This is a genomic window from Nonomuraea cavernae (assembly GCF_040655715.1).
In the GTDB taxonomy this organism is placed as follows: Bacteria; Actinomycetota; Actinomycetes; order Streptosporangiales; family Streptosporangiaceae; genus Nonomuraea; species Nonomuraea cavernae_A.
Map to the genome: position 1 here is coordinate 1 of NZ_JBFAKL010000012.1, position 57,671 is coordinate 57,671.

A 57,671-nucleotide genomic window follows, 5' to 3' on the forward strand; every position below is an offset into this window, starting at 1 on the left:
GGGTCTGGTGATGTTCGCCTTCGGCCTTGTTTCGGGCGCGGGGGTACCTGGCACGGTCTTAAGTCGGCCGGAACGCCCACCCGCCTCCGCTTCACGGTGTCCGGCCGCTCGGCTTGCCCGCCGTAGAGCGGGCTGCGATCCGTCGTCGTCCTGCTCGCCGATGCTGAAGCGCTCGCTTCCGCCCCTTGGCCTGCTCGCCGTAGCTGAAGCCGTCACTTACCGGCACAGTGCGGGCCGGGCGCCGTAGACGTGGCAGGGTTGGTACGGCTCGCCTGCGCCTTGCCCCGCCTGGTATTGGCCTGGAGGGTCAGGTGAGCCAGATGAGGCCGGCGAACCGGCCGCCCGGCTGCTCGCGGCGGTGGGAGTAGAGCTCGGCCGACTCGATCGTGCAGCGGGCGTCGTGGCGCACGTCTGTGAGACCGGTCCCACGCAGCTGGGCCTCGATCCCGGCGCGCAGATCGAGGGCCGGGGTGTCCCAGGAGGTCGTGGACCACGTCGCGGGCACCCGCTCGGCCACCCGCACGCGCAGCTCGGCGGGCACCTCGTAGCACCGGCCGCACGCGCCGGGCCCGACCAGCGCCACCATCCGGGACGGAGCCGCGCCCTTGGCGGCCATGGCCTCGACCAGCGCCGTGGCCACGCCCGCCTCGGTGCCTGGGCGGCCGGAGTGGGCGGCGCCGACCATCCGCGCCACCGGGTCGGCCACCAGGACCGCCGGGCAGTCGGCGCCGAGGGAGGCGAGGGCCAGGCGCGGCTCGTCGGTGAACACGCCGTCGAGGGGCGGCGGGTCGTCGCCGTACGGCTCGCTCACGTAGGCGACGTCGGCGCCGTGGACCTGGCGCATGAACACGACGGCCCGCACGCCCAGCTCCGCGGCGACGGACGCCCGGTTGGCCCGCACCGCCTCCGGGTCGTCACCGACCAGCCCGCCGAGGTTGCGCGATCCGTAGGGCGGGGCGCTCACTCCCCCGTGTCGATCGGTGACGGCGACGCGCACTCCCGGGGCCAGCTGCATGCCTCAAATCCTAGGCCGCTCCCCCACGCCCGGCTGCGGGCCGTTCGTGGTGCTCGGCACCGGGTGTCCGCCACCACAGCCCGGGTGCGGGGATGTGCGGGCCGGGTGAGCAGATCGCGGACGGCGCGTCGATGCATTGCCGGCGAAACGCGGAAATGGCGCGATCGTATTCAGGAATTGTACAGTCGGCCGAAATGTACGGGGTGACTCCTGGCGACGGAATGAAAGAGCCCAAGAGCATGGCCGAGCCGAGGTGAAGCCCTCAAGACACGCCGGGAATGGCCGCTCGAAACACCGGCGGCCCGGCCGGCCGGCACACCAGGCGAAACCATGCGGATATCCGAGTATCGGCGCGCCCGAATCCACCGACAATAGCGCGATCGATCACATCGACGCGATACCGGTTTTACCGAGACCCTGAGAACGCGATGGTGAATGCCGCCCATCGGCAAGGCGAGGCATGTACTAGATCTTGGTTTTCACAGGACGTGTACGGTCTGCGGGCTTCACCTTCGGGCGGCATCACGCCGCCATCGGCATCGCGTCATCTTCTCGGCTCCCGCGGGGGCCTGGCCGGCGTGCAGCCTTCGGCCACGCCATCCGAGGCATCGTGGGCGCCGCCGTGCCATCGACCAGCCCATGCCGTCCGGCCGGGCCTGACCGAGCCCGCGCCCGGCTCATGACAGCACTGCCGGCCTCCGCCCAGAGGCCGATACCGGACAGCGCCGAGCATTGCCTGGCCGATGCCCGCGTGTTCTACTCGGGGCCGCACCATCGCCTGCAGATCAGAAGCCGTATGGCGCGATCCGGGAGGGGCGGGCGGCGCGGTCGGCGGCGCGGCGGGCGTTACTGCCGGCGAAACCATTGCGTCTTTTCGGCCCCCGGCGTTTCCCGGCCAAACGACTCGGCGTTTTTCCGTGTCGAGTTCCGGCCGTTGTCCCGGATTTCTCGACTGGTTTGCCGTTCAACCGAGTGGCGATATGTAATTTCCGGCCCTCCCGAATGCATTACGGCTCTCCCCGCACTAAAATGGCGATTGCCAGCCGACGACCGGGCGGATAAAGATGGCGAAGAAATCGCGATCGGCAAGGATCGCGATCCGGCCGGCGCGCCGCTGCGCCATTCGAGGAGTCCTGATGTCAGGAACCCGCCCCGCTCTCCCCGACAGCACCACGCCCGAATTCCAGGCCGAAGCGCTCGCCGAGGCCAACGCCTTCCGGGCCAAGCACCACGCGCCGCCGCTGGTCATGGACCCCGAGCTCAACTCCTACGCGCAGGCGCGGGCGGCCTCCCGCTCCGAGCAGGAAGGGCTCGCCGCCGGGCACACCGGCCTGCGCCAGCAGACGGGCGAGAACATCTTCTGGGGCGGCGGGTCTGAAGCCCTCCCCGGATCGGACGCGGTCAAGAGCTGGTACGACGAGATCACCGCCTACGACTTCGCCGCGGCTCAGTTCTCGTCCGGCACCGGCCACTTCACGCAGCTCGTCTGGAAGGCCAGCACCAGAGTCGGCATCGCACGCGCGGCGGGACAGGGCAGCGAGTACTTCGAGACGTACATCGTTTTCGTCTTCGAGGAGCGCGGAAACATGCAGGGCGCTTTCGCGGAGAACGTTCTGCCTGCTTGACCGAACACCGCCGCACCGATGACGCGACGGGGCCGGCCGGGCGAGCTCCAAGGCCCTCGGCCCCCCTTCCGCCGAACGTCTGCCCATGCGTGAGTGTCCGACACCGCCGGGGGTGAACGACGGCGAACGACCGCGAATCCGGCGCTCGGGACGGATTCGCATCGACCGAGGAGGGCCGACCGGCCGCGACTGCGGTCCGGCGGAGGCATTCAGGTCAAAGTACCGGCGGACATTCGGCTAGATTCTCCCTCCATGAGCGAAGGGATCTTCCAGGAGCACGACGAGAGGCCCGTGCTGTCCGAGGCCGCCGCCCAGTCTCGGGCCTCCGTCCTGCGCAGCCGCGCCGAGTCCTACATCGGGCTGTCGCGGCACGACGCGGCCATCGCCGACCTCACCGAGTCGATCGCGCTGGCGCCCGACAACGCCCGCGCCTGGCGGCTGCGCGGCGAGAGCCACCGCGTCATCGAGCGGTACGAGGCGGCGCTGACCGACTTCGACGAGGCGCTGCGGCTGGAGCCGGACAGCGCCTACTCCCTCGGGTCGCGCGGACAGACGTATGCCGCGCTCGACCGTCTGGAGGAGGCCATGGCCGACTTCGAGCACGCGCTCACCCTGGCACCGGAGTCGCTCTGGATCCTGGAGGCCAGGGCCGACGCCCTCGCCGACCTCGACCGGGTGGACGAGGCGCTGGCCGAACACACCAAGATCATCGCGCTGGACGAGGACCTGGCCTACTCGTGGCTCGCCCGCGGCGACCTCTACCAGCGGCTGCAGCTCTATCCCGAGGCCATCGCCGACTACACCAGGGCGCTGGAGCTGGACCCGGTGTACGTGCGGGGGTTCAGCAGACGGGGCGAGGCGCTGCGCATGCTCGACCGCTACGAGGAGGCGCTGACCGACCTCAACCGGGCTCTCGACCTCGAACCGGACAACGACCGCGCGCTGGGCAGCCGGGGCGCGGTCCTGAGCGAGATGGGCGACAACGAGGCCGCGCTCAAGGACCTCGACCGGGCCGTCGAGCTGGACGAGGAGTACGTCTGGGCCTACCGCGTGCGCGGCGAGATCCTGCAGGAGCTCGAACGGCACGAGGAGGCGGTGGCCGACTTCACCCAGGCCCTCCAACTGGAGTTCGGCGACTCCTGACATCCTCCCCCGCCTGAAGGACGGGGCATCCACGCTGTAGGTGCTTGGTGAGTCCCCGGCTGATGCCCGTCCGGGTGAACCGGATCGCGTAGGCCCTGGAGATCGACCGAATCTAGTTCTAGATTCTGACGCATGGGTATCGGGCTGACCGAGGAACATCTGGCGCTGGCCGCCTCCGTGCGGGGTCTGGCCGAGCGGACCGTCGAACATGCGGCGCTGGCCGCGCAGGGCGTGCTGGGGCTGCACCTGCCGGAGGAACGCGGCGGGCAGGGCTACGGCCTGCTGGAGCTGGTCGTGGCACTGGAGGCGCTGGGCGAGCGGCGGGCTCCGGGCGCCTACCTGCCGTCGGTGATCGCCTCGGCGGCGCTCGCGCGGGCCTCCGGCGGCGGCACGGACGCGCTGGAGGAACTCCTGGCGGGGCTCGCGGACGGATCGCTGACCGCGGCCGTCGCGCTCGGCGAGGCGGGGGTGATCGCCCTGGGCTCGCCCGGCGCCGACCTCTTCCTGGTGCCGCTGGAGGACGGGCGGTGGTCGCTGCTCGACCGGGCCGACGTGGACGTGGAAGCCGTCGAGGGCGTGGATCTCGACCGCGCGCTGTGCTCGGTGACCGTACGCGACGAGACCGCACGGGATGGGGGCGCTGGGCGGGTGCTCGGCGAGGTTCCCGTCCGGGAGGTGGCCGCCGTGCTGCTGGGGGCCGACGCGTGCGGGGTGGCGGCGTGGGCCGTGGCGACGGCCGCCGATTACGCCAAGGTACGGGAGCAGTTCGGGCGGCCGATCGGGCAGTTCCAGGGCGTGAAGCACCGGGTGGCCGCCGCGCTGGTGGCGCTGGAGCAGGCGCGGGCCGCCGTGTGGGACGCGGCCAGGGCGCTGGACGACTCCCCCGGCCGTACACCGACGGGTGAAAGCCCTGGGGCGGGTGGGGAGGGGCGGCTGGCGGTGGGAGTCGCGGCGGTGCTGGCGCCCGACGCGGCCGTGCGGTGCGCCGCCGACGCGATCCAGGTGCTGGGCGGCATCGGCTACACGTTCGAGCACGAGGCGCACCGCTTCTACCGGCGCGCGCTGTCCGACCGGATGCTGGCCGGGGATCCCGGTGTGTGGGCCGAGGAGGTGATCCGCCTCGCCCTCGCCGGGGTACGGCGGAGCACCGAGCCGGACCTGCCGCAGGAGGCGGCCCCGGTCCGGGACGCGATCAGGGCGCAGGCGGAGTCGCTGCGGGCCGAGGAGCCGTTGGCGAGGCTGGGGCGGTTCGCGCGGGAGGGCTGGATCATGCCGTACCTGCCCGAACCGTGGGGCAGGGGCGCGTCGCCCCTGGAGCAGGTGATCATCCACCAGGAGTTCCGCGACCTCAAACGGCCGAACCTGGGCATCGGGGCCTGGGCGGTGCCGTCCATCGTCCGGCACGGCACACCGGAGCAGCGGGAACGGTTCCTGCCCAGGACGTTCACCGGCGAGATCGTGTGGTGCCAGTTGTTCAGCGAGCCTGGCGCGGGGTCGGACCTGGCGGGGCTGTCCACCAAGGCGGTCCGCGTGGAGGGCGGCTGGTCGCTGAGCGGCCAGAAGATCTGGACCTCTCTGGCGCAGTACGCCCATTGGGGCATCTGCCTGGCCCGGACCTCTCCGGACCGGCCGAAGCACGAGGGGATCAGCTACTTCCTGGTGGACATGTCCTCGCCAGGCGTCACCGTCAAACCGCTGAAGGAGATCAACGGCGACGAGGTGTTCAACGAGGTCTTCCTGGACGACGTCTTCGTGCCGGACGATCTGGTGGTCGGCGAGGTGGACGGCGGCTGGCGGGTGGCCCGGGACACGCTGTCGCACGAGCGGGTCGCGCTGGGCGACTCGTGGGGGCCGGGTTCCCGGCACACCGACATGGCCGGTCTCATCGCGAAGTTGCCGGAGCCGCGGCAGGCGCGGCTGGAGGAGGCCGGGCGCCTGTGGGCCGAGGGGCAGGCGCTCGCCGCGCTCGGCCTGCGCGTGACGCTCGCCCAGTTGTCGGGCGCCGATCCGGGCACCGCGTCGAGCGTGCGCAAGCTGCTCGGCATGCGCCACTCGCAGGCCGTCTCGGAGTTCTGCTGGTCGCTGGGGCCCTTCGACCGCCACTGGAGCCGGATGATCCTCACCACCCGGGCGTTCACGATCGGCGGCGGCACGACCGAGGTGCAGCTGAACATCATCGCCGAGCGGGCGCTCGGGCTGCCGCGCGATCCGTGATCAGCTCCGAGGATGGTACGGCGCGGCCAGGTGGGCGTACACGATGGTGTTGTCCTGGTAGCTGTGCGCCCGCCCGTCGAACACTCCGCCGCAGGTGACCAGGCGCAGGCCCGGATAGCGGAGGTCGCCGTAGACCTTCCGGGCCGGGAAGCTCCTCTTGGGCGTGTGCTCGATCCGGTCCACCACGAACACGGCCACGGACCGGTCGGCGCGCTGCACCTGCACCTGGTCGCCGCGTTCGACGTCCTTGAGGCGGGCGAACACGGCCGGGCCGGTCCTGGTGTCGAGGTGGCCGGTGATGACGGCGGCTCCGCGCTGGCCGGGTACGGCGCCGTAGCGGTACCAGCCGGCCAGGTTGGGGCGCTCGATGGGCGGGTTCTGGATCGTGCCTCCGGTGTCGAGGCCCAGCTCCATGAGCGGCGCCGACACGCCGATGGACGGGATGTAGACGGCGACCGGCCGGGCGGGCCGCATCGGCTTGGCGATCTTCCCGGCCGGCACGGGCAGGGACGCGACCGGCGCGGGCAGCGACGTGGCCGGCGCGGGCAGCGACGTGGCCGGCGCGGGCAGCGACATGACCGGCTCGGGCGTGACGGCCGCGACGGGCTCGGGCCCGCCGCCGGACAGCAGGCCGCCCACCCCTGCCCAGATCAGCACGATCCCGGCCAGGGACACCACTCCAGCCGCGACGAGGAGCGACTTCTGGCCCAACTAGGCGTCACCCTTGCGGCGGCGCACCGCGAACCCGGCCAGCCCGGCGCCGGCGAGCAGCGCCGCGCCGCCGCCCGCGACGAACGGCCACGCCGGGTCTCCCTGCGCCAGCCCGCCGCCGCCCGTCTCCGGGTGGCCCTGCGGCATCCGGCGTTCGTCCTCGTCGACCGGCTTCCAGGGGGCCCCGGTATCGCGCGGGGCGTCGGAGGGCGCGTCGGACCAGGAGTCGGTGGGCACCGGGTTGTCCGACCAGCTCTCCATCGGGTTCGGCACGGGGTTGTCCGACCACTTCTCCCCGGGGCTGGACCCCGGCACCTCGGGTTCCGTGCCGCCCGGCTCGTCGCAGGGCACCAGGGGCAGCAGGCAGGTCGCGGCCACGGCCGGCGTCTCCTGGCTCGACTGGGCGGAGGCGGTGCCGATGCCCGCCACGGTGATCACGCCGCCGGTCACGAAGGCCACCACCGCTCCGGCGGCCGCCAGACGTTGCGCTCTTGCCATAACCAGGCTCCCGAATCGGTTGTCGCGCCCCGAGACAGAACGAGAGCCTTGCGAACTATTGGACCGATCGTCAAGTAATGTGACCGAAGCGATATCGGTGAATTACCGGGCGATTGCGGAGAGTGAGGTTCCAGTGGATGATCCGTGCCGGAACAGGATGAAATTTCTCCTTCCCGGTGGAAGGGATTTCCTCCCGCTTGCCAGATTTCACCACCCACGCAGAGCGTCGCGTACACATCCGCGAGTTACGTTCCAGGACAGGTGCCGCATCCGAGAGGAATACGGACACCGCACGGCCGGAGAGCCCGAGCCTTACCCCGGTCGGAGGGGGCCGGCCGTGCAGTCCACCGCCTCGCTCAGCCGGCCTCTTCTTCGGGACGCGCCTTGCTCGGCTGGACGCGCTTGGGCTCGCCGGGCATTTTCGGATAGTTGGGCGGATACGGCATGTCCCCGCGGTCGTCTCCGGCGTACCAGTCGAGCAGCGGCTCGATCGAGTACGCCTCGTCGTCGATGGCGGCGTGGACGTCGCCCAGCTTGGCGAAGCGGGCCGGGACGGTGCGGATGTCGAAGTCGGCCGGATCGACGTCCTCCAGCTCCTCCCAGGTGACCGGGGTGGAGACGGGCGCCGTCGGCCTGGCCCGCACCGAGTAGGCGCTGGCGATCGTCCGGTCGCGGGCGTTCTGGTTGAAGTCGATGAAGACCCGCTCGCCGCGCTCCTCCTTCCACCAGGCCGTGGTCACCAGGTCGGGCGCGCGCTCCTCCACGGCCCTGGCCAGGGCGATGCCCGCGTGACGTACCTGGACGAAGTCCCAGCGCGGTTCAATCCGAACCGCGATGTGCAGGCCGCGGTTGCCCGAGGTCTTCACGAACCCGGTCAGGCCCGCCTCGGCGAGCACCTCACGGGTCAGGAAGGCGGCCCGGCGGGCGGTGTCGAACCCGAGCCCCGGCTGCGGGTCGAGGTCGACGCGCAGCTCGTCGGGGTGCTCGACGTCGGACGCGCGCACCTGCCAGGGGTGGAAGTCGATCGTGCCCAGGTTGGCGCAGTAGGCGATCGCGGCCACCTCGGTGACCCGCAGCGAGTCGGCCTTGCGCCCGCTCGGGAAGGTGACGGTCACGGTCTCCAGCCAGTCGGGATGACGGGGCGGCATCCGCTTCTGGTAGATGGCCTCGGTGTGGATGCCGTCGGGGTGACGCTTCAGGTTGGTCGGGCGGTCTCTCAGCGCCCGCAGCGCGCCCTCGCCGACGCTCACGTAGTACTCGACGAGCTCGCGCTTGGTAACGCCGATCTCCGGAAAGTAGACCTTGTCGGGATTGGTGACCTTGACGGTCCGCTCCCCCACCTTGAGCTCTATGTACGGCGATGCCATGCCCCGAACCTACCCCGGACCGGCCCGCGAACGGGTGGGTCCGCCCCGGAGCCGCCTCAGTGGCGGGACCGAGGGCTCGACGGGACGGACCTTTTAAGATCACCCGCCATCGTCGCCGTCCCGGGCGCTGGCGCGCCACCCGGCCGGCCTCTGATCGCCTCTGCGACTCCAGCACGGGCGTGGGCTGTGCCGCCTCTGCGATCCGGCGAATGATCTCACCCTTGACAGGAGGCGATGACACCCCCTTGCTTACAAAGACGCAAATTCGCCCCAGAAAGGATGCTTCCCCCTGCGGAGATCTCTTTTTGCCGCATCTCGTACGCTGGACGTATGGACAAGGTCGTCAAGAGCGAGGGCGAGTGGCGGGTTCAGCTCTCGCCCGAGGAATTCCACGTGCTCCGCGAGGCCGGCACCGAGCGGCCCTTCACCGGTGAATACGTCGACACCAAGACCGAAGGCGTCTACTCCTGCCGCGCGTGCGGGGCCGAGCTCTTCAGATCGGACGCCAAGTTCGAGTCCCACTGCGGATGGCCGAGCTTCTTCGAGCCGTCGGAGTCGGAGGCGGTGCGGCTGATCGACGACCGCAGCCACGGGATGGTCCGCACCGAGGTGCGCTGCGCCCGCTGCGACTCCCACCTGGGTCACGTCTTCCGGGGCGAGGGCTACGCGACCCCCACCGACGACCGCTACTGCATCAACTCCGTCTCGCTCCGCCTCCAGCCCGCCGAGTAACGCGTCACGCCCCCGCGCTCCACCGGGCGCGAGGGCGTGCCGTGAGTCGCCGGCTGATCACGGCAGGGCCGCGACCAGCTCCTGGACCGGCTTGCGGGCCCCGGTGTAGAAGGGGATCTCGACCCGGGTGTGCTCTCGGGCCTTGGCGCCGCGCAGGTGACGCATCAGGTCGACGATCCGGTGCAGCTCGTCGGCCTCGAAGGCGAGCATCCACTCGAAGTCGTTGAGCGCGAAGCAGGCGACCGTGTTGGCCCGCACGTCGGCGTAGTCGCGGGCCATCTTGCCGTGCTCGGCGAGCAGTGCCCGGCGCTCGGCGTCGTCGAGGAGATACCACTCCAGCGACCGCACGAACGGGTAGACGCTCACGTAGGCCCGCGGCTCCTCCTCGGCCAGGAACGCCGGGATGTGCGACTTGTTGAACTCGGCGGGCCGGTGCAGCGCCATCGCCGACCAGACCGGCGTGGTGTGGCGGCCGAGGCCGGTGCGGCGGAAGCGGGAGTAGACGTCCTGCAGGTCCTCGGGGGTGGCGGCGTGCCACCAGAACATGAAGTCGGCGTCGGCCCGGAAGCCGGCCACGTCGTAGAGGCCGCGGGTCACCACGTCCTTCAGGGCGGCCTGCTCCAGCAGCTCGCCGAGCTCGTCGGCGAGCGGGCCGCGGTCGCCCGGCACGGGCTCGGTCACCTTGAAGACGGACCACATCGTGTAGCGGATCACCTGGTTGAGATCGCGGGCCTTCGGCCGCGCAGCGCCCTCTGTCATGTCTCTATTCTCCTCGCCTGGCCAGGTGGTCCAGAATCCGGCCCGCGGCCGTGCGGGCGGTGGCGACGCAGGCGGGAATGCCGAGCCCGTCGTAGGCGGCCCCGCACACCGCGAGCCCCGGCTGCACGGCCACCGCGGCGCGCACCCTGGCCACGCGGTCGAGGTGGCCCACGTTGTACTGCGGCAGCCCGCCGCCCCATCGGGTGACGCGGGTGTCGACGGGCAGCCCGCGCACGCCCATCACGCCGGCCATCTCGGCCGTGCCGAGTGAGACCAGCTCGGCGTCGTCGCGCTGCAGCAGGTGCTCCTCGCCGAGGCGGCCGATCGAGCAGCGCAGCAGCACCAGGTCGCCCGCGAGGTGGGGCCACTTGACCGAGCTGAACGTGACGGCCTTGACCGGGCGGCCCTCGACGGGCGGGACGAGGTAGCCGGAGCGCGCGGGCGGCTCGGGGAAGGCGTCGACGGGGTAGGCCAGCGTGACGACGGCCATACTGGCGTACTCGATCTTGGCCAGCTCGGTCGCGGCCCCGGGCACCTCGGCCCCGAGCAGCCGGGCGGCGGCGGGAGCGGGGACGGCCACGATCACCGCGTCGGCTTCGATGACCTCGGGCCTCGGCACCGGGCCGGTCACGAGCCGCCAGCCGTGCTCGGTGCGGCACAGCTCGCGGACGGTGACGCCGGTGCGGACGTCGGCCTCGGCGGCCTTGGCGACGGCCTCGGGCAGGCTGCCCATGCCGTCGCGGAGCGTGGTGAAGACGGGGCCGGCGTCCCTGGGGCTCTCGTCGGCCATCCGCCGGGCGGCGGTCAACAGCGAGCGCTCGGATCGGGCGGCGGCGGCCACCTGGGGCATCGTGGCCTCCAGCGACAGCTTGTCGGCGCGGCCGGCGTAGACGCCGCCGAGCAGCGGCTCGACGAGCCGGTCGAGGACCTCGCCGCCCATCCGGGCCCTGATGTAGGCGGCGACGGACACGTCGGTGCGCACCAGGGTCGGCGGCAGGATCTGGTCCATCGGCAGCCGCAGCAGCCCGCCCGGCGACAGGATGCCGGATTTGGCCAGCTCGGTCAGGTCGGCCGGCACTCCCATGACCTGTTTTCTGGGCATCGGCCGCAACGCGCCCCTGCTGAGGATGGCTGAGCCGGCGGAACCGGGGCTCATCAGGTCGTCGCCGAGCCCGGCCGCCTTGGCCAGCTCCTTGCCCTCGGGCCGCCTGGCCAGCATGGCCTCGGCGCCCACGTCGACGCTGACTCCGGCCACCGGTGAGGCGAGCAGCTTGCCGCCGACGCGCGGGGCGCTCTCCAGCACGGTGATCCTGATCCGGTCGCCACCGGCCTGGCGAAGATGCCAGGCCGCGGCCAGCCCCGAGATGCCGCCGCCGACCACGACGACGTGGGGCGTGTTCTCTTCCACGGCGTTCCCATTCACGGCTCCTGACGTTACCGTCTCGGGTGCCTGACCGGCCGTTCGGGGCGCGTGACCATACCGTGACGGCTGCCATCAAACCCGCCTGTTCTCGCGGCCGTCATAGGGGCATGAAGAGATTCCGGTACGGCGTGGCGTTGTCGGCCGTGTGCGTCGCTCTGCTCGCGTCGGGGTGCGGCGGCTCGGGCGAGTCCGCTATGACTCAATCGGCCCCGGCCGCGGCGCCCGAGTCGGCGTTCGCGCAGGACCGGGCGGACTCGGACGGCTCCGCGGAGGTCAGCCCCCGGTCCGCCGCCAAGAGCGGGCGGTCGGCGGGGAGCGGCGAGAACCTCGCCTCCAACGTCAAGGTGACCCAGCAGGAGCGCCAGGTCGTCTACGTGGCGAACATGACCGTGCGGGCCAAGGAGGTCACGGCGGCGGCGCTGCGGGCCAAGCAGCTCGTCACCTCGGCCGGCGGCTACCTGTCGAAGGAGGAGTCGCAGTTCTCCGACGGTGGAGACGGCTCCGCCACGCTGGAGTTCAAGATCCCGCCCGCCCGTTATCCCGAGGTGCTCGCGAGCCTCGGCAAGGATCTGGGCAAGCAACTCTCGGTGAACCAGGGCACCCAGGACGTCACGCTGCGGGTGGCCGACGTCAACAGCCGGCTGAAGTCGGCGCAGGAGGCCCTCGTCTCGCTGCGCACCCTGCTGAAGAAGGCCGACACGATCGGCCAGGTGCTGGAAGTGGAGCGGGAGATCTCCGCCCGCGAGTCCGATCTGGAGTCGCTGCAGGCCCAGCAGAAGGAGCTGGCCGCCCAGGTGGGCATGGCGACCCTCACGCTCAACCTGGTCGGGCCGGTCACCGTGGTGTCCGAGCCGTCGGAGGAGCCGGCGGGCTTCCTGGGCGGGCTCGCCGCGGGCTGGTCGGCGCTGAAGGGGTTCGTGATGGTGGCGCTGACCGTGCTCGGCGCGGTGCTGCCGTGGCTGATCGTCATCGTGCCCGTGGTGCTGCTCGTGTCCTTCTTCGTACGGCGCGCCCGTGGCAGGAGGACGCCCCCGGCCGTCGGCCCGGCGGAGACTCAGGCCTCGTGAACCAGGTCGGTCAGCCGCCTGAGCTGGTCGGGGTCGGTCGAGGGGAGCACGCCGTGGCCCAGGTTGAACACGTGCCCCTCGGCGGCCCGGCCGCGGCGCAGCACCTCGCGGGCCTTGCGCTCGACGACCTCCCACGGGGCCAGCAGGATGGCCGGGTCGAGGTTGCCCTGCAGCGCCTTGCCGGGGCCGATCCGCCGGGCGGCCTCGTCGAGCGGCACCCGCCAGTCGACGCCCACCACGTCGGCTCCCGCCTCGCCGAGCAGGCCGAGCAACTCGCCGGTGCCCACGCCGAAGTGGATGCGCGGCACGTCGAGGTCGGCGAGCCCGTCGAAGATGCGGCGCGTGTGGGGCAGCACGAATTCGCGGTAGTCGTCGGGGGCCACCGCGCCCACCCACGAGTCGAACAGCTGGACGGCCGAGGCGCCCGCTCTGATCTGGATGCGCAGGTGCTCCAGGACGATGCCGCTGAGGCGTTCCATCAGCGCGTGCCACAGCCGCGGCTCGCCGTACATCATGGCCTTGGTGCGGTCGTGGTTCTTGGAGGGGCCGCCCTCGATGAGGTAGGACCCCAGCGTGAACGGCGCGCCGGCGAAGCCGATCAGGGGCGTGCCGCCGAGCTCGCCGACCAGTGCCTCGATGGCCTCGGTGACGTAGGTGACGTCGCCGGGCTCGATCGGGCGCAGCGCGTCGAGGCCGGCCGCGTCGCGGATCGGCTGGGCCATGACCGGGCCGACCCCGGGTTTGATATCGAGGTCGACGCCGATGGCCTTGAGCGGCACGACGATGTCGCTGAAGAAGATGGCGGCGTCGACGCCGTAGCGGCGGACCGGCTGCATGGTGATCTCGACGATGAGCTCGGGCGTGGCGCACGCAGTGAGCATGGGCACGCCTTCGCGCACCTTGAGGTATTCGGGCAGCGAGCGCCCGGCCTGGCGCATGAACCACACGGGGGTGTGCGTGACGGGCCGGCGGCGGCAGGCGCGCAGGAACGTTGAGTCGGCGAGATTCACTCTTCAAGGGTGCCATGGCCTGCTCGCGGTCCGGTATCCGGCGTGAGGTGTCGGAAAAGTAGGCATTGGACGACCAAAATCATGATCAGATGGTCGGATGCACGTTTACCGGCCGGCCCGGCATCGGCGGCGCACCCGGGTCGAACACACCCCATGGGCGACCAGAAAGCCGGTCTCGACTGGACCAAAAGTTCCCCAAGTGACCGCGCGGCATCGATTCAGCATCCACTTTCGGGACACGCCGAGCGCGTTGCGGGGAATTGTCGGCGCGGCATGCCAACGTCGGAGCCACGACCCGACGAAAGGCCCCAGTGCGATGACCGCGTTGTGGAGTTCCCCAGAGCGCCGCAGAGAGACCTGCGCCTCGTGCGCTGGTGAGCGGCAGTTCGAGCGACCACCGTGCCTCGACGGGCACGAGCCGGGTGAATGCGCCGAGTGGGCCTGCGTCGAGTGCGGTCATGCCCTGCTCATCGGGCAGGTCACGTCCACCCGCCCGGTCCGGCAGCTGGTTGCGGCAGCGGTTTGATCGCGAACGATGAGCACCCCCGTGGTCCCCTTCCGTCCGTCTTCGACCTACTCTTCGACTATGACCCTCGGTGACCGGCCACCGGCTCCGGCCGCGTTCCGGCACGCGGTCGAGAGTCTCCGGCTGGCAGAGGTCCGGCCGGAGATCGAGCTCGAGGACCTGCCCGCCCCCCAGCGGCTCGCGCCCTACTCCGCGGCCATGGGCGCCTCGGTCTACCGCGACGACGACGAGCTCGCGGTCGGCCGGCTGATCCTGCTCTACGACCCCGACGGCCAGCGCGGCTGGGACGGGCCGTTCCGCCTGGTGGCCTACGTGCGGGCCGACATGGAGCCCGAGATCACCTCCGACCCGCTGCTCGGGCCGGTCGCGTGGAGCTGGCTGACCGAGGCGCTCGACGCCCACCAAGCCGACTACTCCGCCGCCGGCGGTACCGTGACTAGAGCAGTGTCCGAGGGATTCGGCAACAAGGCCGATGATCCGGTCACCACCGAGCTCGAGTTGCGGGCGTCCTGGTCCCCCACGCACGAGGACCTGTCCGGCCATGTCGCCGCCTGGTGCGACCTCATGTGCGTGGCGGCGGGGATCCCGCCGCTCCCGCCCGATGTGGCCACCATGCCCCGCCGACGCGATGATCCGGAGAGTGACCGAACGAAGTGAGGGCACCAGTCAACAGAACAACAGCGTCATGAGAGCGGTGGACTCATGACAGACGAACGCACCGTCGTCCCCTTGCTGGAGCCGCGCGGAGGCATCCCCCCGGTCGTCGGCGACGCCGCGTCCCTGGCCCGGACCGTCGACGCCTTCGCCGAGGGCTCCGGCCCGGTGGCGGTCGACGCCGAGCGCGCCTCCGGCTATCGCTACGGCAACCGCGCCTACCTGGTGCAGCTACGCCGCGCGGGTGCGGGCACGGCGCTGATCGACCCGATCACCTGCCCCGACCTGTCCGGGCTCGACCAGGCGGTGGCCGACACGGAGATCGTGCTGCACGCCGCGTCCCAGGACCTGCCGTGCCTGCTGGAGGTCGGCTTCCGGCCGCGCGCCATGTTCGACACCGAGCTGGCCGGCCGGCTGCTCGGCTACGAGCGGGTGGGGCTCGGCACCATGGTCGAGACCGTGCTCGGGCTGCGGCTGGAGAAGGGCCACTCGGCCGCCGACTGGTCGACCCGGCCGTTGCCGGAGGCCTGGCTGCGCTACGCCGCGCTCGACGTGGAGGTGCTGGTCGAGCTCCGCGACGTGCTGCACGCCGAGCTGGTGGAGAGCGGCAAGCTGGAGTGGGCGCGCGAGGAGTTCGCCGCCGTGCTCGGCACGCCGCCGACCACGCCCCGCTCCGACCCGTGGCGGCGCACCTCGGGCATCCACAAGGTGCGCAACGTGCGGGCCCTGGCCATCGTGCGCGAGCTGTGGACGATGCGCGACCGGATCGCCCGCGAGAGCGACCTGGCGCCGGGCCGGGTGCTGCCCGACTCCGCGATCGTCGCCGCCGCCCTCGACGTGCCGCGCACCAAGAAGGCCCTCACCGAGATCTCGGCCTTCACCGGGCGCAGCGCGCGCAGGCACATGAGCGACTGGCTGAGCGCGGTGAGCCGGGCGCGCGCCCTGTCCGACGGCGAGCTGCCGCAGCCCAGCACCCCGGGTGACGGGCCGCCACCCGCCAACCGGTGGGCCGACCGCGATCCCGTCGCCGCCAAGCGGCTCAGCGCCGCCCGCGCCGTGGTGGCCGCGCTCGCCGACGAGCACCGCATGCCGACCGAAAACCTGCTGCAGCCCGACGCGGTGCGCAGGCTCACCTGGGAGCCTCCCGAGGAGATCAGCGACGAGAGCGTGGCCGACCGGCTGCGCGGGCTCGGCGCCCGCGCGTGGCAGGTCTCGCTCACCGCCCACCCCCTCGCCAAGGCCCTGGCCAGGCTGGAGACCAAGGGCGACCTCTAGGTACGGCCGGCGCTCTTGACGCCTCCGGTGGGCCAGCCGTACGTTGCGGGAAAGCGCTTTCCTAGAAGGGGTCCCCATGAGCGTGCGCACCATCGGCGTCGTGATGAACGGCGTCACCGGCCGGATGGGCCATCACCAGCATCTGGTCAGGTCCGTCCTGGCCATCAACGAGCAGGGCGGCGTCACGCTCTCGGACGGTGACCGGGTCCTGCTCAGGCCGGTCCTGGTCGGACGCGACCCCGCCAGGCTCGCCCGCCTCGCCGACCGGCACGGCGTCGCCGAGCACACCACCGAGCTCGACGCCGCGCTCTCCGGCGAGGACAACCTGATCTACTTCGACGCCCAGGTCACCTCCGCCCGGGTCAAGGCCGTGCTCAGAGCCATCGAGGCGGGCAGGCACGTCTACACCGAGAAGCCGACGGCCGAGTCGGTCGACGAGGCGGTCGCGCTCGCCGAGGCGGCGACGGCCAGGGGCGTCAAGAACGGCGTGGTGCAGGACAAGCTCTTCCTGCCCGGCCTGCTCAAGCTGAGGCGGCTGATCGACGGCGGCTTCTTCGGCCGGATCCTGTCGGTGCGCGGCGAGTTCGGCTACTGGGTGTTCGAGGGCGACTGGCAGGAGGCGCAGCGCCCCTCGTGGAACTATCGCGCGGCCGACGGCGGCGGCATCGTGCTCGACATGTTCCCGCACTGGCACTACGTGATGGAGAACCTGTTCGGCCGGGTCGAGGCGGTCTACGCGAAGGCCGCGACGCACATCCCGGCCCGCGTGGACGAGCGCGGCGTCGGCTACGAGGCCACCGCCGACGACGCCGCGTACGGGGTCTTCGAGCTGGCGGGCGGGGTGATCGCCCAGATCAACTCCTCCTGGACGGTCCGCGTCCACCGCGACGAGCTGGTGGAGTTCCAGGTGGACGGCACGCACGGCAGCGCGGTCGCGGGGCTGCGCGACTGCCGGATCCAGCATCGGGCCGGCACTCCCAAGCCGGTCTGGAACCCCGACCTGCCGGTCGTCACGCGCTTCCGCGAGCAGTGGCAGGAGGTGCCGGACAACACCGAGTTCGACAACGGGTTCAAGATCCAGTGGGAGTTGTTCGTCCGGCACGTGCTGGAGGACGCGCCCTTCCCCTACGACTTCGCCTCCGGCGCGCGTGGCGTCCAACTGGCCGAGCTGGGGTTGCGTTCCTCCGCCGAGGGCCGCCGGATCGAGGTGCCGGCGCTGTGATGATCGACCTGCCCGGCGGGGCGTACACGCTGCGCGAGCCCGTGACCTGGCCGGCGACCGGCGTGCCCGCCACCGGCCGCGTCGGCTACGCGGCCGCGCACGTGGTGGCCGACCCGCTCGGCGACAACACGCCCGGCTCCCCCGCCGCCGTCGACTGGGACGCCACCCTCCGCTTCCGCCGCCACCTGTGGTCGTACGGCCTGCGGGTGGCCGACGCGATGGACACCGCGCAGCGCAACGCGGGCCTCGACTGGGCCGCGACGAAGGAGCTCATCGCGCGCAGCGCCCGCGAGGCCCGCGACTTCGGCGACCCCGCCACGCTGCTGGCCTGCGGCGCGGGCACCGACCACGCCCCCGGCGCGGCCGACCTGGCCGCCGTCACCGCCGCCTACGCCGAGCAGATCGACACCGTCCAGTCGGCCGGCGCCCAGGTGATCGTCATGGCCTCGCGCGAGCTGGCCCGGGTGGCGAGTGGGCCCGGCGACTACCACCAGGTGTACGGCAAGCTGCTCGGCCTGGCCGAACGGCCGGTGATCCTGCACTGGCTCGGCGAGATGTTCGACCCGCGGCTGGCCGGATACTGGGGCTCGGCCGACGTGCCCGCCGCCACCGACTCTTTACTGGAGCTGATCCACGCCCACGCCCCGATGGTGGACGGGGTGAAGGTGTCGCTGCTGGACGAGGAGCACGAGACAGGGCTGCGCGCGGCGCTGCCCGGCGGGGTGCGGCTCTACACGGGCGACGACTTCAACTACCCCTCGCTGATCAAATCGGGCTCGCACGCGCTGCTCGGCGTCTTCGACGCGATTGCCCCCGCGGCGGCGGCCGCCCTCAGGGTGCTCGACGCGGCCGAGTCCGGCAGCGAGGCCGATCGCGACCGGCTGCTGGCCGACTACGACGAGATCCTGGCGCCCACCGTGCCGCTGTCGCGGAAGATCTTCGAGCCGCCGACCTACCACTACAAGACCGGCATCGTCTTCCTGGCCTGGCTGAACGGCCACCAGGACGCGTTCGCCATGGTCAACGGCGCCCAGTCGGCCCGCTCGCTGCGTCACCTGACCGAGGTGTTCCGCCTGGCCGACCAGGCGGGGCTGCTGGCCGACCCGGAGTTGGCCGTGCGCCGGATGCGGGCGCTGCTGGCGGTGAACGGCCGGTGAGCCTGTCGCTCAACCAGTGGACGACCAGGCGCTGGTCGGTGGCCGAGTCCGTGGACGGCTGCGTGCGGCACGAGCTGGCGGCCGTGGGGCTGTGGCGGGAGAAGGTGGCCGAGCAGGGGCTGGCCGAGACCGTCAAGCTGGTGCGCCAGGCCGGGCTGCGGGTGTCGTCGCTGTGCCGGGGCGGCTTCCTGACCGCGGGCGGGCTGCCCGGCGAGGAGGGCCGTCGCGCCTTCGCACGGGCTCTCGACGACAACCGGCGGGCCATCGACGAGGCGGCGGAGCTGGCGGCGGCCTGCCTGGTGATGGTGGTGGGCGGTCTTCCCGGCGTGCGGCCGGGCGAACCCTTGCCCGCGAGCGGCGGCTCACGCGAGCCGGCCACGGAGGGCTCGCGTGAGCCGGCCACGGACGGCTTCGCACCCGGCTCGCCCGGCTTCTCACGCGACCTGGCCGGGGCCCGCGAGCGGGTGGCCGAGGCGCTCGGTGTCCTCGCGCCCTACGCCGGAGAGCGGGGCGTCCGGCTGGCGCTGGAGCCGCTGCACCCGGTCTACTGCCCGGACCGGGCCGTCCTGTCCACGCTGGGCCAGGCTCTCGACCTGTGCCTGGCGTACCCGCCGGAGCAGGTCGGCGTGGTCGTCGACACCTTCCACGTGTGGTGGGATCCGCGGTTGCCCGACGACCTCGCCCGGGCCCGCGGCCGAATCGCCGCCTACCAGGTGTGCGACTATCTGCACCCCCTGCCCGCCGACGTGCTGCTCGGGCGAGGCATGATGGGCGACGGAGTGATCGACTTCGGGCCGATCACCCGGGCCGTGGCCGGGGCGGGCTACACCGGAGACGTGGAGGTCGAGATCTTCAACGCCGACGTCTGGGCCGCCGATCCCGACCAGGTGGTGGCCACGATGAAGGCCCGCTACGCCGCCCTGGTGCCGGCCGCCTGACCGTTTCCCCCAAGACGAAAGGCGAGATCCCTTGGGCTCGCACAACGACCATCTGGCCCTGCCCGATGACGTCCACCTCACGGGTTCGGGTCTCATCCTGCGCGAATGGGCGGAGCAGGACGTGCCCGCGATGTCCGAGCTGTTCGACGAGCCAGCCGTCGCCCGCTGGACTCCGCTGCGCTCCCCCTTCGACCAGAGCGCCGCCCGCGCCTACCTGGACGTCGCCCGCCAGCGCCGTACCGACAGGAGGAGGCTCCAGCTCGCCATCACCACCGACGGCGGCCGGCCCCTCGGCGAGATCCTGCTGTTCGTCACCGGCGAGCCGGGTGAGGTGGAGCTGGCCTACGCCGTCGGCGCCGCGCACCGCGGCCGGGGTCTGGCGGGGCGCGCCGTCCAGCTGATCACCGCCTACGCCTACGACCCGCTGGCCGCCACCCGAGTGCTCCTGCGGATCGCCGCCGGCAACACCGCCAGCGCCGCGGTGGCCCGGTCGGCCGGGTTCCGTCTCACCGAAGCGCCCGTACTCGTCCGCGAGGGCTCCGACCCGCTGCACACCTGGCTCCACCACAGGACCGCCGCCCCGCAGGAGACAGGCGCAGCCGTCCCGGAGCCGCTCAGCTCTCGGCCGACTCCTCCTCGACGGTGACGGTGCCCGCCGCGCCGTCCACCGTGATCAGGCCGCCGGTCGTGATGCGGCGGGTGGCGTCGGGCACGCCGACCACGGCCGGGATGCCGTATTCACGGGCCACCACCGCGCCGTGCGACATGGCGCCGCCCATCTCCATCACCAGCCCGCCGGCGGTGAGGAACAGCGGCGTCCAGCCGGGGTCGGTGGACGGGCAGACCAGGATCTCGCCGGGTTCGAGGTGGGCGCCGACCGGGTCGAGCACCACCCTGGCCGGGCCGGTGACCGTACCGGCCGAGGCGGCGGAGCCGGTCAGCGCACCCTCGGCGGCCGGGGCCGACAGCGCCTCCGGCTCGGTGCCGTCGGAGAGCATGATCCTGGGCACGTGCCTGCGGCGGGTCTCCCGCTCGTAGGCCGCCCGCCGCTCGGTCACGAGGGCGCGCAGGTCGCCGCCGGCCAGCGCGGCCCGGGCCTCCTCGACGGTCAGGAAGAAGACATCGCCGGCCGAGCCGAGCACCCCGGTGGCGGCCAGGTGCTCGCCGACGGCCAGCAGGCTGCGCCGCAGCCCGGCCAGGACCTGCACCAGGTAGAACTTGGGCAGCTCACGCAGTCCCGCGTACGCTCTGGTGCGGCGCAGCGCGAACCGGGTGACCGTTCCCCGCAGACGCCCCCTGCTCCGGGCCCGGGCCACGATCGCGGCCGTCGCCGCCTTCGCCTCGGCGGCTCCCCGGGCGAAGAGCGCGTCTGGGGCGAGGTCGCCGGCGTCGTCCATGCGCAGGTAGTTGGCCAGGACGCCAAGCAGGTGGGCGGGGTCGTCCGACCAGCGGGGCAGGCCGAGGTCGATCTCGGCGACGCCGCGGTGGCCGTAGGTTTCGAGAAAGCGCGCGATGCCCTGCTGGGCTTTCGGCGGCAGCTCGCCCGCGTGGTAGAGGCGCACCAGCTCGCCGGCCGGGTGCCGGCGGAACGGCTCCGGCTCGACCTGGCCGGCCAGGGCCCAGAGCTCCAGGTCCATCTCGGTGGTCGGGTTGTGCGGAAGAGCGCGGAGCACGTCCTGCATCTCGCTCAGCGGCAGTCCGGACAGCCGTGAGGCCAGCCCGAACAGGCCGTAGCCGGTGAGCACGATCGGCATGATCGAGATGATCTGCGGAAACGTGCCGCCGAGCACCCGCTCCACGTGGTCCAGGCGCTGCGCGGGCGTCGCCCCGCCGGGCACGCGCAGCCGCCCGTCCAGCCGCTCGCCCACTGCGCGGGTGTAGGCGAGGGCGCGGGCCGGCCTGGTCAGCGCCTGGAACACGCGGGCGGGCGCGCGCACCCGGCGGGCGAAGCGCGCAAGGCCCCGCAGGGCCGGCCGGAGCGAGGTGTGCCGGACCGACAGGCGGGGATCCTCGACGAGCCGCTCCAGTACGACCGCCGTTCGGGCCTCGCCGACGGCCAGGACTCGCGGCAGGATCACCCGCCCGGCCCGGCTGCGCACGGCCGTGGTGAGGTCGATCCACAGCCGCAGGCCGGAGACCGCCAGGAAGGCCGGCCCGTCACGCCGCTCGGCCGGAGCGTGCCCGAACAGCCCGGCGGCTCCGGAGGCGAGCAGCCGGAACGCCGAGAGCCCCATCGGCGTGAGCGGGCCCATCACGCCCTGGACGACGTTGACCGAGAAGTAGACCCGCAGGCCGTCGCGCGTGGTCTCGGGCAGCGGGTAGAGCGTGGTGATCGGCCGGGCCTGGGTGAGCCAGAGGGCGCCGTCGTCGCCGATGGCCCACTCGGTGTCCTGCGGCGCGCCGTAGTGGTCCTCGACGCGGACGCCCAGCGCGGCCAGCTCGCGCGCCTGGGCGTCGGTCAGGCACAGGCCGCCGGGCGCGGCCTCGACGTGCTCGGTGCCGCCGCCCGCCAGGGAGCGTACGGCCAGCCGCTTGTCTCCCTCGTGCCGAAGCAGGATCTCGCCGGTGGCCACGTCGACCGCGAACCGGTCGGGGTTGACCGCGCCGGAGACCACGGCCTCGCCCAGCCCCGGGGCGGCGTCGATGACGGTCTCGCGCCTGCGGCCGGTCACCGGGTCGGCGGTGAACATCACCCCGGCCACCCGCGCGTCGACCATCACCTGCACGACGACCGCGAGCCGTACGGAGACGTGGTCGATGCCGTTGGCGTCGCGGTAGGCGACGGCGCGGTCGGTCCACAGCGAGGCCCAGCAGCGGCGTACGGCGTCGAGCACCGCGTCGGGGCCGACGACGTTGAGGAAGGTGTCCTGCTGCCCGGCGAAGCTGGCGAACGGCAGGTCCTCGGCCGTGGCCGAGGAGCGCACCGCGACCGGCACGCGGTCGCCGAGGCCGGCGTAGAACTCCCGCACGGTCTTGGCCACCGGCTCGGGCACGGGCGTCTCCAGCAGCCGGGTCCTGGCGGCCTCGGCCAGGCCGGGGCCACCCCGGGCGACGATCACGTCGAGCTCCGCCGCCTCGGCCACCTGGCGGTAGGCCTCGGTGGTCAGCACCCAGCCGGCGGGGACCGGAAGTCCCGCCCTGGTCAGCTCGCCGAGGTTGGCGGCCTTACCGCCCACCTCGGCGAGCATCCCGGCGTGGATCTCGGAGAAGTCCAGTGCGGTGTTCATCGCGCCCCCCGGGAGGTCTTCGTGCGTCTCGTCACGAGTCTCACTCTTCCGAGACCAGAATTCAACACGCGATGAAAAGATTCTCAGAAGCGGAGCGGGCTCCCGTCGAGCTCCCAGGCGGGGTCGGCGTCGATGCCCAGCCCGGCCAGTGCCGTGGGGGCCACGTCGACCAGTCTCGGCTCGCCGAGCGAGCCTCCGCCCAGGTCCTCGCCCAGCCGGGCGGCGATCACGAACACCGTGCGCTCCTCGTCGGAGACGCCGCCGTGACCGCCCTCGTCGACGTGGCCGTGGTCGGTCGTGACCAGCACCGTCCAGCGTTCGCGGGGGTACGAGGGCCGCGCGCGGACCGTGTCGAGCAGGCGGCCCAGGTAGGCGTCCTGGAGCAGCAGCGCGTCGGTGTATTCACGACACATCGGGCCGAGGTCGTGGGCCACCTCGTCGGTGTCGCCCAGGTAGACGAACGCCAGGTCGGGGCCGTCGCCTGCCAGGCAGGCGGTGGCGGCCTCGGTCACCCGCTCGTCGCCGGTGTGGAAGGTGATGGCGTAGCCGTCGACCACGAACCGGGTGCCGAGGGCCGGGCCGAAGGCGCCGTGCTCGGCCAGTGCGGCCCAGGAGAAGAAGGCGGCGGTGACCAGGTCGGGGCGGACGGACATGGCCCGAGTCAAGAAGTCCGGATATTTCGCGAACTGGGCTCCCGTGAATCCGTTGTCCACGACGCCGTGCTTGTCCGGCCACACCCCGGTCGCGATCGACGACCAGCCGGGGCCGGAGTCGGTGCGCGCCCTGATCAGCCGGACGTCGTCCTGGATGTCGCCCGGCGACGTGGCGGACTCCGGGACGACCTCGCCCGGCGACTCGGTGCGGGGGGCTCCGGCCTCGCCGTACGGGAGGCGGCTGGTGCCGTACCGGCCGGAGGACATCAGCGCGCCGAGCACCGGCGGGCGCACGGCGGCGAGCCGGTCGAAGCGCAGGCCGTCCATGCCCACCACGAGCACCTTGTCGATCATGCGGAGGTCCTCCCGAAACGTCGCACCCACGCGGCGGCGCCGGGCAGGACCTCCTCGACCGGGGCCACCTGGGGATACCAGGTGCGCTCCCATTCGAGCGAGACCCACCCGTCGTAGCCGGCCTCGCGCAGCAGTGTCCCGCACTCCTCCAGCGGCACCGCACCGGCCCCCATGGGCACGGGCGTGCTGTCGCCGGCCGAGACCGCGTCCTTGACCTGGACGTAGGCGAGCCAGGGGCGCAGCGCGGCGAGGGTGGCGGCGGGCGGCTCGCCGCTGCGCCAGGGATGCAGCAGGTCCCAGAGCGCGCCGGTGGTCTCGGGCACGGCCGCCGCGTCGAGCAGGCCGGCCACGGCCGCGCCGGTGGCCAGGTGGTCGTGCGTCTCGACGAGCACCCGCACGCCGAGGTCGGCGGCCGCGCCGGCCACGGCCCGCAGCCTGCGCGCGCCGACGGCCGGGTCGTCGCCGCGCGGGAAGACCCGCACGCCCGGCGCCCCGAGCTGAGCGGCCAGCGCCAGGTCGGCGAGCAGCGCCTCGACGGCGGGCTCGTCGGGGCCGGGCTCGCACACACCGACATAGCCGGCCAGCGCGGCGACCTCCAGGCCGGCGTCCGCGATCCGCTCGCGCACGGACCGCCGTTCGTCGCGGCCGAGGCCCCGGTGCACGCCGGTGTCGGGGTGCAGGCGGAGTTCGAGACCGTGGCAGCCGTGCCCGGCCGCCACCTCGATCGCCCGGCCGAGCCCCTCGCCCGGCATGCCGAGGGTGCTGAGCGCCAGCTTCACCGCGCCTCCCGTGTCGTCAGCGGAGGTCCCGCACGCTCTCGCGCAGCACGACCTCTCCGGTGACCTGCTCGACCACCGGCGTCTCCCCCGCGTCCAGCGCGAGCTCCAGCGCCCGCGCGCCGAGATCGGTCAGCGGCAGGCGTACGGTGGTCAGCGCCGGCACCTGGTCGCGCAGGGTGGGGATGTCGTCGAAGCCCGCCACCGAGACGTCCTCCGGCACCCGGACACCACGCTCGCGATAGGCGGCCAGCGCGCCCACGGCCATCACGTCGTTGACGGCGAACACGCAGGTCGCCTCACCCGTCTCGGCCGCCGCCGTGTGGCCGCCGTCGCGGTCGAAGGGACCGTGGACGACGCGCGGCTCGGGCAGCCCGAGCTCCCGGATCGTCGTGACGAACCCGGCGCATCGGTCGCGGGCGGTGATCAGCCGCGGGGGCCCGGCGAGCACGGCGAACCGGGTGTGACCGAGCCCGGCCAGCGCGCGGGCCAGCGCCGCCGCGCCCTCCCGGTTGGCGGGAGCCACGGTGTCGACGCCCAGCAGGGGCTGGCCCACGCAGGCCACCCGGCCTCCGGCGTCGAGGTAGCGCCGCAGCTCGTCGCGGAGCCGGCCGGTCACCTCGGGGTCGTCGACCCGCGACCCGGCCAGCAGCACGGCCCGCACGCGCTGGGCGTTGAGCGTGGCCACGTAGGCGATCTCCTGCTCGGGGTCGCGGTGGGTGGTGCCCACCATGACGAGCAGCCCCTCGCCGGCCGCGGCGCGCATGGCGCCGTCGGCCAGCGCGGCGAAGTAGGGGTCGGTCAGGTCGTGGACGACGATGCCGATGACGTTGCTCGCGCCTTTGGCCAGCGTCTGGGCCGCCATGTTGGCGCGGTAGCCCAGCTCGCCGGCGGCCCGTTCGACCCGCGCGCGCAGATCGGCGCCGACCTGCCGGGTGCTGCCGTTGAGCACCCGCGAGGCGGTCGCGAGCGAGACGCCCGCCTGCTTGGCGACGTCCTCCAGCGTGACCACGACACCTCCCGGAAAGCGGTTGCCTCTGGCGCCGGACGGCACCCGGCTCCGCATCCTCGCACGCCTCACCCGTCCGGGGACACGACACCCCCCGGAGAAACGTGGGTCAGACCCAGGGGAACAACCTTTCGAACAGGCCCTTCCTGGTCTCCGACGGGCTCGGCACGGACTCCGGCACGGACTCCGGCACGGACTCCGTCGTCTCCACCGCGTCCGCCTCCCGGCCGGTCTGCTCGTCGGCGCCCTTCGGCTCCTCGGCGCTCTTCGGCTCCTCGGCCAGGTCGAGGTCGTCGGACTCCTGGGTGGCCCGCCTGCTCGGCTGCACCGTCGGCTCACCGACGCGGCCGGTGGGCGTGACGCGCGGCGTGGCGGTGCGCGTCGGCCGGGCCCTCGTGGCGGTCGGCGTCGGCCGGACGGTCTCCGAGACGGCCGGCTCGGGCGTGGGCGACTCCGCGGGCGCGGACGACGCCTCGTCCGTGTCATCCGGGACGGGAGATTCGGCGGGCGCGGTCACCTCACCGGCGCTCGCGCATCGCGCGCCCGCGCACGGGTCCTCGGACGCCGCGCCGGTCAGCATCCAGCCGCCCCCGGCGCCGATCACCACGACCGCCGCCGCGCCCACCAGCAGCAGCCTGGTACGGCGGCGCACCTCCCGCCGGCGGTCCTCCTCCTCGTCGGCACCGGCCCACCCGGATCCGAGGAACCCCCGCCGCGGCTCGTCCTGGGACGCCTCGTACGCCTTGTCGAGCGGCAGGTAGCCGCGGGTGGCCTCATCACCCGCGTACGGGGTCTCACCGGCCCGCTCCGACGCCGGGGCGTCCACCCCGTCGTCCAGAGGCTCACCCTTGTCCAGCGGCAGAATGTAGGTCTCCTGGATGGCCGGTTGCTCGTCGGTGTCGTCGGTGCTCCTGCGCGGAGACAGCACGTCGCCGGTCAAATCGGGGTTCGACGACCTGCCCTGCCCATCCTCGTAGGACCTGTCGTTCTCGTCGCGCGCCACGATGTACCTCTCTAGTACGAATACGGACCGCAACCTTTCCTAACAGAATCAACCTCGCCTTGTCCGGAAATTCCACTCCTTTCGCCAAGAGAACATCCGTAACACCACTCCCGTACGGCAAGAAGGCGCCCTCGCCGGACAGCCGAAAGCGGAGGCGGGTGGGCGTTCCGGCCGACTTAAGACCGTGCCAGGTACCCCCGCGCCCGAAACAAGGCCGAAGGCGAACATCACCAGACCCCGGGCAATCGCGGTCGGCCGGAACGCCCACCCGCCTCCGCGGCACCCACAGAACAGACCCGGCGCACCCACGGAACCGAAGACCCACAGCCCCCGGAAAACAGAACCCGAAGCTGGGCCGCACCCACCCTCGCCGCGAATCGAGGGCTCCATCCAAATGCCCAGATTCCAGGCCGCTCCCGCAAAGGGAGGACATCATTGACGTCCATGCCGTCGACCCACGTCGCACCCCCTCCCGGCGCACAGGCGTTGACCAAGCTCCGGGCACGAGCCCGCGCCGCCCGCCGGACCGCGCTCATCGCACTGACCGGCGAGCTCGCCCTGCTCGCCTGCGCCCAGTCGCTCGCCGAGCGGGCCGCGACCGGCCAAGGGGTGCCCCCGCCGGCCGTGCCGCCGCTGGCCGTACTGTCGCTGGCACTGTTCGCGGGCGGACTGCCCGCACTGGCCGTCACCCAGGCGGCCTGGGGATCCCGCGAGCGCGCCGCGCGCGGGCGCGAGCGGGAGCTCTACGGGATCCGCCGCGACACCCCCGCCCGGCCACTGAGCAGGCTGGCCATGGCCTGCGGCTGGGCCTTGACGCTGCTGCTCGGCTTCACCCTGCCGCGACTGTTCGAGGCGGCCGGGTGGCACGGCCTCGCGACGGCGTCGACCACGGCCGTGGAGGCGCTCTCACTGGTGAGCGTGGCGGCCGGGGTGTGTTTCGTCACCTGGTGGGCGCGCGACGCGCTGGGGATCGCGGCGCGCGCCGTCCGGCGGGGCAGGCCGCCGGCGGATCCGTGGGATCCCGGCCGGCGGAGAACGCGGCCGGTGAGGAGCGTGGCGCTCTGGACGGGCGCGGGTGTGGCGGTCGCCGCCCTGGTCGGGGCCCGCGCCCACCTCTGGGAGCCGCCCGCCGCCGTGCTCTGCGCGCTGGTGGCCGCCACCCTCGTCTGCGGTCTAGTTACTGACGAGTAGCATAGATCCGACAGCTGTCCAGCAACGAGGAGCGAATCCGTGCCTTCCTCTCGTGACGTCGTGTTCGTCGACGGCGTTCGCACGCCTTTCGGCCGGTCAGGGCCCAAGGGACTGTACGCGGAGACCCGAGCCGACGACCTGGTCGTCCGGGTCATCCGCGAACTGATCCGGCGCAATCCCGGCCTGCCGCCCGAGCGGGTGGACGAGGTGGCCATCGCCGCCACCACCCAGATCGGCGACCAGGGCCTGACCATCGGCCGCTCGGCCGCGGTGCTGGCCGGACTGCCCAAGACGGTGCCCGGCTACGCGATCGACCGCATGTGCGCGGGCGCGATGACGGCGGTCACCACGGTCGCGGGCGGCATCGCGTTCGGCGCGTACGACGTGGCGATCGCGGGCGGCGTCGAGCACATGGGCCGCCATCCGATGGGTGAGGGCGTCGACCCCAACCCGAGGTTCCTGTCGGAGAAGCTCGTCGACCCGAGCGCGCTCGTCATGGGCATGACGGCCGAGAACCTGCACGACCGCTACCCCTCGATCACCAAGGACCGCGCCGACGCCTATGCGGCGCTGTCGCAGGAGAAGGTGGCCAAGGCCTACGCCGACGGCAAGATCCAGCCTGACCTGGTGCCGACCGCGATCCGGACGGCCGAGAAGGGCTGGGGCCTGGCGACCGAGGACGAGGCCCCACGGCCCGGCACCACGGTCGAGGGCCTGAGCGGCCTGAAGACGCCGTTCCGTCCGCACGGCAACGTCACGGCGGGCAACGCCTCCGGCGTCAACGACGGCGCGACCGGCTGCGTCGTGGCCGCCCGGGGGGTCGCCGAGGAGCTGGGGCTGACGGCCAGGATGCGGCTGGTGTCCTACGCGTTCGCCGGGGTGGACCCCGAGGTGATGGGCGTCGGCCCGATCCCCTCGACCGAGCGGGCGCTGCGCCTGGCCGGGCTGTCCATCTCCGACATCGGGCTGTTCGAGGTCAACGAGGCGTTCGCCGTACAGGTGCTGGCCTTCCTGGAGCACTTCGGCCTCGCCGACGACGACCCTCGCGTGAACCCCTACGGCGGCGCGATCGCGTTCGGCCACCCGCTGGCCTCCTCGGGCGTGCGGCTGATGACGCAGTTGGCCCGGCAGTTCGGCGAGCGCCCCGACGTGCGCTACGGCATCACCACCATGTGCGTCGGCATGGGCATGGGCGGCACCGTGATCTGGGAGAACCTGGCATGAGCGACCTCAACAACCTCGACGGCTGGCGCGCGCTGCTGAGCGAGCGCAACGGAGCCCGCGCGGACGAAGTCGTCACCAAGGCGCTGGTGCGCGACGTGGAGCTGCCCGGCGGCGCCGGCACGATGGCGCTGATCACGCTGGACAACGGCTTCGACCACACCAAGCCCAACACCTTCGGGCCGCACGGGCTCTTCGCGCTGAACGGCGCGCTGTCGGAGATCGCGGCCCGCACCGACCTGGTCGCGGTGGGCGTCACGGGCAAGCCGTTCATCTTCGCCGTCGGCGCCGACCTCAAGGGCGCGGCCGCCGTGACCTCGCGCGAGGAGGCGCTGGCGATCGGCCGCCTCGGGCACCACGTGTTCCGCCGGCTGGGCGAGCTGCCGATCCCGTCGTTCGCGTTCGTCAACGGCGCGGCCATGGGCGGCGGGCTGGAGATCGCTTTGCACTGCACCTACCGGACGATCTCCTCCGGCGTGCCGGCGGTCGCGCTGCCGGAGTGCTTCCTCGGCCTGGTGCCCGGCTGGGGCGGCACGCAGCTGCTCCCCCGCCTGATCGGCCCGGCCAAGGCGATCAAGCTGATCATCGAGAACCCGCTGTCGCAGAACCGCATGACCAACGGGGCTCAGGCCTTCGAGCTGGGCGTCGCCGACGCGATGTTCGAGCCGGCCGACTTCCTGGAGGAGTCGCTGCGCTGGGCGGCCCGCGTGCTCACCGGTGACGTCGCCGTCGAGCGTCCCTCCCACGAGGCCGCCGACCAGGACAAGACCGACCGGGACACGGCCGGCTGGGACAAGGCCGGCTGGGACAAGACGGTGGCCGACGCGCGCTTCCTGGTCGACATGAAGCTGCACGGCGCCTCCCCCGCCCCCTACCGGGCGCTCGACCTCATCGCCCAGGCCCGTACGGCCTCGCGCGACGACGGCTTCGCGGCCGAGGACGAGGCGCTGGCCGACCTGCTGATGAGCGACGAGTTGCGGGCCGGGCTCTACTCGTTCGACCTGGTGCAGCGCCGCGCCAAGCGGCCGGCGGGCGCCCCCGACCAGGCGCTGGCCCGCAAGGTCACCAAGGTCGGCGTGGTCGGTGCGGGACTGATGGCCTCGCAGATGGCGCTGCTGTTCGCCCGCCGGCTGGAGGTGCCGGTCGTGCTGACCGACCTCGACCAGGCCCGGCTGGACAAAGGCGTCGGCTACGCGCACGCCGAGATCGACAAGCTGCTGGCCAAGGGCCGGGTCTCGGCCGACCGGGCCAACCGGCTCAAGGGCCTGGTGACCGGCTCGCTGACCAAGGACGCGTTCGCCGACGCCGACTTCGTCATCGAGGCCGTGTTCGAGGACCTGGCCGTCAAGAAGCAGGTGTTCGCCGAGGTCGAGGCGGTGGTCTCGGCCGAGTGCACGCTGGCGACCAACACGTCGTCGCTGTCGCTGACGGAGATGGGCGCGGAGCTGAAGCACCCGGAGCGGCTGGTCGGGTTCCACTTCTTCAACCCGGTCGCCGTGATGCCGCTGCTGGAGATCGTCAAGGGCGGCGCGACGGACGACGCGACGCTGGCCACGGCGTTCGCCGTCGGCAAGGCGCTGAAGAAGTCGTCCGTGCTGGTCGAGGACGCCCCGGCGTTCGTGGTCAACCGGCTGCTCACCCGCTTCATGGGCGAGGTCATCGCCGCGGTCGACGAGGGCACGCCGCTGGAGACGGCCGAGCACGCGCTGGACGATCTCGGGCTGCCGATGACGCCGTTCGCGCTGCTCCAGCTGGTCGGCCCGGCCGTCGGCCTGCACGTGGCCGAGACGCTGCACGAGGCGTTCCCGGACCGGTTCGGCGTCTCGGAGAACATGGCCAAGCTGGTCGCCTCCGGCAAGCCCGGTGTCTACGCGCCCGACTTCTCGCTCGACCCCGAGGCGGTGGCCCTGTTCGCGGGCGGCTCCTCGCCGTCTTCGGCGGAGGAGGTACGGCGGCGCGTGCTGGAGGCGCTGGCCGAGGAGATCCGCATCATGCTGGACGAGGGCGTCGTCGCGGCGGCCCAGGACATCGACCTGTGCATGATCCTGGGCGCGGGCTGGCCGTTCCACCTGGGCGGCGTCACGCCGTTCCTGGACCGGTCCGGCTTCGCCCGGCCGCGCTTCCTGCAGCCCGGCGTGGCCTCGCTGCCCGCCTGATCCGCCGCGAAGGGGACTCGCGGCAGCGGGTCCCCTTTCATCAGCCTTTGCCCGGCAGCTGATCACGTGGCGCAATCAAGAGTCGATTCAATGCCAGTGTCGAGCAGCCGCAGGGTACGACCCGCACCATGCACATCGTGAACAGGCTGCTACTCACCGCAGCGATCAGCATTCCCGCGCTCGGCGCCGCGGGCGCCGCCTCGGCACTGGCCTCGACGCCGACGTCCGCGGGCCATCACGCCCGGTCGGTCCTGACGATCACCGTCACGCAGAACAACGGGTGGTCGAGGGTCTACCGGCTCACCTGCGACCCCGACGGTGGCAACCATCCCAATGCGACCGCGGCCTGTGGCGCGCTGAGAAGCGTCGACGGGCAGATCTCGCGGCTGCGCCGGCCCGACGCCGTCTGCACCCGTGAGTACGCCCCGACCAAGGTGTCGGTCAAGGGCAAGTGGCGCGGCACCAACCTGTCCTTCAGCGGCTCCTACCCCAACAGCTGCCTGGCCCGGGCGGCCGTCGGAGCGGTCTACCCGGAACGCCCGAGGTGACCGCGCGTGGGGGGCGGGCGCCGTCCTGTCCCCCACGACCACCCGGTCACGGGCGGGCCTCGCGGGCCATCCGGCTGTGCCGGTAGCCATAGGTGAAGTAGAGCACCGCCCCGATGAGCATCCACACCACGAACCGCATCCAGGTCTCGACCGGCAGATTGATCATCAGGTAGAAGCAGGCCAGCACCGACAGGATCGGCAGCGCCGGCACCATCGGCGTACGGAAGGACCGCGGCAGGTCGGGCCGGGTCCGGCGCAGGATGATCACCCCGGCCGACACCACCACGAACGCGAACAGCGTGCCGATGTTGACGAGCTCGGCCAGCGCCCCGAGTGAGATGAAGCCGGCCAGCAGGGCCGCCACCACGCCGATGATCACCGTGAGCCGGGCCGGCGTGCCGAATCGGGGATGCACCTTGGCCAGCCGGCGCGGCAGCAGCCCGTCGCGGCACATGGCGAACAGCACCCGGGTCTGCCCGAGCATCAGGATCATCACCACGGTGGTCAGGCCGGCGATCGCGCCGATGCTGATGAGCGTGGCCGCCCACGTCTGGCCGACCGCGGTGAACGCGTCGGCGAGCGGCGCCTCGACGCTCAGCTCGCGGTAGTTCTGCATGCCCACCACGACGAGCGAGACCGCGACGTACAGGAGGGTGCAGATCGTCAGCGACCCGATGATGCCGCGGGGCAGGTCGCGCTGCGGCTTGATGGTCTCCTCGGCGGCGGTGGCCACGATGTCGAACCCGATGAAGGCGAAGAACACGATCGCCGCGGCGGAGAAGATGCCGATCACGCCGAAGGCGACCGGGGTGATGCCGAACAGCACCTGGATCAGCGGCGCCTTCAGCCCGGAGACCTGTTCGGTGGGGATCGAATCGGGGACGAACGGCGTGTAGTTGGCCGCCTTCACGAAGAACAGCCCGGCCACGATGACCAGCAGGATCACCGCGACCTTGATGGTCACGATGACCAGGTTGACCCGGGAGGACAGCTTGATGCCGGCCACCAGGACGCCGGTCAGGAGCAGCACCACGGCCATCGCGGGCACGTTCACCGTGGCGTTCTCGCCGGCGATCGACGCGGGCAGGTCGAGGCCGAGCGACGACAACAGCGAGGCGAAGTAGCCCGACCAGCCGACCGCGACCACCGCGGCGGCCAGGGCCATCTCCAGCATCAGGTCCCAGCCGATGATCCACGCGGGGAACTCGCCGAGGGTGGCGAAGGAGAAGGTGTAGGCGGAGCCGGCGACCGGGATCGTGGAGGCGAGCTCGGCGTAGCACAGCGCCGCGAGGCCGCAGACGACCGCCGCGACGATGAAGGAGACGGCCACCGCGGGGCCCGCGAGCTCCTTGGCCACCTGCCCGGTGAGCACGAAGATGCCGGTGCCGACGATCACACCGATGCCGAAGACCGTCAGGTCGATGGCGGTCAGACGCTTGCGCAGCCGATGCTCCGGAGCCTCGGTGTCGCGGATCGACTGCTCGACATTCTTGGTGCGAAGGATGTCCACGATCTCCGACCTTCCCTGACCGCAGGCGCTCATGCACGCTCCCCCGCCGTGGAGGAGCGTGCCGGACGTCGCCGCTGGCAGGGGCCGGTCAGGAGTGGGCGGTCTGGCTCTCGATCGGCTGGCTCCGCTTCGCGACCGCCTCGGTGATCTCGCGGGCGAGGTCCTGGGCGGTCAGCCCGATGCGGCCGAGGATCGCGGCCCGCTTGGCGTGGTCGAGGAACTGCTGCGGGATGCCGTAGGTGCGCACGGGCACATCGATGTCGGCGTCGCGCAGCAGGCGGGCCACCGCGTCACCGACACCGCCGACCCGGCCGTTGTCCTCGACGACGACGACCAGCTTGTGGGTGGCCGCCGCGTCCGCGAGGGCCTCGTCGAGCGGCTTGACCCAGCGGGGGTCGACCACGGTGGCCGAGATGCCCTGGGCGTCGAGCAGGACGGCGGCGTCCATGCAGACCTGGGCCATCGGGCCGACGCCGACCAGCAGCACGTCGTCGGGGTCGGCGGCGCGCAGCACGTCCATGTCGCCCAGCTTGCCCACGGCCTCGATCGGCTCGGCCACAGGGCCCTTGGGGAAGCGCAGCACGGTGGGCCCGTCGGAGACGGCGACGGCCTCGCCGAGCAGCTCGGTCAGCCGCTCGCCGTCGCGCGGCACCGCGATCCGCAGGCCGGGCACGACCTGCAGGATCGACAGGTCCCACATGCCGTTGTGGCTGGCGCCGTCGTCGCCGGTGACGCCGGCCCGGTCGAGCACCACGGTGACCGGCAGCCGGTGCAGGGCCACGTCCATGAGGAGCTGGTCGAAGGCGCGGTTGAGGAAGGTCGCGTAGACGGCGACGACCGGGTGCATGCCGCCGAGCGCGAGGCCGGCCGCGCTGGTCATCGCGTGCTGCTCGGCGATGCCGACGTCGTAGATGCGGTCGGGGTAGGCGTCGGCGAAGGCGGCCAGGCCGGTGGGGTGGAGCATGGCCGCGGTGATCGCGACCAGGTCTTCGCGCTCCTTGCCCAGCCTGACCAGCTCCTCGCTGAACACGTTGGTCCAGATGCGGCCCTTGGGCTTCTCGGCGCCGGTCTCCCGGTCGAACGCGCCGGGCGAGTGGAACTGGTCCTCGTCGTGCTCCTCGGCCGGGGTGTAGCCGCGGCCCTTCTGGGTCAGCGCGTGGACGATGACCGGACCGCGGAAGTCGCGGGCCGTACGCAGCGCCGCCTCCATGGCCTGCTCGTCGTGGCCGTCGATCGGGCCGACGTATTTGAGGCCGAGGTCCTCGAACATGGCCTGCGGGGCCAGGATGTCCTTGACGCCCTTCTTGAAGCCGTGCAGGGCATCGTAGAGCACGGGAACGTTCCCGATCTTCTCCTTGACGTACTCGAGCACCTCCTCGTAGCGGCGGGTGACCCGCAGCTTGGACAGGTGGGAGGCGAGCCCGCCGATGGTCGGCGAGTAGGAGCGGCCGTTGTCGTTGACCACGATGACGACCGGCAGGTCCTTGACGGCCGCGATGTTGTTGAGCGCCTCCCAGGCCATGCCCCCGGTGAGCGCGCCGTCGCCGATCACCGCGACCACCGTGCGGTCGCGCTCGCCGCGCAGCTTGAGCGCCTTGGCCAGGCCGTCGGCGTAGGACAGCGCCGTGGAGGCGTGGGAGTTTTCGACCAGGTCGTGCTCGGACTCGGCCTGGCTCGGGTAGCCGGACAGGCCGCCCTCCTGCTTGAGCACGTCGAACCGGGCGGCCCGCCCGGTGAGCAGCTTGTGCACGTAGGCCTGGTGGCCGGTGTCCCAGACGACGGGGTCGCCGGGCGAGTCGAAGACCCGGTGGATGGCGATCGTCAGCTCGACCACGCCCAGGTTGGGCCCCAGGTGCCCGCCCAGGCGGGCGCACACGTCGACGAGCAGATCACGGATCTCCCCTGCCAGCCTCGGCAGCTCTTCGACATCGAGCCGTTTGACGTCGTGCGGTCCCTCAACCGAGCCCAGCAACCCGCTCACGGATGCGATCCCCTCTGCTTCTGTGCGCCAACGGATCGAGTCTAGTTCGTGGTCGTCCCACTGACTCCATCGAGTCAATTACGCCCACTTATGTACGATCTTGACCTAGTCTTTCCCTCATTATGAACACTCTCCCCATGAAGACACTGACGACTCTCGTGGCGGCCGGCGCGGTGATCGGGCTGGCGGGCACGGGCACGGCGTCAGCCGCAACACAACCCGCCGGCCAGGCACAACAGCAGGCACAACAGCAGGTCACGGCCCCGCCGCGAGGCAAGGCCGCGGCGACCGCCAACCCGCTGTACAAGACCGGACGGCTCGCGGGGTCCAACTGCTCGCCCGGCTCGCTGCCGCGAGGCAGCACCGCCGCCTACAAGCGCTTCCTGACTCGGGTGACCAACTGTCTGAACCGGTCGTGGGCCACCCAGTTCCGCAAGGCGGGCCTGCCCTTCAGCAAGCCCCGGCTGCGCATCATCACCAAGAAGGTGCGCACGCCCTGCGGCCCCTGGAGCGCGGGCGCGGACGGCGTCTACTGCTCCGCCGACCGCACGATGTACATGCTCATCACCAAGACGCAGCTGCGTAATCCGTACGCGCTGGGCATCACCCGCCTGATGGCCCACGAGTACGGTCACCACGTCCAGCAGGTGTCCGGCATCTGGAACTACTACTGGTCCGCCAGGAACAGCGCCGGCCGCTCGGGCCAGCTGCAGCTCTCGCGCCGCTCCGAGCTCCAGGCCGAGTGCTTCTCCGCGGCCTTCATGAACACGATCAGGAACACGCTCCCCGTCGACCCGGCCGAGTGGGACCACACCGTCGAGTGGTTCCGCAAGAACGGCGCCAAGGCCTGGGCGCAGAACGACCACGGCAAGGGCCCCACGCAGGCCTTCTGGATGAACCGCGGCTTCAACTCCGGCTCACCCGGCTCCTGCAACACCTGGCGCGTCTCCGCGCGCTACGTCTCCTAGCCACGACCCTGGTGCGGCCGCGTCACACCTGCGCGGCCGCGCTGAAGGTTTCATGGCAAAAGCCAAGAATTAGTAAACAATTCGCATTAACTGGTCTAGTATCCGCGATCGTGCGTATTCCCCTTGTCGCAGCATCTGTCTGCATCACCGTGGGCCTGGCCATGTCCGGCACCGCCGGCGCGGAGGCCGCCAGCGCGGAGACCGCCAAGCCCTCCGCTGCGGCCAAGATCGCCGCGCCGCCCGCCGTGCTGACCAAGAACAAGATCTACCGCTCCGGCACGCCGTCACCCCAGTCCTGCGCGGCCCCGGACATCACCCGGGGCAGCACCGCCTCCCTCAAGATCTTCCACCGGGCGATGGCCCGGTGCGCCGACCGGTTCTGGGCCGCCCGGTTCAGGGCCGCGGGGATGAGGTACACGCCGCCCAAGGTCACCATCACCACCGGCGGCAACTCGGTCTGCGGCAAGATCACCAACAACGGCGCGCAGTACTGCCCGGTGCAGCGGACGGTCGTGATCCGCATCATGAAGCGTGACCTGCGCGACCCGTTCCGGATGAACATCGCCCACTCCGCCGCCCACGAGTGGGGTCACCACGTGCAGGAGCTCACCGGGATCCTGGACACGCAGAACAGGCTCTACTGGCGCGCTCGCGGCCAGGCCCGCACCATCCTCAGCCACCGCCTGGAGATGCAGGCCGAGTGCTTCGCCGGCCTCTTCTACAGCGCCACGCTCGACTCGATCAACGCCGGCATCACCTGGGACCAGTGGACCGACGCGGTGTCCAGGGGCACCGAGAGCAAGGCCCACGGCAAGCCGCGCAACCTGGCCTACTGGCAGAACCGCGGCTACAACGGCGGCTCGGCCCGCTACTGCAACACCTGGACCGCGTCCAACGCGCGCGTCGCCTGACGTCAGCCGGTGACCCGCGCCAGCACCTCGAGCGGGTCCGCGAGCACGTGGGCGAAGGCCAGCTCGGCCGCGCCCACGAGCGTCGCGTCGTCGGCCAGGGCCGAGGTACGCAACCGGAGCCGCTCCCGCTGGGGAGCCATGGCGTGCACCGCCATCCGGCTGCGCACCTGGGCCGCCGACCCCAGGTAGACCTCCCTGAGCATGCCGCCGAAGACGACCATCTCGGGATTGAAGATGTTGACCAGGTTGGCGACGCCCAGCCCGAGCCAGTCGCCGACCCTCTTCAGCGCCTGCTGGGCGACGATGTCGCCCCGGTCGGCCGCGTCCACCACCGCCCGTACCGCCTCGCGGCCGTGCTGGCCGCCGCCGAGTTTGCCCGCCTCCTCCAGCAGCGCCTGCTCGCCCACCTCGGCCGCCAGGCAGCCGCGCGAGCCGCAGTCGCAGACCCGCCCGCCGGGGTTGACGACCATGTGGCCGACCTCGCCGCCGTAGCCCTCGTGGCCGCCGAGCAGGTGACCGCCCGCGATGATGCCGCCGCCGATGCCGACGTCGCCGTGCAGGTAGATCAGATCACGTACGGCGACGCCGACGCCCCGGCTGTGCTCGGCCAGCGCCGCCAGGTTGGCGTCGTTGCCCACGCTGACCGGCAGCCCGAGGCCCAGCCTGCGGCCCAGCTCCTCGCCGAACGGCATCTCCTCGGCCTGCAGGTTGGGGCCGAACCTGATCACGCCGTCGCTTTTGCGCACCCCGCCCGAGACGGCCGCGGCGGCGCCCACGCAGACCGTGTCGGCCCGCGTCCTGCGCCGCATCTGCCGGGCGAACCCGGCCAGCATCCCGGCCAGCTCCTCCAGCTCGAAGGGGCCGCGCCGGCGTACGGCCTCCCTGCGGTCGAGGATCGTCCCGCCGAGCCCCACCCGGGCCACCGCCAGCCGGTCGGGCCCCACGTCGAAGGCGAACACATAGACCCGTGACGACTCCGGGCGCACCACCAGCGAGGGGCGGCCGGCCCGTCCCGTCTCGCGCGGCAGTTCCTCGCGTACCAGCCCGGCGGCGGTGAGATCGGAGGTGAGCGCCATGATCGTGCTGCGGTTGAGGCCCATCTTGGAGGTGAGCTCGGCCCGCGACGTCGGCCCGCCGAGGTGTACGTGCCGCAGCAGCGCGCCGAGGTTGTGGCGCCTGATGTCCTCCTGCGAGGGGCCGGCACGCATCGTCTGGTTGTCCTTATGAGGGTGGAAGTCGCTGATCACCTTAGACCAGTGGCAGCCGCCCGCTTACGGGCCAGGGCGTCCACACCGGCGGCGAGCAACAGGACGAATCCGGTCACCAGGTACTTCACGCTCGAGCCGTACTGCATCAGCCCCATGCCGTTGTCGATCACGGCGATGACCGCGCCGCCGAGGATCGCGTCGAGCACCCTGCCCTTGCCCCCGAACAGACTGGTCCCGCCGATGACGGCCGCGCCCACAGCGTAGAGCAGCACGGAGCTGCCGCCGGTGTTCGGGTCGACCGAGCTGGCCCGCGAGGCCGCGATGATGCCGCCGACGGCGGCCATCGAGGAGCAGATCACGAACGCGCTGATCCGGATCCGGTCCACCGCGATGCCCGCCCTCCGGGCCGCCTCCGCGTTGCCGCCGACCGCGTACAGGTGCCGGCCGAACGCGGTGCGGCCCAGCACGAACGTCCACAGCACGAGCAGCGCGAGGATGACCGGCACCACGATCGGCACGCCGGTGAGCGAGGCCAACTCCGGGTTGAAGCTGCGTTCGAGGTTGAGCACGTACACCGCGACGCCGGCCACGACGGCCAGAGCCCCCACCCGGCCCGCGATCAGCGAGAGCGGTTCGGCGACCAGGCCGCGCCGGGCGCGCTTGCGGGCCCGCACGAGCTGGACGAGCGCGTACGCCGCGACACACGCGGCGTACAGTCCCCAGCCGAGCGCCGGGGGCAGGTTCTTCTGCGCGATCGCCTTGATCACCGGGTCGTTGATCGAGATGTTCGTGCCCTCGTTCACCAGCACCAGGGCGAGCCCCTGGAAGGCGAGGAACGCGGCGAGCGTCACCACGAACGACGGGATGCCCACCTTGGCGACCAGGGTGCCGAGCATGGTGCCGATGATCAAGCCGCTGACGATCGCCGCGAGCACGGCCACGTACCACGGCAGGCCCATCTCGGTCAGCGTGACCGCGAGGACGGCGGCGCAGACGCCGCTGGTGAATCCGGCCGACAGGTCGATCTCGCCGAGCAGCAGGACGAACACCAGGCCCATCGCGATCACCGTGATCGCCGCGCCCTGGGTGAACAGGTTGGCGAAGTTGATGGCGGTGAGGAAGGAGGGCCGGGCCACGGCGAAGGCCGTGCAGAGGACGAGCAGCCCGAAGACCGCGGGAAGCGCGCCCATGTCGCCGCCGCGGACGCGCTCCAGGTAGGCGCGTGAGCTGTTGACGATGGACGGCGCGCCGGCCGCCGTGACGACGGCCTCGCCCGGAAGTTCCTTGACCTTGCTCATGGGGCGGTCCCGTTCTTGAGGCCGAGGTCTCCGCTCCGGCCGGAGGTGATCAGTTCGACGATCTGGGCGTGGGTCACGTCGGCCGTCCTCACCTGGGCGGCCATCCTGCCCAGGTAGAGGGCCGCGATCCGGTCGGAGACGGCGAACACGTCGTTCATGTTGTGCGAGATGAGGACGACCGCCAGGCCCTTGTCGGCGAGCCGGCGCACCAGCTCCAGCACCTGCGCGGTCTGCGCGACGCCCAGCGCCGCGGTCGGCTCGTCGAGGATGACGACCTTGCTGTCCCACAGCACGGCCTTGGCGATGGCGACGGTCTGCCGCTGCCCGCCCGACAGGCTGGAGACCCGCTGCCTGATCGACTTCACGGTGCGGACGGACAGGCCTTCGAGCGTCTGCCCGGCGAGCTCCTCCATCGTGGCCTCGTCGAGCACGAGGCCGCTCTTGCGCTCCCTGCCGAGGAACATGTTCTGGACGATGTCCAGGTTGTCGCAGAGCGCCAGATCCTGGTAGACGATCTCGATGCCGAGCTCGCCGGCGTCGCGCGGGCCGTGCACCTGCACGGGCCGGCCGTCGAAGACGATCTCGCCGGCATCGATGGGATGGATGCCGCCGACGCACTTGACCAGCGTCGACTTGCCGGCGCCGTTGTCACCGACCAGCGCGGTCACCTCGCCGGCGTAGGCCGAGAAGGTGACGTCGTGCAGGACCTGCACCGGGCCGAAGCTCTTGTCGATCCCGCGCACTTCGAGCAGGGGGGTCATGGGTCTCCCTCGGGGAAGGGCACGGCCCCCGCTCGTGGCGTGGGCCGTACCCTGTTCCGCTGTGTTACTGGATGCCGGCCTCGGTGCACTTGGCGGCGAAGTCACCGGTGCACAGGTCGTCCTTGGCGACGTAACCGTCGGCCACGACGTCCTTGACGTTCTCGAACGTGATGGCCTGCGGGTCGAGCAGCTCGGAGGGGACGTCCTGGCCGCTCTCCGGGTCCTTGACGCTGCCGCTCGCCGTCGGCTTCTCACCCTTGGCCAGCGCGACCGCGAGCTTGGCCGCCGCGTCGGCCTCCTTCTTGACGGCCTTGTAGACGGTCATGCACTGGTCGCCCGCGAGGATGTTCTGCAGTCCCTGGACGGTGGCGTCCTGACCGGTGACCGGCACCTTGCCGTTGAGGTTGTTCTTCTTCAGCACGGTGATGGCGGCGTTGCCGAGGCCGTCGTTGGCGGCCAGCACGCCGGCGATCTTGGGCTCGCTGGTGAGCATCTGCTCGAAGATCGTGCCGGCCTGGGTGTTGTCCCATTCGGGGACGGCCTGGTCGGGGCCCTTGACGTACTCGCCGGCGTCGAACTTCGGCTTGAGCACGCCGTCGTAGCCCTCCTTGAACAGGGTGGCGTTGTTGTCGGTCGGGGAGCCGTTGAGGTAGGCCACGATCGGCTTGTCGGCCTTCTTGTCGGCCAGGCACTTGCTCAGGCCCTCGCCCTGCAGGGTGCCGACCTTGGTGTTGTCGAAGCTGACGTAGAAGGCGGCGCCGCCGCCGAGGGTCAGCCGGTCGTAGTCGATGGTCGCCACGCCGCGCGACTTGGCCTTGTCGATGACGGTCTTGCCGGTGCCGCTGTCCAGGTTGACGATCATCAGCACGGTGGCGCCGTTGGTCATCATCTGGTCGGCGATGGTCTGGAACGCGGTCTTGTCGTTCTGCGCGTTCTGGATGTCGTAGGCCACTCCCGCGGCCTTGAACGCCTCTTCCAGGTATTTGCGGTCCGCCGTCTCCCAGCGGGCCGAGGATTTGCTGTCGGGCAGGATGACGCCGATCTTCCCGGCCTTCTGCGAACTCTCTGCCGTCGAAGTGGCGCCGGTCTGACCGCTGTCGCCCCCGCAGGCGGTGAGACCGAGGGCGAGCGCGGCGGCTGCGGCGGTCAGGCTGAGGATCCCCATGCGCATGGTGCAGGGTCCTTTCTTCCGGAGGCACCCGGATGAATGTTGTTTGCGGCAACGTATTCCGGTATGGCCTGCTTTGGAAGACCTCTGCTGCGGGCGATTTGTTGTTCCGGGTAACAATCCAGAAACGTGCGGGCCGGGCGACCGGGCCCGTCGTCATGAGCGTGTGAGCGATAGATGGCCAGTGGGAGCAGTAGCTGGCCACTTTGAGAGCGGTAGTTGGCCACCCTTGAGCCAAAGCACGCTAGTTGTCATGGAAGCGGGCGTCCTGTCACCGGGTGGATCGGCGTCAGCTTGCCGTCCGGCCAAGGTCTCGAGCTGGTCCCTCGTGACCATGGGTGTCGACAGGCAGTACTTTACGGTCGTGATCGACTACGGCGCCGAGGCTGAGCGGATACTGCAAGGTCCTCCGAGCAAGCTCGCCTTCCGTGCTCTCTGCGCTGCTCTGGGCCGTGCGGACAGTCCGCAGGAGTTCCTCTCGTCGTGTGAGGAGCGACTCGCTTCGTGGCCTGACACGGAGCGCGAGGCACCGTGGTCCTGGCTTGCCGCGCTGAAGGCCGGCCACTCGAAACCGGTCTGGCCTCTCGTCCGATCACTGGCGCTGAAAACCGAACGGTGCGGCACTCTCGACGCCGTCCTGCCGGATCCACGCGCTCATCCTGAAGTGCGTGGCGTAACCCATCTCGACCTCGCCTGGTACGCGCGCGATCAACTCTTGGCATTGGTCGAAGCGATGGACCACTGGGACAACCTGCGGTCGATCCAGGTCCGGGGTCTCACCGAAACGGATGAGGAGTTGGTAGCAAGGCTCGCTCGCTCTTCTGCCATAAGGCGGCTCGAATCGCTGAACCTGGTGGACGTGCGGGAGGACCTGTTCCATTTCAGGAAGCCACCGTTCCGCCCGGTCGCCGGGCCGCCGTGGCGGCTGCGGCACTCGAGTCTGCGGGCGCCTGACCTGGTGCACCTGATGCGTTCGGGACTTGTGCCGGACCTGCGCTCCGCCGATGTACTCGTGTGCGACATCGAGGAAGCCCAAGCCCTTGCTGACTGTGAGGGCCTCGCCCAGCTCGACCACCTGGCGATCGGGTTCCGCTGTGGCCACGACGGACGCCAGCCGCTGTGGAAGCCGTACTTCGGCAATGTCATCGAGCAGGACGAGAGCGCATGCGAGGCGTTCTTCGCACGTGCCGATCTCGCGAGCCTGCGTACCCTCAGGGTGCTGGGCAAGTCCATGGGACTGGGTCGGGAGGGACTCGGTCATCGGGGCGTGGACGCCATCATCGCCAGCAGCGTGCTCCCTCAGCTGACCGAGCTGACCCTGGAACTGCTTCCGGTCGGCGACGCGACCATCGTGAACATCCTCGGGGCGATCAACCATGATCGCATCGAGAAGCTGGTGCTCGCAGATCTCGTGGCCACGGACATCACGGCCGGAGCGTTCATTGCTGCCGGAGCCTTTCCGCGCCTGCGCCACCTCGACCTGAGCCGCAACCGGCTCGGCATGAACGCGGCGCGGCAACTGGCGACCGACGTTCGGATGCCCGCACTGGAATACCTCGACCTGAGCGGCCGCAAGAGTGGCTCACCGTACTACGGACGCCCCGACATCCAACCGGTCGGCGACGCCGGCGCCGGCGCATGGGCTTCGTCGGACAACGCCGCGAAGTTGACGTACCTGAACATGGCCGCCACCGGGCTCGGAGTGGACGGCTTCGCCGCCTTGATGAAGTCCGAGCAGCTGCAGCGGCTCAAGACCCTCGACCTGTCAGACAATCCAGTCGGAACCTGGCCCAGCGCGCTCGCGAACGCCCCGGTCTGGCGCACGCTGCAAACCTTGAACGTCTCCGAGTGCGGTCTCGGCGACGACGACATAGAAGCACTCACGGCAACGATCTCCGCGCCCTGCCTCCGCGGCATCTCGCTGGCCTACAACAGCGTCGGGACGCGCGGCGCGATAGCCCTCGCCTCGTGGGCGATGCTGCCCCAGCTCTGGGACCTGAACCTGCACGACAACATCATCGGGGACGACGGCCTGATCGAACTCGCCACATCCCGAGCAGCCCAGCTGCTTCTCGAACTTGACCTTGAACAAGACTGCTGGAACGCCGGCACGCGAAAGTACGCTCTGCCACTACCGGCAGAAGTCATCGACCAGACATCGTTTCCCAGCCTCGACACGATGTTCCTCGGCGTCGTCGACGAGTACCACGGCGCCCGATACTCCAGCGGATTTCCCAGCCACATCCGGGAGAGCCTCGCATCAGCAAGCACCACTCGCCCTGAGCTGGTCGCCTTTCTCACACACCTCGACATGGACGAATGCGAAGACCCCGATGATTCTGATGGACAGAACGACAGCGCCGACCACGACTTCCGCACAAAGTGTGCCGCACGCCACGTCGAGTACCTCGACGAGGCCCGGGACTTCGCTCGCCGCATGATCGAGGGAAACATCGACTGGCCCCCTCCAGCCTCGGACGGCCGGCAATCGACCGCGATTGCCGAAGCCAGCGACAACCAGCGTGCTTCTGACGGCGCTGGTGACAAGTAGCGCGCCGAATCTGTGACAGCTACCGCGCCTTCCTGCGACCACAAGCCCAGGTCACAGGCACCACTGGTGACAACTATCACGCCTCGGCATAACCCCCCATCGTCACGTCCTCCCGTGCGAAGATGCCCTGTGAGCAAGCTGACCGGACAACGGATCGAGGCCGAGCGGCTGGACGGGTGGGCCTACCTGCTCGGCGGCCTGCAGACCCGCATCCACACCAAGGACTTCGCGACCGGACTCGCGGTCGTCAACGCCATCGGCGCGGCGGCCGAGGAGATGAACCATCACCCCGAGCTCACTCTGCGCCGCACCCACGTGGACGTTCGGTTGACCAGCCACGACGAGCGCGCGGTCACAGAGCGTGACATCCGGCTCGCCCGTGCCATCTCCTCCGTCGCCGCCGACGCCGGGGTGCGGCTGGAGTGCTCCGGCGTCTCCCAGCTCGAACTCGCCCTCGACACCCCGGGCCGAGACGTGATCGCACCGTTCTGGGCCGCGGTGCTGGCGATGGAGCACCTGTCCGGTCCCGGCTTCGGCGACGAGGTCCGCGACCCGGCCGGCGTTCTGCCGACCGTGTGGTTCCAGACCTCCGACGGCGGGGAGCCCCACCAGCGCTGGCATCTCGACATATGGCTGGATCCCGCGCAGGTGGAGCCACGCATGACCGCGGCGCTCGCCGCCGGCGGCACGCTGGTCAGCGACGCGGAGGCGCCGAGCTTCTGGGTGCTCGCCGACCCCGAGGGCAACCGGGCCTGCCTGTGCACCTGGCAGGCCCGCGACTGACCTCGGCCGACGCCCGCAGGCGGCCCGTCGGCGGGCGTCGGCGGTTCCAGAGTCTCGTGCCGGCCGCCGAGGCGCACCTTGGCACCGGTCACGCGGCAAGGCTCTGGATGATGAGGACCAGCGCCGAGATCGCCGCCACCACCAGGATGGCGGCCCGCACCCTGCCCCCGTCGAGATATCTCCGCAGCGGCCCGGAGACCAGGAACCCGAGGATCATCGGCACGATGAGGGTCGCGCCCGTCGTCAGCGCCCGCGCCGGAAGACGGTCGACGACGGCCAGGATGACCAGCGACTGCGCGGCGCTCAGGAAGAAGAACATCGCCAGCGTGGCCCTGATCTGCGCCCCCTTGGCGCTCTGGTAGACCAGCGCGATGGGCGGCCCGCCGATGCCGGTGGCGGTGCCGGTGATGCCGGACACGAACCCGGCCGCGGTGACCGTCACTCCGTTGCGCGGCACGCTCAGCGCCCGCGCGGTCAGCCCCACGGCGACGAGCACCATGACACCGACGAAGACGCCTAAGGTGTAGACGGATATGTAGACCACGATGAACCCGCCGATGATGCTACCGGGCAGCCGCCCGAGCATCCCGAACCCCACCCCGCGCCAGTCGACCCGACGCCACTCCACGGCCAGCGTGAACACCGGCAACGTCATGTTGACCACCTGGATCGCACCAGGCATCACCCCCGGATCGAGCAAGGTCAGCACAGGCGCGGCCACCAACCCCAGCCCGAACCCCACAGCGCCCTGCACGACGGCTCCGACGAAGACCGCCAGCCCACCAACGAGCAGCACCCACAACTCATGACTCATGCACCAGAGTCAATCATTTGAACTCTGTGTTGCCGTTCGCATACGCAACGTCGCCATAGCGCTGTATGGTCTCCATAGACGCAGACATAGCCTCTGGAGTATGCGGATGAAGCCGAAAGCAACGACGATACGTGTCAGCGTCGCAACAAGAGATCGCATCGCCCGCATCGCCCGTCAGGAGGGCCGAACCATGACCGAGGTGCTCAACGAAGCCATTCATGACTACGAACGCAAGCAGTTCTGGGAGGAGCTCAACGAGCAGATCGAGCGGACCCAACGTGAGGACCCCGATTCCTGGGCCGCCTACACCGCCGAACGCGAGCTCTTCATGGGCCCACCATCCCGTTCTCGCCGGATAGCACCGGAGTGGGAGGGGCTGATCACATTTCCCGAGGAAAACAATGAAAATAGCGCAAGGTGAGATCTGGTTCGCCGACTTCGGTGAGCCGACAGGCCGCGAGCGGGGCTTCTCCCGCCCTGCGCTGATCCTCAGCAACGACAACCTCAATCACTCAAGGTTGGGACTCGTTCTCGCCGTTCCCTTGACGACCCGAGAGCGTGGCTATCTCACGCATGTCAGGATCACCTCTGACGGGACGGGCTTGGCCAAGACGAGCTGGGCGATGGTCGAGCAACTTCGAGCCGTCTCCCCGGATCGGTTCGACTTCCACGTCGGACACGCTCCGGATGACGTCGTCAAAGACGCGATCATCGTGCTCAACCGGATGATGTGAGATGTGGCCGCCCGGCGAAGCGGAATTTCGCCGGGCGATCGCTCACATCGTGCCAGAGTCCGGCGCATCCCACTGCTCTAAGCTCCTTGATCGTGCTCTCCCGCTCCCCCGCCCGGCCCGATCCGGCTGCGGCCACCCCCGCCAAAGCCGAGTCCGCCTCAGCCGACGTCAGGCCCGATTCATTCGCGGTCCGCCCCGCCAGGCCCTTCCGTCGCGGGCCAGGTCGCCGCGTGGCGGTCCCGGCGCCGCTGCTCGCGCTGAGCGCCGCCTGCCTCGTCGCCCTGCCACCCGGCACGGTCATGGCTGCCGGTCGGTCCGGCGCACCCGCCGACCGGGCCGGCACCGCCACACTCACCGGTCGGCCCACCGCCACGACGCTCACCACTCGGCCCGCCGCGGCGATCGCCGGGCGAGTGGGGCCGGCCGCGCCCACCCGGCTGGCACGGAGCGGGAAACTGGCGGCGCGGGCGTGTGCCGAGCCGCCGCTCGTGTGGGGGAACGTGCCGCGAGCACGGGAGTACTTCGGGGTGATCACGAAATGCCTGGAAAAGTCGTGGTCCGCGCACTTCGCCAGGGCCGGGCTGGCGTTCCGGAAGCCCGTCGTGCGGTTCTACGACGAACCCGAGCAGCGGGTGTGCGGGGTCCGCTGGCCCTCCGGCGCCTCCGCCTTCTACTGCACCGAGCGGGGCACCCTGGTCTTCCTGCTCACCGGCGACTGGATCGAGGGCCGCACCGACCTCTATCCGCTGAAGGTGGCCGCCCACGAGTACGGTCACCACGTGCAGAGCCTGACGGGGATCAGGCGCCACTACGAGGCCCGGATCCGCGCCGACCACGCGCGCCAGGCCGAGCTGGGCCGCCGCTACGAGCTCCAGGCCGACTGCCTGTCCGGGGTGTTCATCGGCAGCGTGTGGGGTTCGCTCTCGCGCAGCCAGGACGATTGGGCCGCCGTGGTGGAGGCGACCAAGGCCACCGGTGACGACGACGATCGCCGCAGCCACGGCACGGGAGGCAACCGGGCTTACTGGCTCAAACGCGGCTTCACCGCGGTCTCCCCCGCGGCCTGCGACACCTGGAAGTCGACCCCCTCCCGGGTTTCCTGACCTCGGCGACCGAGCCTCCCGCCCGGCTCCGGGATCAGGCCCCTGACCGGCTTGGGAAAGGCCCGGGATGCCCGGAAGCCGCCTCGCGCATGGGTGCAGCGACGAGGCGGCTTCCGGTGGTCGGGTGGTTCCCCCGAGATGGGCGTGTGAGGATCGCGCCCTCCCGCGCCGCCGGTGAGGCGGGCGGGCCCCCGCCACCGCCGTCCGGCTGTTGGCCGGGCGGCGGACGCGGGACGTGTGACCTACTTGGCGAGCAACGAGCGTAGAACGTACTGCATGATGCCGCCGTGCCGGTAGTAGTCGGCCTCGCCCGGCGTGTCGATGCGCACCACCGCGTCGAACTCGACGTCGCCGGCCTTGACGTGCACCGTCGACGGGATGCCGCCCTTGTTGAGCTCCTCGACGCCGGTGAAGTCGAACGTCTCCTCACCGGTCAGCCCGAGTGACTCGGCCGTGACGCCCTCGGGGTACTGCAGCGGCAGCACGCCCATGCCGATCAGGTTGGAGCGGTGGATGCGCTCATAGGACTCGGCGATGACGGCGCGGACGCCGAGCAGCGCGGTGCCCTTGGCCGCCCAGTCACGCGACGAGCCGGAGCCGTACTCCTTGCCCGCCAGCACGACCAGCGGAGTGCCCGCCGAAGCGTAGTTGACCGAGGCGTCGTAGATGAACGACACCGGGCCGTCGGGCTGGGTGAAGTCGCGGGTGTAGCCGCCCTCGGTGCCCGGTGCGATCTGGTTGCGCAGGCGGATGTTGGCGAACGTACCCCGGATCATCACCTCGTGGTTGCCACGTCGCGAGCCGTAGGAGTTGAAGTCGCGGACCTCGACCCCGTGCGCCTGCAGGTACTGGGCGGCGGGGGTGCCGACCTTGATCGAGCCGGCCGGCGAGATGTGGTCGGTGGTGACCGAGTCGCTCACCTTGACCAGCACCCGCGCGCCGGAGATGTCGGACACCGGCTCGGGGGACGACGGCATGCCCTCGAAGTAGGGGGCCTTGCGGACGTAGGTCGAGTCGGGGTCCCACTCGAAGGTGTCGCCCGTCGGGATCGGCAGCGACCGCCAGTGGTCGTCGCCCTTGAACACGTCGGCGTAGTCACGCTCGAACATGTCGCGCCCGATCGAGGAGTGGACCACGGCCGAGATCTCCTCGGGCGCCGGCCAGATGTCGCGCAGGAACACCGGCTCGCCGTCGGCGCCGACGGCGAGCGGCTCGGTGTCGAGGTCGATGTCCATGGTGCCGGCCAGCGCGTAGGCCACCACGAGCGGCGGCGAGGCCAGGTAGTTCATCTTCACGTCGGGGTTGATGCGGCCCTCGAAGTTGCGGTTGCCGGAGAGCACGGCGGTGACCGCGAGGTCGTTGGCCTGGATCGCCTCGGAGATCTCCGGCAGCAGCGGCCCGGAGTTGCCGATGCAGGTGGTGCAGCCGTAGCCGACGAGGTTGAAGCCGATCTTGTCGAGGTAGGGCTGGAGCCCCGAGCGCTCGAAGTAGCCGGTGACGACCTGCGAGCCGGGCGCCAGCGAGGTCTTGACCCACGGCTTGCGGGTCAGGCCCTTTTCCACGGCGTTGCGGGCCAGCAGAGCGGCGCCGAGCATGACGTACGGGTTGGAGGTGTTGGTGCACGAGGTGATCGCGGCGATGGAGACGATGCCGTGGTCGATCTCGAAGGAGGTGCCGTCGGCCAGCGTGACCGGCACCTTCTTGTGCGGGCGCGAGCCGTTGAGCTCGGGGGCGTGCGGCTCGTCGCCGTTGCCGCCGTGGCTGATGGCCGGGGAGTCGGACGCCGGGAAGGACTCCTCGGACGCCTCGTCGGTCGGGCCGAGGACGGTCGGGGCGTAGTCCTTGACCGCCGCGCGCCAGGCCCGCTTGGCGTCGGAGATCTCGATGCGGTCCTGCGGGCGCTTGGGGCCGGCGATCGACGGCACGACGGTGCCGAGGTCGAGCTCGATGTATTCGGAGAACACCGGATCGGGCGCCGACTGGTCGAGCCAGAGGCCCTGGGCCTTGGCGTAGGCCTCGACGAGCGCGATCTGCTCCTCGGAGCGGCCGGTCAGCCGGAGGTAGTCGACGGTCTGGCCGTCGATCGGGAAGATCGCGCAGGTGGAGCCGAACTCGGGGCTCATGTTGCCGATCGTGGCCCGGTCGGCCAGCGGCACGGACGACACGCCCTCACCGTAGAACTCGACGAACTTGCCCACCACGCCGTGCTTGCGCAGGATCTCGGTGATCGTCAGCACGAGGTCGGTGGCGGTGGCCCCGGCGGGCAGCTTGCCGTTGAGCTTGAAGCCGACCACGCGCGGGATCAGCATGGAGATCGGCTGGCCGAGCATCGCGGCCTCGGCCTCGATGCCGCCGACGCCCCAGCCGAGCACGCCGATGCCGTTCTCCATCGTGGTGTGGGAGTCGGTGCCGACGCAGGTGTCGGGGTAGGCCTTGCCGTCGCGGGTCATCACCACGCGGGCCAGGTGCTCGATGTTGACCTGGTGGACGATGCCGGTGCCGGGCGGCACCACCTTGAACTCGTCGAAGGCCGTCTGGCCCCAGCGCAGGAACTGGTAGCGCTCGCGGTTGCGTTCGTACTCGCGCTCGACGTTGCGCTGGAAGGCGTCGGGGTGACCGAAGTAGTCGACGATGACCGAGTGGTCGATGACCAGCTCGGCGGGGGCCAGCGGGTTGATGCGGGCCGGGTCGCCGCCCAGGTCGCGGACGGCCTCGCGCATGGTGGCCAGGTCGACGACGCAGGGCACGCCGGTGAAGTCCTGCATGATGACGCGGGCCGGGGTGAACTGGATCTCCACGCTCGGCGCGGCCTCAGGATCCCAGCCGCCCACCGCGCGGATGTGGTCCGCGGTGATGTTGGCGCCGTCCTCGGTGCGGAGGAGGTTTTCCAGCAGGATCTTCAGGCTGTACGGGAGGCGGGCAGCGCCCTCGACGGCGTCCAGCCGGAAAATCTCATATGACGCGTCGCCGACGCGCAGCGTGTCACGGCTGCCGAAGCTGTTCGCGGACACGGTGATTCGCCCTCCTCCATAGACGGTTGCTCCTTTGAATCCTGCCGCACAGCGGAAGCGATCAGCACGTTAGGTGACCCTAACTCCACAGGCCGCGGCGGATGTCTCGATATCAAGATATCCGGAAAAGTATCTCGACATCAACTTAAACCGGCCCGAGACGGACGAACAGCAAGCCGACGATGGCGACGGACAGCAACGGAGCGAGGATCTTCTGCTCGAACTTCCGGCCCGTCTTGATGCCGATCTTCCACGGCAGCAGGAACTTCACCGACAGCGGCCAGAGCACCGGGCAGCCGCGCTCGGTCATGCAGTCGCCCACGACGTGGATCAGGCAGCCGATCCCCACCGCCATGCCCAGCCAGGCGTAGCCCACCTGCTGTGAGAGGAACACGGCGTAGAGCCCGGCCGTGAGCCCGATGTTGATCAGGGCCGACCCCATCTTGTTGCCGGGGATGCCGACGCCGATGGCGCGTAACGCGAGCCCGATGAGCAGCACGACCATGATGTCGCGGCCGAGCGGATAGGTGCTCGCCAGCCAGTGGGCGCCGAACCCCATCGCGACCGCGAAGGCCAGCGAGTGGGTGGCCCCCCGGTGACCGCCGGCCAGCCAGTTGACCGCCTTGCTCAGTGTCCAGGTGACAGGCCCGAAGGTCTGCGCGATCGTCGCGCTGGGATGGTCGAGGTCGGGCAGCATCGCCGCGCCCGCGCAGATCATCGCCCCGGCGATGAGCTCGGACGGGCCTAACGCGCCCGCCATGATCCCCGTCTCGATGAACCGGTTGGACTCCATGACCATCGGCAGCGCCGCGAGCCCCGGCGCGAGCCCCAGCCAGGCGACGGCTCCCGTCATCGCGTGCGTGTGCCCCATCATGATCCGGACTGTACGGCAAAGCCCATGACCACGCGCCGGGCCCGCCTTTGCGATCCTCTGAGCCCGTTCGGCGGCCCTCGGCGGTGTCCCGACCCCGCGAAACCCAGGAAACCCGGGAAACGCAGACGAGGTCGTCTCCGCGGCGACAGCACCCCCCAGCCCTGCCGACGCGGAACGACCTCGTCTGCTCTGAACAACGAGAGTGTCCGGGATCCTGTTCCCCGATTCCGCAACTTTTTCGTGATGTGTCTCACTTTGTCGCGAACGTTGCCAACGACATGTTGTCGATATATCTTTGAAGCATCAAGAACAGTCAGAAAGAAGGAGACATCATGACTGCAGCACAAGCGGCGGGCGGGCAGTGGCCCGACACACGCGAGTTCAAGCGCGCCGCGCGCGACGCCATGAGGGCCATGGCCGGCGCCTGGCAGCAGGGCGGGCACCGCCACCATCATCACCACCACCAGGGACCGCACGAGGAGAGGCACCGGGGCAGGCGACCGTTCCCGCCCGAGTTCGGGCGCGGGCCGTGGGGTCCCGGCGCACCGTGGGGCCAGCACCGGGGCGGCTGGGGCGGCCGCGCCCGCAAGGCCAAGCGGGGCGACGTCCGCGCCGCGATCCTGGCGCTGCTCGCCGAGCAGCCGCGCAACGGCTACCAGATCATCCAGGAAATCGCCGAGCGCAGCGAGGGCGGCTGGAAGCCCAGTCCGGGCGCCGTCTACCCGGCGTTGCAGCAGCTCACCGACGAGGGCCTGGTCGTCGCGCAGGAGAACGAGGGCCGCAAGACCTTCCGCCTCACGGACGAGGGCCGCGCCTACATCGACGCGCACCCCGACGAGGTGCGCGCCCCGTGGGACGAGATGCGTCCCGACATCGACGAGAACACCGCCGACATGTGGGATCTCACTCGCCAGTCGGCGTTCGCTCTCATGCAAATTCTGCAGACCGGGAGCGACGCACAGATCCGCGAAGCGCGTAAGACTCTTGTTGAGACCCGGCGCAAGCTCTACCAGATCCTGGCCGACGGCGATCCGGGTGAGGAGTGACCCCATGACCGGCGCCGCTGCGAGAAGCCGGCTCGGAGAGAAGGAGCCACCTGCCATGGATCCCAGCGATCTCCGCATCGGCGACGCCGAACGCGAGCACACGATGACCGCCCTGCGCGAGCACTTCGCGCAGGGCCGGCTCGACCACGAGGAGCTCGACCAGCGCCTCGGCCAGACCCTGGCCGCCCGCACCGCGGGCGACCTGGCCCGGGTGACGGCCGACCTGCCCGGCTCCGGCCCGCAGCCCTACCGCGACCCCGTCGTCCCGGGGCCGGGCGACTGGCACGCGGCCATGAAGGCGCAGCGGGCGCAGATGCAGTCCATGCGGCAAGCCCACCGCGACCTGCGGCGTGAGGGGCGCCAGTGGCCTCACCAGTCCCGTCGCCACCATCACCGCGGGCCGGGGCCCCTCCTGCCGATCCTGTTCGTGGTCGGGATCGTGGGGGTGATGTTCGGCGGCTGGGGGCTCCTCAAGGTGGTGTTCTTCATCTGGATCGGGTCCATGATCTTCAGCGCGATCCACCGGCGCACCCACCGCCGTTCCTGACCTAGCCCGCGCATTGACGGCGGGGTCAGGTCGTCGCCCGCGCGCGTGGTCAGCCCATCTCCTCCAGCCTGCGGCCCTTCGTTTCCTTGACCCATTTCACGACGAAGAGGAAGGACAGCGCGGCGAAGCAGGCGTAGCCGGCGTAGGTGGCCGGCAGGTTCCACTCCGAGAGGGCCGGGAACGACACCGTGATCGCCCAGTTGGCGATCCACTGCGCGGACGCGGCCACGCCGAGCGCGGCGGCGCGGATCCGGTTGGGAAACATCTCGCCCAGCAGCACCCAGACCACCACACCCCACGACAGGGCGAAGAACAGCACGAACACGTTCGCGGCGATGAGCGCGATCATGCCCTGCGGGCTGGGCAGGGTGACCGTGTCGCCGACCTTCTCGGCGGTGCTGAACGCCCAGGCGGCGGTGCCGAGCGAGAGGGCCATGCCCGCCGAGCCGATGAGCAGCAGCGGCTTGCGCCCGATCTTGTCGACCAGCGAGATCGCGATGAACGTGCCGACGATGTTGATGACCGAGCTGGAGAAGCTGATCAGCAGCGACTCGCTCTGCGCGATGCCCACCGACTGCCAGAGAACGGACGAGTAGTAGAAGATCACGTTGATGCCGACGAGCTGCTGGAACGCCGACAGGGCGATGCCGATCCAGACGATCCCCCGCAGCCCCAGTCTCGGCCCGCGCAGGTCCTTCATCGTCGGCCTGCGCTCGGTCTGGAGCACGTGCTGGATCTCGGCGACCCTGGCGTCGAGGTCCACGTCGGAGCCCTCGACCTCGGCCAGCACCCTGCGGGCCTGCCTGGGGCGGCCGGCCATGATCAGGTATCGGGGCGACTCGGGGATCGTCAGGGCGAACAGCAGATAGAGCAGGGCCGGCACGACGCACGCGCCCAGCATCCACTGCCAGGCCTGCAACCCCCACAGCTGGTTGTTGACGTTCCCGCCGGCCACCCGCGCGATCGCGTAGTTGACCAGCTGGGACACGGCGATGCCGAGCACGATCGCGAGCTGCTGGAACGAGCCCAGCCGCCCGCGGTAGGCGGGTGGCGAGACCTCGGCGATGTAGGTGGGCCCGAGCACCGAGGCCATCCCGATCGCGACGCCCGCGAGGAAGCGCCAGCCGCCGAGATCCCAGATGGAGAACGGCAGCATCTGCCCGATCGAGCTGATGGCGAACACGATCGCCGCCACCTGCATCGTCCTGGTGCGTCCCAGCCGGTCGGCCAGGCCGCCGCCCACCCAGGCGCCGAGGGCGGAGCCGAGCAGCGCGATCGCGACCACGAGCCCGATCTCGACGGCGCCCACCGCGAAGTACTTCTGGATGCCGACGACGGCGCCGTTGATGACGGCGCTGTCATAGCCGAACAGGAACCCGCCGATCGCCGCGGCCGCCGTGATGAAGACGATGTGGCCCAGGTGCTCTTGATGGGCGTCGTGAGTCGCCATGCCGGCCCTCCTTCAGACCCCGGAGATACCCGCAGGTCAGGGAGGTACGGCTGGACTTACACAAACTTGATGGAATCAGATCAAAGCCAACCCATCCGCTGAGCGGTGCGAATGGCCTCGAGCCGGTTCTGGGCGCCCAGCTTGGTCATCGCGCTGGACAGGTAGTTGCGCACGGTGCCCTCCGTCAGGTGCAGCTCCGCCGCGATCCTGGCGATCGTGGCCCCGTCACCGGCCAGCCGCAGGGCGTCGCGCTCCCGCTCGGTGAGCGGGCTGTCGCCGGCCGCCATGGCCGCCGCGGCCAGCTCCGCGTCGAGGTAGCGGCCGCCCGCCTGGACCTTGCGGATCGCCATGGCCAGCTCCTCGGCCGAGGCGTCCTTGCCGAGGAACCCGCTCACGCCCGCCGCCATCGCCCGGCGCAGGTAGCCGGGACGGCCCAGGCTGGTCAGGATCACGATCTTGCACTGGGAGCTGATCTGCTCGGCCGCGCTCAGGCCGTCCATGCCGGGCATCTCGATGTCGAGCACCGCCACGTCGGGCCGGTGCTCGGTGACCGCGGCCAGCACCTCGTCGCCCCGGCCCACCTGCGCCACCACGTCGATGCCGTCCTCCAGGTCGAGGAGGGCGGCGAGAGCCCCGCGGATCAGGTGCTCGTCGTCGGCCAGCAGCACGCGTGTCGTCATGCTCGCACCGCCGCCCTGAGCAGGTAGGAACCCTCCCCGGTGGGCGCGGCGGACAGTGTGCCGCCCGCCGCGCGGACCCTTCCGGCCAGCCCGGCCAGCCCGTTGGGGGCGTGGTCGCCCACCGGCCCGCTCACCCCGTCGTTGGACATCTCCAGCACCCCATCCGTGATCGTGATCGTGCAGTGCCCGGCCTCGCTGTGCTTGAGCACGTTGGTCGCGCCCTCGCGCACGATGGTGGCCAGCAGCGTGCGGGTCTCGGCGCTCAGCATGGCCGTCTCGGCGCGCACGGTGCAGCTCACGTCCGCCGCCTCCAGCACCGCGCGCACGCTGGACAGGACCTCGTCGAGGTCCAGCGCCCGGTAGCTCTGCACGGTGGCGCGCACCTCGCGCAGCGCCTGCCTGGTCAGGTCGCGGACCGCGAACATCTCGCGCCCGGCCGCCGCCGGATCGGTCTCCAGCGCCTCCTGCGCGCCCGCCGTCCTGGCGGAGATGTCGGCGAGGCTCTGCCCGAGCAGGTCGTTGAGGTCGCGGGCGAACCTCAGCCGCTCCTCCGACACGGCCAGTCGGGCCTTGGCCTCCTGCCCCTCGTACGCCTCCTTGGCCACCCGCCAGAGCCACAGGTTGGCCAGGACGCAGCCCACGACGATCGCCGTCAGCGCCGTCTGGAGCCCGAAGAGCGCCCACGACCAGCTGCTGACCAGTGCCACGTAGCCGTTGATGGCGAGGACCGACGCGACGGCGGCGAGCGCGACGGTGCGCCGCCGCACGAACGGCGTCAGCATCCCTGCCCACAGCGCGGTCGCCCAGACGACCGGGATCACGGAGAGCACCAGCGCGAGGACCCCGGTCACGGCCAGCAGGACCGTGGGACGCGAGCCGCCCCTGACCGCGATCCGGAACGACCGGGCGGACAGCGCGATGAGCGTGGCCAGCAGGACGGCCGCGCCGCCGGCCGCCCACCCGGGCATGCCGAGGCCCCACAGGATGTACAGCTCGGCGAGGCCGAGCAGGGGCACCAGGTGGATGATGTCGGTGGAGTAGACGATGAGCCACCGGATCTTGTCCAGCTTGGTCGCGCGCCTTCTCATGCGGGCACCGCCGCCCGCAGCAGGAACTCGCCGGTGGAGGTGGGCCCCGCCGACAGGGAGCCGCCCACGGCGGCCAGCCGCTCGGAGAGGCCGCGCAATCCGGTGCCGCCCGCGGCCGGGGAGCCGTGCACCCCGTCGTTGCGCATCTCCAGCACGCCGCCGTCGATGACGATCGCGCACCGCGTGGCGGTGCTGTGCTTGAGCACATTGGTGGCGCCCTCGCGCACCACCCACGCGAGCAGCGCGCGGGCACCGGGCGACAGGTCGTCGGCGCCGGCCTCGACCGTGCAGCGGGTGCCCGCCGCCTCCAGCGCGGCGCACACGCCGTCGAGCTCCTCGTGCAGGTCGATCCCCTGGTAACCGTCGACGGCCAGCTGGACCTCGGTGAGCGACTCGCCGGCCAGGCGGCGTACGTCGGCCATCTCGCGGGCCGCCCGGCCAGGGTCCTTGGTGGCGAGCTTGGCCGCCAGCTCGCTCTTCAGCGTGATGACCGACAGGCTGTGCCCGAGCAGGTCGTGCAGGTCGCGGGCGAAGCGCAGCCGCTCCTCCGCGACGGCCAGGCCGGCCTTGGCCTCCTGGCTCTCGTGGGCGTCGCGGATCGTCCACCACAGCCACCGCCACAGCCACATGGCGACGACCATCACTCCGGCGGTGAACGCCTGGACGGGCAGCACCACCTGCCACGGCTGCCCGGTGATCACGGTGACGACGGCGCTGGTGAGCACGATCACGGCGGCGCTCATGCAGAGCGCCGCCCACAGCGGCTGGAACAGGACCGCGGCCGACAGCCACAGGAACGCGACCATCGACCAGGAGCCCTCCCCCAGGACGTCGTTCGACGAGGGGGGCACGAGCAGCACCGCGCCGAGCGCCGCCATCCCGGACAGGACCAGCCGCGCGGTGGGCCGGGGCCGGTTGTCGTAGGCGGCCCTGAGCAGGAACGGGAGCGGGACGAGGACGCCCAGCAGGCAAGCCTCGGCGGCCAGGGCGTGTGGCACGGACAGACGGCCCTCGACGCCGAGGCGCACGACGAGGCCGCTCAACGAGAGCGCGAGCAGCGCCACCGCGCCGTCCATCCAGTAGAGGAGGAACCTTCTCGCCTTCTCCGGGCGGGCCACCGTCCCTCCCCCTCACCACAAAGAGCCTGTTGCTCCGGAAATCCTATAGTTCAGCCGGATGCGCTCCAGAGGGCTCGGAACACAGCGGAACCGGAAGCGGCCCCGCGCAGGGAGACCCAGGCCGGCTCCTGGCGGACGGCGAACACGGCCAGCTCGCCCGCGTCAACCTCGCTCAGGTCGCCGGAACCGGCCGACACGAGGGTCAGCGCGACGCCGTGACCGGCCCCGGTGGTCACGGTGTGTTGTCCGCCGGCGGCCACGGCGTGACCGGTCGGGCCGAGTGCCCGCGCGATCTGGCCCCGCGCCGCGCTGACGGCCGCCGCGAGCCGCGCCATCCTCCCCTCGGCCGCGTCCCGCGACTCGATCGTGACCAGCAGGTTGACCGTGCCGACGCGCACGCCCTGCTCACGAGTGAGCCGCAGCATCGCCACGTCGCGCGCCGCCAGCCCGTACGGCCGCAGCGTGAGCGTGAAGCCGGCCCGCAGCGGCCGCTCCCGCTGCAGGGCGTGGACGGCCCGCGCCCGGCGCAGCACGACGGCCCGGTCGGCGCCGTCGCGGACCTCGAAGTCGACGGACCGGACGCCCAGGGCTCC

The 57,671-nt window shown here is 71.2% G+C and carries 50 protein-coding genes (1 of these 50 running past the window's edge); 24 read left to right on the forward strand and 26 right to left on the reverse strand.

Annotation, left to right across the window (positions count from 1 at the left end; genetic code table 11):
* Positions 1-307 precede the first annotated feature (307 nt).
* Positions 308-1,015, reverse strand: a complete 708-nt coding sequence (gene pgeF, locus AB0I38_RS19070) for a peptidoglycan editing factor PgeF (RefSeq protein WP_358469212.1) — start codon at positions 1,013-1,015, stop codon at positions 308-310.
* Between the two features lie 1,136 nt (positions 1,016-2,151).
* Here pgeF and AB0I38_RS19075 point away from each other — a divergent pair.
* The 3 genes from AB0I38_RS19075 to AB0I38_RS19085 all read left to right on the forward strand — a co-directional run bounded on the left by AB0I38_RS19075 (position 2,152) and on the right by AB0I38_RS19085 (position 5,997).
* Positions 2,152-2,640: a CAP family protein gene (locus AB0I38_RS19075; protein ID WP_358469215.1), complete on the forward strand. Its 489-nt coding sequence runs from the start codon at positions 2,152-2,154 to the stop codon at positions 2,638-2,640.
* A 252-nt stretch (positions 2,641-2,892) separates the two neighbouring features.
* Positions 2,893-3,783, forward strand: a complete 891-nt coding sequence (locus AB0I38_RS19080; RefSeq protein WP_358469218.1) for a tetratricopeptide repeat protein — start codon at positions 2,893-2,895, stop codon at positions 3,781-3,783.
* Between the two features lie 132 nt (positions 3,784-3,915).
* Entirely contained in the window at positions 3,916-5,997 is a 2,082-nt protein-coding gene (locus AB0I38_RS19085; protein ID WP_358469221.1) for an acyl-CoA dehydrogenase, read from the forward strand.
* Here the strand turns inward: AB0I38_RS19085 and AB0I38_RS19090 are convergent, their stop codons facing one another.
* From AB0I38_RS19090 to ligD, 3 genes are all read right to left on the reverse strand, one after another.
* Entirely contained in the window at positions 5,998-6,708 is a 711-nt protein-coding gene (locus AB0I38_RS19090; RefSeq protein WP_358469223.1) for a class F sortase, read from the reverse strand. It abuts the gene before it with no gap.
* Entirely contained in the window at positions 6,709-7,206 is a 498-nt protein-coding gene (locus tag AB0I38_RS19095; protein ID WP_358469226.1) for a hypothetical protein, read from the reverse strand.
* 356 nt (positions 7,207-7,562) lie between these two features.
* Entirely contained in the window at positions 7,563-8,573 is a 1,011-nt protein-coding gene (gene ligD / locus AB0I38_RS19100; RefSeq protein WP_358469230.1) for a non-homologous end-joining DNA ligase, read from the reverse strand.
* Between the two features lie 330 nt (positions 8,574-8,903).
* On the opposite strand from ligD, the gene msrB reads away from it, so the two are divergent.
* Positions 8,904-9,305, forward strand: coding sequence for a peptide-methionine (R)-S-oxide reductase MsrB (gene msrB, locus AB0I38_RS19105; RefSeq protein ID WP_358469233.1), 402 nt, complete (start codon positions 8,904-8,906; stop codon positions 9,303-9,305).
* Between the two features lie 57 nt (positions 9,306-9,362).
* Here msrB and hemQ read toward each other — a convergent pair whose 3' ends face one another.
* Positions 9,363-10,064: a hydrogen peroxide-dependent heme synthase gene (gene hemQ / locus AB0I38_RS19110; protein WP_358469236.1), complete on the reverse strand. Its 702-nt coding sequence runs from the start codon at positions 10,062-10,064 to the stop codon at positions 9,363-9,365.
* A gap of 4 nt (positions 10,065-10,068) precedes the next feature.
* Positions 10,069-11,472, reverse strand: coding sequence for a protoporphyrinogen oxidase (gene hemG, locus AB0I38_RS19115; RefSeq protein ID WP_358469240.1), 1,404 nt, complete (start codon positions 11,470-11,472; stop codon positions 10,069-10,071).
* A gap of 122 nt (positions 11,473-11,594) precedes the next feature.
* Between hemG and AB0I38_RS19120 the strand changes: the two genes are divergently transcribed.
* Positions 11,595-12,554, forward strand: a complete 960-nt coding sequence (locus AB0I38_RS19120) for a DUF4349 domain-containing protein (protein WP_358469243.1) — start codon at positions 11,595-11,597, stop codon at positions 12,552-12,554.
* Here AB0I38_RS19120 and hemE read toward each other — a convergent pair.
* A complete protein-coding gene (gene hemE / locus AB0I38_RS19125; protein ID WP_358469246.1) occupies positions 12,542-13,564 on the reverse strand; it encodes a uroporphyrinogen decarboxylase in 1,023 nt (340 codons plus the stop codon). The genes AB0I38_RS19120 and hemE overlap by 13 nt on opposite strands.
* A gap of 586 nt (positions 13,565-14,150) precedes the next feature.
* On the opposite strand from hemE, the gene AB0I38_RS19130 reads away from it, so the two are divergent.
* The 6 genes from AB0I38_RS19130 to AB0I38_RS19155 all read left to right on the forward strand — a co-directional run bounded on the left by AB0I38_RS19130 (position 14,151) and on the right by AB0I38_RS19155 (position 19,982).
* The gene (locus AB0I38_RS19130) at positions 14,151-14,747 is read left to right on the forward strand and encodes a DUF3000 domain-containing protein (protein WP_358469249.1); all 597 of its coding nucleotides are present in this window, start codon (positions 14,151-14,153) and stop codon (positions 14,745-14,747) included.
* 45 nt (positions 14,748-14,792) lie between these two features.
* On the forward strand, positions 14,793-16,019 hold the full coding sequence (locus AB0I38_RS19135) for a ribonuclease D (protein WP_358469252.1): 1,227 nt from the start codon (positions 14,793-14,795) through the stop codon (positions 16,017-16,019).
* 76 nt (positions 16,020-16,095) lie between these two features.
* Positions 16,096-17,241, forward strand: a complete 1,146-nt coding sequence (locus AB0I38_RS19140; RefSeq protein ID WP_358469254.1) for a Gfo/Idh/MocA family protein — start codon at positions 16,096-16,098, stop codon at positions 17,239-17,241.
* Complete coding sequence (locus AB0I38_RS19145) at positions 17,238-18,398, forward strand: dihydrodipicolinate synthase family protein (RefSeq protein ID WP_358469257.1); 1,161 nt, start codon at positions 17,238-17,240, stop codon at positions 18,396-18,398. The genes AB0I38_RS19140 and AB0I38_RS19145 overlap by 4 nt, the downstream gene beginning before the upstream one ends.
* A complete protein-coding gene (locus AB0I38_RS19150) occupies positions 18,395-19,336 on the forward strand; it encodes a sugar phosphate isomerase/epimerase family protein (RefSeq protein ID WP_358469260.1) in 942 nt (313 codons plus the stop codon). The genes AB0I38_RS19145 and AB0I38_RS19150 overlap by 4 nt, the downstream gene beginning before the upstream one ends.
* Positions 19,337-19,367: 31 nt before the next feature.
* Positions 19,368-19,982: a GNAT family N-acetyltransferase gene (locus tag AB0I38_RS19155; protein WP_358469263.1), complete on the forward strand. Its 615-nt coding sequence runs from the start codon at positions 19,368-19,370 to the stop codon at positions 19,980-19,982.
* Here the strand turns inward: AB0I38_RS19155 and AB0I38_RS19160 are convergent.
* From AB0I38_RS19160 to AB0I38_RS19180, 5 genes are all read right to left on the reverse strand, one after another.
* Complete coding sequence (locus tag AB0I38_RS19160) at positions 19,951-22,563, reverse strand: PEP/pyruvate-binding domain-containing protein (RefSeq protein WP_358469266.1); 2,613 nt, start codon at positions 22,561-22,563, stop codon at positions 19,951-19,953. The two genes, AB0I38_RS19155 and AB0I38_RS19160, sit on opposite strands and share 32 nt — an antisense overlap.
* A gap of 83 nt (positions 22,564-22,646) precedes the next feature.
* Positions 22,647-23,570, reverse strand: a complete 924-nt coding sequence (locus AB0I38_RS19165) for an alkaline phosphatase family protein (protein ID WP_358469270.1) — start codon at positions 23,568-23,570, stop codon at positions 22,647-22,649.
* Positions 23,567-24,349, reverse strand: a complete 783-nt coding sequence (locus AB0I38_RS19170) for a sugar phosphate isomerase/epimerase family protein (protein WP_358469273.1) — start codon at positions 24,347-24,349, stop codon at positions 23,567-23,569. The genes AB0I38_RS19165 and AB0I38_RS19170 overlap by 4 nt, the downstream gene beginning before the upstream one ends.
* A 16-nt stretch (positions 24,350-24,365) precedes the next feature.
* On the reverse strand, positions 24,366-25,358 hold the full coding sequence (locus AB0I38_RS19175) for a LacI family DNA-binding transcriptional regulator (RefSeq protein WP_358469276.1): 993 nt from the start codon (positions 25,356-25,358) through the stop codon (positions 24,366-24,368).
* Between the two features lie 106 nt (positions 25,359-25,464).
* Positions 25,465-26,358 carry a hypothetical protein gene (locus AB0I38_RS19180; RefSeq protein ID WP_358469279.1) on the reverse strand — a complete coding sequence of 298 codons (894 nt, stop codon included), beginning with the start codon at positions 26,356-26,358 and terminating at the stop codon, positions 25,465-25,467.
* Positions 26,359-26,802: 444 nt separating this feature from the next.
* Here AB0I38_RS19180 and AB0I38_RS19185 point away from each other — a divergent pair, with 444 nt between their 5' ends.
* The 4 genes from AB0I38_RS19185 to AB0I38_RS19200 all read left to right on the forward strand — a co-directional run bounded on the left by AB0I38_RS19185 (position 26,803) and on the right by AB0I38_RS19200 (position 31,474).
* A complete protein-coding gene (locus AB0I38_RS19185) occupies positions 26,803-27,549 on the forward strand; it encodes a hypothetical protein (RefSeq protein ID WP_358469282.1) in 747 nt (248 codons plus the stop codon).
* A gap of 60 nt (positions 27,550-27,609) precedes the next feature.
* Positions 27,610-28,773 carry a thiolase family protein gene (locus AB0I38_RS19190; RefSeq protein ID WP_436838761.1) on the forward strand — a complete coding sequence of 388 codons (1,164 nt, stop codon included), beginning with the start codon at positions 27,610-27,612 and terminating at the stop codon, positions 28,771-28,773.
* Entirely contained in the window at positions 28,770-30,926 is a 2,157-nt protein-coding gene (locus AB0I38_RS19195) for a 3-hydroxyacyl-CoA dehydrogenase NAD-binding domain-containing protein (protein ID WP_358469288.1), read from the forward strand. The genes AB0I38_RS19190 and AB0I38_RS19195 overlap by 4 nt, the downstream gene beginning before the upstream one ends.
* A 137-nt stretch (positions 30,927-31,063) precedes the next feature.
* Entirely contained in the window at positions 31,064-31,474 is a 411-nt protein-coding gene (locus AB0I38_RS19200; protein ID WP_358469291.1) for an SSI family serine proteinase inhibitor, read from the forward strand.
* A gap of 46 nt (positions 31,475-31,520) precedes the next feature.
* Here AB0I38_RS19200 and AB0I38_RS19205 read toward each other — a convergent pair whose 3' ends face one another.
* Positions 31,521-33,017, reverse strand: a complete 1,497-nt coding sequence (locus AB0I38_RS19205; RefSeq protein WP_358469293.1) for an amino acid permease — start codon at positions 33,015-33,017, stop codon at positions 31,521-31,523.
* Positions 33,018-33,072: 55 nt separating this feature from the next.
* On the reverse strand, positions 33,073-34,956 hold the full coding sequence (gene dxs, locus AB0I38_RS19210) for a 1-deoxy-D-xylulose-5-phosphate synthase (protein WP_358469788.1): 1,884 nt from the start codon (positions 34,954-34,956) through the stop codon (positions 33,073-33,075).
* A gap of 146 nt (positions 34,957-35,102) precedes the next feature.
* On the opposite strand from dxs, the gene AB0I38_RS19215 reads away from it, so the two are divergent.
* Together AB0I38_RS19215 and AB0I38_RS19220 are read left to right on the forward strand one after the other, a co-directional pair.
* A complete protein-coding gene (locus AB0I38_RS19215; protein ID WP_358469296.1) occupies positions 35,103-35,933 on the forward strand; it encodes a neutral zinc metallopeptidase in 831 nt (276 codons plus the stop codon).
* 110 nt (positions 35,934-36,043) lie between these two features.
* Positions 36,044-36,844 carry a neutral zinc metallopeptidase gene (locus tag AB0I38_RS19220; RefSeq protein ID WP_358469299.1) on the forward strand — a complete coding sequence of 267 codons (801 nt, stop codon included), beginning with the start codon at positions 36,044-36,046 and terminating at the stop codon, positions 36,842-36,844.
* Between the two features lie 2 nt (positions 36,845-36,846).
* Here AB0I38_RS19220 and AB0I38_RS19225 read toward each other — a convergent pair whose 3' ends face one another.
* The 4 genes from AB0I38_RS19225 to AB0I38_RS19240 all read right to left on the reverse strand — a co-directional run bounded on the left by AB0I38_RS19225 (position 36,847) and on the right by AB0I38_RS19240 (position 41,282).
* A complete protein-coding gene (locus AB0I38_RS19225; protein ID WP_358469302.1) occupies positions 36,847-38,052 on the reverse strand; it encodes an ROK family transcriptional regulator in 1,206 nt (401 codons plus the stop codon).
* Positions 38,053-38,087: 35 nt separating this feature from the next.
* Complete coding sequence (locus AB0I38_RS19230; RefSeq protein WP_358469305.1) at positions 38,088-39,350, reverse strand: sugar ABC transporter permease; 1,263 nt, start codon at positions 39,348-39,350, stop codon at positions 38,088-38,090.
* Entirely contained in the window at positions 39,347-40,111 is a 765-nt protein-coding gene (locus tag AB0I38_RS19235) for an ATP-binding cassette domain-containing protein (RefSeq protein ID WP_358469308.1), read from the reverse strand. The genes AB0I38_RS19230 and AB0I38_RS19235 overlap by 4 nt, the downstream gene beginning before the upstream one ends.
* A gap of 64 nt (positions 40,112-40,175) precedes the next feature.
* Positions 40,176-41,282: a sugar ABC transporter substrate-binding protein gene (locus AB0I38_RS19240; protein ID WP_358469310.1), complete on the reverse strand. Its 1,107-nt coding sequence runs from the start codon at positions 41,280-41,282 to the stop codon at positions 40,176-40,178.
* 361 nt (positions 41,283-41,643) lie between these two features.
* On the opposite strand from AB0I38_RS19240, the gene AB0I38_RS19245 reads away from it, so the two are divergent.
* Complete coding sequence (locus AB0I38_RS19245) at positions 41,644-43,830, forward strand: hypothetical protein (protein WP_358469313.1); 2,187 nt, start codon at positions 41,644-41,646, stop codon at positions 43,828-43,830.
* Positions 43,831-43,959: 129 nt separating this feature from the next.
* Positions 43,960-44,613, forward strand: coding sequence for a 4a-hydroxytetrahydrobiopterin dehydratase (locus tag AB0I38_RS19250; protein WP_358469316.1), 654 nt, complete (start codon positions 43,960-43,962; stop codon positions 44,611-44,613).
* 88 nt (positions 44,614-44,701) lie between these two features.
* Here the strand turns inward: AB0I38_RS19250 and AB0I38_RS19255 are convergent, their stop codons facing one another.
* Positions 44,702-45,427 (reverse strand): sulfite exporter TauE/SafE family protein, encoded by a 726-nt coding sequence (locus tag AB0I38_RS19255; protein WP_358469319.1) that lies wholly within the window; start codon positions 45,425-45,427, stop codon positions 44,702-44,704.
* Between the two features lie 100 nt (positions 45,428-45,527).
* Here AB0I38_RS19255 and AB0I38_RS19260 point away from each other — a divergent pair, with 100 nt between their 5' ends.
* The 3 genes from AB0I38_RS19260 to AB0I38_RS19270 all read left to right on the forward strand — a co-directional run bounded on the left by AB0I38_RS19260 (position 45,528) and on the right by AB0I38_RS19270 (position 47,264).
* Positions 45,528-45,848 carry a hypothetical protein gene (locus tag AB0I38_RS19260; protein WP_358469322.1) on the forward strand — a complete coding sequence of 107 codons (321 nt, stop codon included), beginning with the start codon at positions 45,528-45,530 and terminating at the stop codon, positions 45,846-45,848.
* A complete protein-coding gene (locus AB0I38_RS19265) occupies positions 45,829-46,161 on the forward strand; it encodes a type II toxin-antitoxin system PemK/MazF family toxin (protein WP_358469325.1) in 333 nt (110 codons plus the stop codon). Before AB0I38_RS19260 ends, AB0I38_RS19265 begins: the two co-directional genes overlap by 20 nt.
* Before the next feature lie 230 nt (positions 46,162-46,391).
* Positions 46,392-47,264, forward strand: coding sequence for a neutral zinc metallopeptidase (locus AB0I38_RS19270; protein ID WP_358469328.1), 873 nt, complete (start codon positions 46,392-46,394; stop codon positions 47,262-47,264).
* A gap of 242 nt (positions 47,265-47,506) precedes the next feature.
* On the opposite strand, the gene AB0I38_RS19275 is transcribed toward AB0I38_RS19270, so the two are convergent.
* A complete protein-coding gene (locus tag AB0I38_RS19275; RefSeq protein ID WP_358469331.1) occupies positions 47,507-50,275 on the reverse strand; it encodes an aconitate hydratase in 2,769 nt (922 codons plus the stop codon).
* A 145-nt stretch (positions 50,276-50,420) separates the two neighbouring features.
* On the reverse strand, positions 50,421-51,149 hold the full coding sequence (locus AB0I38_RS19280) for a metal-dependent hydrolase (protein WP_358469334.1): 729 nt from the start codon (positions 51,147-51,149) through the stop codon (positions 50,421-50,423).
* Between the two features lie 332 nt (positions 51,150-51,481).
* Between AB0I38_RS19280 and AB0I38_RS19285 the strand changes: the two genes are divergently transcribed.
* Positions 51,482-52,195, forward strand: a complete 714-nt coding sequence (locus AB0I38_RS19285; protein WP_358469337.1) for a PadR family transcriptional regulator — start codon at positions 51,482-51,484, stop codon at positions 52,193-52,195.
* Between the two features lie 55 nt (positions 52,196-52,250).
* Positions 52,251-52,742, forward strand: a complete 492-nt coding sequence (locus tag AB0I38_RS19290) for a DUF1707 SHOCT-like domain-containing protein (protein ID WP_358469340.1) — start codon at positions 52,251-52,253, stop codon at positions 52,740-52,742.
* Between the two features lie 49 nt (positions 52,743-52,791).
* On the opposite strand, the gene AB0I38_RS19295 is transcribed toward AB0I38_RS19290, so the two are convergent.
* From AB0I38_RS19295 to AB0I38_RS19315, 5 genes are all read right to left on the reverse strand, one after another.
* The gene (locus AB0I38_RS19295) at positions 52,792-54,192 is read right to left on the reverse strand and encodes a sugar porter family MFS transporter (RefSeq protein WP_358469343.1); all 1,401 of its coding nucleotides are present in this window, start codon (positions 54,190-54,192) and stop codon (positions 52,792-52,794) included.
* An 80-nt stretch (positions 54,193-54,272) separates the two neighbouring features.
* Positions 54,273-54,872: a response regulator transcription factor gene (locus tag AB0I38_RS19300; protein ID WP_358469345.1), complete on the reverse strand. Its 600-nt coding sequence runs from the start codon at positions 54,870-54,872 to the stop codon at positions 54,273-54,275.
* Positions 54,869-55,960 (reverse strand): sensor histidine kinase, encoded by a 1,092-nt coding sequence (locus AB0I38_RS19305; RefSeq protein ID WP_358469348.1) that lies wholly within the window; start codon positions 55,958-55,960, stop codon positions 54,869-54,871. Before AB0I38_RS19305 ends, AB0I38_RS19300 begins: the two co-directional genes overlap by 4 nt.
* Positions 55,957-57,078, reverse strand: coding sequence for a sensor histidine kinase (locus AB0I38_RS19310; protein ID WP_358469351.1), 1,122 nt, complete (start codon positions 57,076-57,078; stop codon positions 55,957-55,959). Before AB0I38_RS19310 ends, AB0I38_RS19305 begins: the two co-directional genes overlap by 4 nt.
* Before the next feature lie 50 nt (positions 57,079-57,128).
* On the reverse strand, positions 57,129-57,671 hold the 3' portion of the coding sequence (locus tag AB0I38_RS19315) for a hypothetical protein (protein ID WP_358469354.1). It continues 489 nt past the right edge of the window; only the last 543 of its 1,032 coding nucleotides appear in the window; the start codon falls outside the window, past its right edge; the stop codon is at positions 57,129-57,131.

Bases quoted from the DNA above. Each gene is read 5' to 3' on its own strand.
- AB0I38_RS19255 (WP_358469319.1), bottom strand. From the start codon at position 45,427: ATGAGTCATGAGTTGTGGGTGCTGCTCGTTGGTGGGCTGGCGGTCTTC.
- AB0I38_RS19265 (WP_358469325.1), top strand. From the start codon at position 45,829: ATGAAAATAGCGCAAGGTGAGATCTGGTTCGCCGACTTCGGTGAGCCG.
- AB0I38_RS19290 (WP_358469340.1), top strand. From the start codon at position 52,251: ATGGATCCCAGCGATCTCCGCATCGGCGACGCCGAACGCGAGCACACG.
- AB0I38_RS19215 (WP_358469296.1), top strand. From the start codon at position 35,103: ATGAAGACACTGACGACTCTCGTGGCGGCCGGCGCGGTGATCGGGCTG.
- AB0I38_RS19225 (WP_358469302.1), bottom strand. From the start codon at position 38,052: ATGCGTGCCGGCCCCTCGCAGGAGGACATCAGGCGCCACAACCTCGGC.
- AB0I38_RS19205 (WP_358469293.1), bottom strand. From the start codon at position 33,017: ATGAGCGCCTGCGGTCAGGGAAGGTCGGAGATCGTGGACATCCTTCGC.
- AB0I38_RS19195 (WP_358469288.1), top strand. From the start codon at position 28,770: ATGAGCGACCTCAACAACCTCGACGGCTGGCGCGCGCTGCTGAGCGAG.
- hemQ (WP_358469236.1), bottom strand. From the start codon at position 10,064: ATGACAGAGGGCGCTGCGCGGCCGAAGGCCCGCGATCTCAACCAGGTG.
- AB0I38_RS19235 (WP_358469308.1), bottom strand. From the start codon at position 40,111: ATGACCCCCCTGCTCGAAGTGCGCGGGATCGACAAGAGCTTCGGCCCG.
- msrB (WP_358469233.1), top strand. From the start codon at position 8,904: ATGGACAAGGTCGTCAAGAGCGAGGGCGAGTGGCGGGTTCAGCTCTCG.
- AB0I38_RS19230 (WP_358469305.1), bottom strand. From the start codon at position 39,350: ATGAGCAAGGTCAAGGAACTTCCGGGCGAGGCCGTCGTCACGGCGGCC.
- AB0I38_RS19160 (WP_358469266.1), bottom strand. From the start codon at position 22,563: ATGAACACCGCACTGGACTTCTCCGAGATCCACGCCGGGATGCTCGCC.
- AB0I38_RS19260 (WP_358469322.1), top strand. From the start codon at position 45,528: ATGCGGATGAAGCCGAAAGCAACGACGATACGTGTCAGCGTCGCAACA.
- AB0I38_RS19285 (WP_358469337.1), top strand. From the start codon at position 51,482: ATGACTGCAGCACAAGCGGCGGGCGGGCAGTGGCCCGACACACGCGAG.
- AB0I38_RS19185 (WP_358469282.1), top strand. From the start codon at position 26,803: ATGCCGTCGACCCACGTCGCACCCCCTCCCGGCGCACAGGCGTTGACC.
- AB0I38_RS19300 (WP_358469345.1), bottom strand. From the start codon at position 54,872: ATGACGACACGCGTGCTGCTGGCCGACGACGAGCACCTGATCCGCGGG.
- AB0I38_RS19295 (WP_358469343.1), bottom strand. From the start codon at position 54,192: ATGGCGACTCACGACGCCCATCAAGAGCACCTGGGCCACATCGTCTTC.
- AB0I38_RS19080 (WP_358469218.1), top strand. From the start codon at position 2,893: ATGAGCGAAGGGATCTTCCAGGAGCACGACGAGAGGCCCGTGCTGTCC.
- AB0I38_RS19130 (WP_358469249.1), top strand. From the start codon at position 14,151: ATGACCCTCGGTGACCGGCCACCGGCTCCGGCCGCGTTCCGGCACGCG.
- AB0I38_RS19095 (WP_358469226.1), bottom strand. From the start codon at position 7,206: ATGGCAAGAGCGCAACGTCTGGCGGCCGCCGGAGCGGTGGTGGCCTTC.
- pgeF (WP_358469212.1), bottom strand. From the start codon at position 1,015: ATGCAGCTGGCCCCGGGAGTGCGCGTCGCCGTCACCGATCGACACGGG.
- AB0I38_RS19240 (WP_358469310.1), bottom strand. From the start codon at position 41,282: ATGCGCATGGGGATCCTCAGCCTGACCGCCGCAGCCGCCGCGCTCGCC.
- AB0I38_RS19305 (WP_358469348.1), bottom strand. From the start codon at position 55,960: ATGAGAAGGCGCGCGACCAAGCTGGACAAGATCCGGTGGCTCATCGTC.
- AB0I38_RS19135 (WP_358469252.1), top strand. From the start codon at position 14,793: ATGACAGACGAACGCACCGTCGTCCCCTTGCTGGAGCCGCGCGGAGGC.
- AB0I38_RS19165 (WP_358469270.1), bottom strand. From the start codon at position 23,570: ATGATCGACAAGGTGCTCGTGGTGGGCATGGACGGCCTGCGCTTCGAC.
- AB0I38_RS19085 (WP_358469221.1), top strand. From the start codon at position 3,916: ATGGGTATCGGGCTGACCGAGGAACATCTGGCGCTGGCCGCCTCCGTG.
- ligD (WP_358469230.1), bottom strand. From the start codon at position 8,573: ATGGCATCGCCGTACATAGAGCTCAAGGTGGGGGAGCGGACCGTCAAG.
- AB0I38_RS19140 (WP_358469254.1), top strand. From the start codon at position 16,096: ATGAGCGTGCGCACCATCGGCGTCGTGATGAACGGCGTCACCGGCCGG.
- AB0I38_RS19075 (WP_358469215.1), top strand. From the start codon at position 2,152: ATGTCAGGAACCCGCCCCGCTCTCCCCGACAGCACCACGCCCGAATTC.
- AB0I38_RS19280 (WP_358469334.1), bottom strand. From the start codon at position 51,149: ATGATGGGGCACACGCACGCGATGACGGGAGCCGTCGCCTGGCTGGGG.
- AB0I38_RS19120 (WP_358469243.1), top strand. From the start codon at position 11,595: ATGAAGAGATTCCGGTACGGCGTGGCGTTGTCGGCCGTGTGCGTCGCT.